Below are 51,873 nucleotides of genomic sequence, written 5' to 3'. Positions count from 1 at the left end.
ATGAGTTGGGGGCTGTGGTGGTAGCTTCTGTGCGAGAGGATGACGCGCCCATAAGTGGTGCTATGGTAGAGTTTGCGCGTTCTATCGCGGGTCAGGCGGCAGAGTACGCGTGGTCGGGGATGACGGATGAAGAGGGTCGGGTGCGGTTGGAGATTGTGGGCGATGCGACGGGTTATTATCAGGCGCGTGCATCGCAGGATGGGCGCGTGATTGGGGTGTGGTCGAGTATTCCGATTAATGCCGGCGATGAGGTGATGGTCAATTTGCCCATTGGGGGGAGGGCGCAGGTGATGTCTCCGTCGTCGGCTTGTGCGGATCGCGTGCTCAATTTTGGTTTTTTCGCTTTTTTCGCGCCGGTTAGTTCCAGTGCAGATCCCGATCCGAATTCTGCGGGGTTTAATACGCATGTGGGTTATGAGGCGGATTTGTTGACGGCTCTCGAAGCGATGGATGGTGCGGGACTGTCGTTTTCCCGAAAGGGTATTGATATATGGCCCAATATCTGGCTGCTGTCGGCTGGTGTGGATTACGATGTTGTTGGCGGTGGTATTACGATTCTCGACTCTCGAACCCGCGATGAGATGGGTAATGAGGTGGTGACGTTTACTTCGGGGCATATTGCGTTTCGGCAGTCGCTTTTGGTGCGTGCCGAAGATGGGAGGCGTTGGGTTAGCCACGACGACCTGACGAGCGAGGTTCGTGTGGGCGTGCTGGCTAGTACGACGGGGGAGGCGCGTTTGCTGGTGCTGACAGGTCTGGTCAATGCCGATGGTGTTTTGGCTGCGGGTGTGCGCATTGAAACGCAGACGGATACGGTGGTCGCCGATGGGAGTGCAGATTATTTTATTACTGCTGCTGGCGCGTCGCCCAATCTTGAGGGCAGGCAGCGCATTTTCCCGGCTGTAGATACGATGCCGCAGGTGGTTTATCTGGGGGAAGAGGAATTACTCGGTGCGCTTGCGTCTGGTAGGGTAGATGCGCTTGCCCGGGGAGAGATCGGCAACCGCGATGCGGTTCATGCTTCGGGTGGCGCGTTTGTGGTGACGGCGCTTGATGCGGCGGTTGAGTATGGTGGCTTTACGCTTGGTGTGGAAGATGCGGATTTGGCTGCTTGTATTGATGATAAGATCAATTATCTAACGGATGATCAGCGCATTGGCTATGGCGAGTGGCGGCAAGATCCCTCAGTTTTCATGACCCGAGCCAGGATGTGGCAGAGTCGATGATATAATTTGACTGTCATCGCGGTATGTTGTTGTAGGGGACGGCCCCTGTGCCGTCCCGTGTGTCATCGCGGCAAATAGATCGATAATTAAATCCTTAAAGCCTTCGGGTTTTGGGGATTTTTTTATTTTTCTGCTTGACAGGCGAACTGTTTGAGTGTATTATTTAGGTAGAACACTAAGACACCGCTGGTTTTTCACTCGATTGGAGGGTCAAATGACTGCTCGATATTTTAAGTCCTATCGCTCTGGTTTCGGGATATTCGCAACAGCGCGTCGAACACTGTTGGGCTTCTGTTTGTTCATCGGATGTGTGACCGCAGGTGCTGAGGAACCGCCTCGTGTGGTGCGGACTGTGCCGGAGAACGGCGCACAGTCAGTGGATGTGGCCACTATGGAATTGCGCGTTACTTTTGACCAGCCCATGGATACCAAAAGGGGCTATTCGTTTGTGATTTTAGGTAGCAAATTTGTGCTTCCAGAGGTTGCCGGAAAGCCCCAGTGGATTTCTGATACGACTATTGTTCTGCCTGTGAAACTCAAGCCTAACCGCGAATACGGTCTGGGCATTAACTCAGAGCGGCATCAGAATTTTCGAGGAACCAATGGGCTTCCCGCGGTTCCGTATCCTCTTTCTTTCAGGACTGCGCCATCGGGTGATATGAAACCCCTGGACCCAGAACAGAATCGGAAATCGTTGGAGCAGTTGAGGTCGGCTATTGAGGAGAAGTATTCCTATCGCGATCTACGGGGCATAGATTGGGACGTTAGATTTGCTGAGTTCGAGCCGAGATTGGTAGATACGAAGACTTCCCGCCAGTTTGCCTTTCTTGCCGGACAACTTCTTGAGGTCGCCCGCGATGCTCATATCAAGGTCAATGTAGATGGTGATCGATTAGCTGGCTTTCAGCGCAGTGTTCGCCCCAACGTGGATCGAGAGTTGCTGAAACGAATAGTATCTCAGTTTCGATCCGTCAATCGTGCGGTGGTTACCGGGAGGTTTCCGGATGGCCCAGCGTATCTGATGATTAGAAGTTGGTCACCTAAGGCTGCCCGGGATATCGAAGCCGCCGCAAAATGGATCGACGAATTGTCGCTCGATGATACCCTGATTCTGGATATTCGATTCAACAGTGGAGGAGACGAGCGGTTGGCGAGAAAGATCGCCGGTCGATTTGTCGATCAATCTGTGGTATATGCCGGCCATCTCAATCGCGATGTCTCCAGTCCTTCTGGCTTTTCTGAAATCAATAAACGAACGCTGAAGCCGATTCGGCCCGGTTTTCGAGGGCGCACGGTCGTTTTGATGGGACCGGTCAATATGAGCAGTTGTGAGGCATTTTTGTTGATGATGAAGCAAGCGCCGCAATGCACGCTGATGGGCGAGAAGTCCTATGGCAGTTCGGGCAATCCAAAGCCTGTGCGCTTAGCGAATGGGGTAACCGTGTTTCTTCCGTCGTGGGTGGCTTTGACGCCCGATGGAGAGCCGTTCGAGGGTAAGGGCATATCACCCGATGTTTACGTCGAATTTCCCGACGAGCCTGGGGATCAGGATCCATTGATCAACGCTGCTCTTGAATTGTTGAAAAAAGGTCAGGGGTGAAACGTAAAACGAGAGAAGAGAGTGTCATCGAGGCATGATTTTAGCCGCGATCCAGAAGGTTTTGGTTGTCCTCGCGATATTATCCCCTGCTTAAAGCATGCAGAGGCAAACTTGAGCCGCGATCCAGTCTACCGCGATTTCAAAGGAGTATGACATGAAACAATTTTTTGCGCTGTATGTGAAGGAACTCAAAGCGAATAAAATTCTTTTTCTGTTTTTGCTTCTTTTGATTGTGGGGCTAAATGCTTATGGGCTTATCCACATAGAAAATTTAGAACTAGAAACAAAGACAATTCTTAATGCTCTCTGGTCAGTGCTGGCTGTTTTTACCCTTGTTCTCAGTCTGCCCTTTTTGCTGGCACATGCCTTCAACACCGAGTGGAAATCAGAAACACATTATCAGATGTTTGCACTGCCGGTTCCACAGTACATAGTGAATCTGGCAAAAGTCGCTGCGGTCGCGAGTAAGGGCATTGTAGGTAGCGCGATTGTGACTATCGGTCTGTCTTTATGGGCAGCACGTGGGGCTGCCTTGATGAATGTACATATGCTGCGAGTTGGAGAAACAGAAGTTACGGCATTTTTTGATTTTGCTTTTTTAGTTGGTTTGACACTTGTGACGTATATGATTTTCATTCTCGGCCTTGTGACCGGGATGGAAGGGGTGAAGTTCGCAGTTAAGCGGTATCGGGGACTGACTGCGGTTGTTTTTTTTGTCATTGCCGTGTTTGTGTATGGCCGGCTTTTCCAACAAGGTGCGAAGGCATTAGACTTTTTCGGGCAAATCTCAATGACTCCTCCTTCTGAATTTACAATTGATTTGGCACCTTTTGTCTATACCATTCTGATGGGTGTCATCTTTATGATTATTGGGCTTGTTGTGTATGAAAAGCGTGCGGAAATATGAGGTTCGATCTATGACTGTAAAAAAAGTCAGGAGGCATTGGTATGCCACCTTATGAGTTTGATCCGAATGCACCTATTTATTTACAAATTATCGGCGAGATCAAAAAGCGTTCGGTGCGCGGGGTTTATTCGCCGGGATCAAAGTTGCCTTCGGTGCGGGATATGGCGAAAGAAATGGGCGTGAATCCCAATACGATGGCGCGGGCTTATGCAGAGCTTGAACGAGAGGGGTTTGTTTTTACGCGGCGCGGGCAGGGTTCGTTTGTGACAGAGGATGGGAAGAAGATTGAGGCTGAGAAACGGGCGTTGGCACAGAGTGCTGTTGCGCGGTTTGTCGCAGAGGTTGGAGAATTGGATCTTTCCAGCGAGCAAATTGCGGATTTGTTACGCGATATAGAGGAGGATTTGACATGATGATTGATGTTCGAGATGTGTGGAAACGATATCCAGGCGCGTGGGCACTGCGCGGTGTTTCTTTTCAGGTTGCGCGCGGGCGCGTGCAAGGTGTGTTGGGCGAAAATGGCAGCGGGAAGAGTACGCTGTTTCGCATTCTGGCTGGTTTGACCCGTCCGTCTCGGGGATCCGCCGAGGTGATGGGGCAAGAGGTGAGTGTGAAGACCCGACAGCATGTGGCTTATTTGACGGAGGTCAATCCGTTTTACGATTGGATGAAGGTGATGGAGCAGGTGGAGTTTCTGGCGCGTTTTTATCCCAGATGGGATATGGATAAGTCGCGCGAGTTGCTGGGTTTTATGGGACTGGATGGCGATAAGAAGGTGGGCGCGCTTTCGCGGGGTCAACAGGGACGGCTGAAGGTAGTGTGCGCGTTTTCCTGGCCGAGTGATCTGGTTTTGATGGATGAGCCACTATCCGGTATTGATCCCCCATCGCGCAAACGCATTGTCGAGGCTTTGTTTAGCGAATTTCGATTTGGGGAGCAGACGATTTTGATTTCGACGCATCTGGTCCATGAAGTGGGCGAGTTTATCGAGGATGTGATGTTTATGAAAGAGGGCGAGATCGCACTTTCCGGCAATGCAGATGCGCTGAGAGAAGAACGCGGTGAATCGCTTTCAGAAATGTTTGAGATGGTGGCGATGTAGGGAGGCCTGTGTCGTCCTGTTGTAGGGGACGGTCCCCCTGCTTAAAACATGCAGGGACAGGCTTTGTCATCGCGGTATGTTTTTGAGCCGCGATCCAGAAGGTTTTTAGCCGTCCGCCCGTCTTCGGGATGCAACATCATTTTCCACCTTTACCTGGAATCGTGACATGAAACCATTTTTTGCATTATACGTGAAGGAACTCAAAGCGAATAAAAACCTTTTTCTATTTTTGCTCCTTTTGATCGCGGGGTTAAATGCGTATGGGCTTATCCGAATAGAAGATGGTTTGGATTTCGAAGAGGCATTCAAACAGATATTTATTTGGACGACGATAGCAATTTTTCTCGTTCTTCTCAGTCTGCCCTTTTTGTTGGCGCACGCCTTCAATTCTGAGTGGAAATCGGAAACACATTATCAGATGTTTGCGTTACCGGTATCACAATACAAGGTGATTCTGGCAAAGGTCGCTGTGGTCGCGAGTATTGGTTTTGTAGGTGGTGGGATTGTTATAGGAAGCCTGTATTTACTGATTTTGGCCAACCTGCCCGGTCAAATTCTATCATTTGATGGGATGGAGGTTACCTTATTTTGGGATTTTGTTTTTATGTGTGGTTTGGGGCTTGTGACATATATGGTTTTCATCCTCGGCCTTGTGACCGGGATGGAGGGGATAAAATTTTCGGTTAAGCGGTACCGGGGATTGGCTGCGGTCGCTTTTTTTGCACTTGCCGTGTTTTTATACATCCGATTTTTTCAGCAAGGGAAGATGGCGTTAGATTTTTTAGGGCAAATCTCAATCCTTCCTACGCCTTCTGGACAAATAGCGTGGGCGCCGTTTGTCTATACCATTCTTACGGGTATCATCTTTATGATTATTGGGCTTGTGATGTATGAAAAACGCGCGGAAATATAAATTCCGAATTATGCAACAACCCGTCGTACATCTTGCAAAATCCCAGATCCAAAACAGAGGCGTTCTGCGATGACTGATAATGGACGAAAAACCGAACTCCGACGCTTGCTTTTCATTCTGTCGCTATGTCTGTTCATTGCGCCATCGTTGGCGTGGGGGGACTATCAGGATGGTAGGAAAGCATATAACCGGGGTGACTATGCAACGGCACTCAAAGAATTGCGACCGCGCGCTGAGCAAGGCCATGCTGGCGCGCAGTATTTCATCGGCTATATGTATTACAAAGGTCAGGGTGTAGTTCAAAATGGAGAAGAGGCCGTGAAGTGGCTTCGCAAAGCTGCCGAACAAGGAGATGTCAAAGCCCAGTACCTTCTTGGCTATATGTATTACAAAGGTCAGGGTGTAGATCAAGATGGAGAAGAGGCAGAAAAATGGCTTCTCAAGGCAGCCGAGCAAGGCCATGCCAGAGCCCAGTTTTACCTCGGCGAAATGTATTACAAAGTTAAGACCGTGGGACAAGATGAAGAGGAGGCTGTGAAGTGGGTTCACAAGGCCGCTGAGCAAGGATTAGACAGAGCGCAGTACTTTCTTGGCCATATGTATTACAAAGGCTGGGGTGTAGAGCGGGACCGAGAGGAGGCTGTAAAGTGGGTTCTCAAGGCAGCCGAGCAAGACTATGATCAAGCCCAACACATCTTGCCTATGTTGCTTAACGAAACCCAGGTTGACGCTGATCCTGAGAAAAATTTCCAAATTTTATGGAACGAATTTGACCGCCATTATGTTTTTTTTGAGTCCAAAAATGTCAATTGGCAGGCTCTATATGACATATATGCGCCGCAGGTTACCGACCAGACAGATAATTCTGAGCTTTTTGCTATTTTATCTTTAATGCTAACTCACTTAAATGACGTTCACGTTACTCTAACCATGCCGTTCAAGAATTTCAACTCTGCAAATAGACGACCTGGAGGAATCCTCAATTTGGATTTTGTGAAGAGTAAATACTTGAACGCTGGATTTCAAACCACAGGGGATCGTTTTTTTACTTCTGGTCAAATTTCTGACGCAATAGGCTATTTACACATCGCGTCTTTTAGCATCAGGAATGGCAATGCCTGGGTAGAGGCGATAGACCCTATTGTGAACGAATTTTTTCATCATAAGGGTTTAATTGTGGATGTAAGAGGCAATAACGGAGGAAGTAGCCGCAACGTGGATGCGATAGTGGGACGCTTTGCAGACCAGAAGAGAGTGTCCGCTCTTGTACAAAGGCGCGATGGGTCTCGACATTCAGATTTTGGTCGTATTACAAAAAAATATGTCAAGCCTGCTGGAGACAAACAATTTACCAAATCCATTATTGTACTCACAGATAGACAAGTAATAAGTTCTGGAGAATATTTCGTGCTGGCGATGAAACAATTTCCCTATGTTAGAACAGTAGGTGACACGACATTTGGAGGCCAGGGGAGTCCTACTCGTAAGAAATTGCCCAATGGTTGGGAATATAGAGTCTCCACGGGAAAGTGGTCTTCGGCTGACAATGTTCTGTATGAAGATATTGGTGTTCCACCAGATATTCCCGTTGCGGTCTCACCTTCGGATAGTGTTATGGGGAGAGACTCGGTTATAGAGATGGCAATACAATTGCTTAAATAGTTGTCGGATTTAAATGAAGGGTGTACAAAAATCAAAAGTTACACCTCAATGAACGATTAGATAAAGCTATAACGCACAGCGCGTGAGTCCGTTTCGCAGCGGAAATTCTTATGGCATCCCTACTCTGAAGGCCATTGTATGGCGTACTACTATAGGAGCGATTTGCGCTGTGCAAGCTCCCCGCAGGGGCGCCCTTTTTTTGCTTCATTTTTTTGGGCGCGCAAAAAAATGAAGTCGCCGAAGGCATAAAAAGGAGAAGAGTTGAAAAAACAGACTATGACAACACGATGGGTCTGGCTATTTGCCTTTCTTTTCTTCGCTACGCAGGTGCAGGCAAAGGTGATTCAGGGCACTGTGACCGATGCGTCAACAGGAGAGCCGCTTCCCGCTGCGACGGTGCATGTTCTTGGGGCTTATGATGGTACGATTTCAAATACCGAGGGGAAGTATGTGCTGTCTTTGCGCTCTCTTCCCGCGGTGGTGGAGGTGCGCTATATCGGCTATCGGTCGCAGCAATACCAGGTGACGGAGGACGCAGCCGATGTGCGCGATTTTGCCCTGGAGCCAGTGCCGATTGAGTTGGAGACGCTCGTGGTGACGGCTGAGGATATGGGTCCCAATATTATGCGTAAGGTCATCGCGCAGAAGCAAACGTGGTGGGATAGTCTGGAGACGTTTCGCGTTGAGGCTTATTCGCGGTTTGTTTTGTACAAAGATACTGAGATTGTCGCGATTGTCGAGAGCTTGTCCGATGGTTTTTGGGATCAAAAAAAAGGGTGGCGGGAGGTCGTTAAGGACAAACGGGAGACAGAGAATTTGGATTTGGGGATTGCACTGCCCGCGGCTGCGGGTGTGAATTTGTACGATGATGAGACGAAAATCTTCGGTCATAATTTGATCGGTGTTACGCATCCCGATGCATTGGCGCACTATGATTTTGTGCTCACAGGTCGTCGCAAAATGGATGATCGCATTATTTACGATATTGATGTGAAACCCAAACACAGTCTCAAGACGGCTTTTAATGGTCGCGTGGCTGTGCTCGATAGTGTGTACGCGCTCGTGGAGGTGGAATTGACGCCAAATCGGGCGTTTTTGTTTCCGCCGCCTGTTCGCGAATTTACCATTGCTATGCGCCAGCAGTTTAGCAATTTCGGTGGTGATTACTATTTGCCGGTGGGCTATCAGTCGGATATAAATGTTAAAGTCGGAATGGTTGGTTTAAAATTTCCGCCTTTTGAGAGGCAGCGCATTTCTCGTTTGACGGGGTATGAGGTGAATGTCGCGTTGCCCGATTCGCTTTATGATCAGGATCGCATCGTGGTGGTTGATTCTATGCGTGTTGAGCAGGATAGTTTACTGGTTCAAACAGGACTCGCCGTGCCGTTGGATGATATTGAGCAAGAGGCTTATGCGCGCATTGACAGCACGATGACGCTGGATAAAGCGTATGAGCCGAAGGGGTTTTTAGCGCGTTTTGTGAAGGAGGATGAAGAAAAAGAAAAGAAGGACGGTGAGAAGGGGCGCAAGTTGCCGTTTCGATTCAAACCCGAGGTGTGGTTCAATCGCGTGGATGGTTGGCATTTAGGTTCTAAGGTTTCTTCGAGATCGAGTCAAAGCCGAGCGGCTTTTGCAGGTGGAGGTGCGTATAATTTTGGTTTGAAACGATGGTCATTTGACGGCAAGGCAACGGTGCGCTGGGGGACGGACAAAAAAGGTTTTGTTTCGCTTGAGGGTTTTCGCGGGACCGATACGCGCTATCGCTCGAGACTGTACGACCGATTCAAGGTCAGTTTGCAGCAGATTGAAGGTTTAGAGGATTATTTTGATTTTTTCTGGCGCGAAGGTGTAAGGGGCACCGCGGGCTATCGGTTTGGTCATCCGCGAAAGGCGGGTGTGCGGTTGAGCGGTGGGGTAACTGTCGCGCAACACAGTTCGGTGGAGAAGACGACGGATTGGCATTGAGTGGGGATATTGATGTGCAACGGCCAAATCCGGAGATTGATGCGGGCAATTTGCGTTCTGTGTTTTTGCGAGCGGATATTGAGGGTGGATATTCGGAACTTGCGTTTGTTTTTCGGCAGCGAAAAATCGCGTTGGAGGTTGAGCACAGTCGGCCGGGATTTGGTAGTGATTTTGAGTTTACACAGTTTCGGATGCTGTTGGATTGGCGTATCAAAACGCTGTTTAAGCGGCGTTTGTTGCCCAATGTGCTCGATGTGAGCGTTGTTGGCAGTGTGTTTGCAGGGACGTTGCCCAGGCAGCGTTTTGAGATTTTGGATGCCGGGCTGCTGGACGGGTTATCGACATTTGGGGCATTTCGCACACTTGTGAACCGCCCTTATGAGGGAGAGAAGGTGTTGGGGATGTTCTGGGAACACAATTTTCGCACGGTTCCGTTTGAGTTGGTCGGCTGGCGGTGGGCTGCAGAGCGCAATATTGGTTTGATTGTTCACGGCGGGCACGGGCGCACATGGTTTGGGGATCGCACATTGGCAGGGTTGGATTACGCGCCGCAATATACAGATGGATTTCACCACGAATTGGGTGTGTCGATTAACGGGCTATTTGATTGGTTTCGGCTGGATTTCACAAAGCGATTGGATGCGCCGGGGTTTTTTGTGAGTGTTGGGTTTGTGCAGTTTTGAAGTTGTGGTGAATAAAGCATCATCTCCGCCTCTTGTCAGATACATTGACAAGGGGCTTTTTGGTTCATAATATTGTCGCGGTTTTTTGTGGGATTTACACTTTAATGTAAAGGAGTATCATGGCCAGTAATGTCATTCTCATTTTTGGCGATCAGTGGCGCGCTCAGTCGTTTGGTTATGCCGGCAATACCTGTGTGCAGACGCCGCATATCGACCGTCTCGCGTCTCAAAGTATTAATGCGACACACGCGGTTTCGGGGTGTTCGGTTTGTTGCCCGGCGCGGGCGTCTTTGCTGACGGGGCAATATCCGCTGACGCATGGCGTTTTTGTCAATGATGTGCATTTGAGCGATAGGGCTGTTAGTCTGGCACAGGCTTTTAAGAATGCGGGATACGATACCGCTTATGTGGGCAAATGGCATGTGAATGCAAATGGGCGATCCAATTATATTCCGCCCGAGAATCGGCAGGGGTTTGATTATTGGAAGGTGCTGGAGTGTACGCACAGTTACAATAATTCTTTTTATTATGCCAATGATTCCGACGAGAAGCTCACATGGGAGGGATACGACGCGATTGCACAGACGCGTGATGTGCAAGAGTACATCCAGAATCACAACTCGGATAATCCCTTTTTGCTCGTGCTTTCATGGGGCCCACCGCACGCGCCTTATGAGACTGCACCGGAAAAATACCGCGCGATGTATCGCCCCGAGGATGTGCCGCTGCGCGAGAATGTGCCGCCAGAATCGGAAGCAAATGCCCGAGAATGGATTGCGGGTTATTACGCCCACTGCACTGCGCTGGACGATTGTATGGGTGATTTGCTTCAGTCACTGGACGATAAGGGGATAGCCGACGATACGCTTTTGCTCTTTTTTTCGGATCACGGCGATATGCTCGGTTCACAGGGGAGTGCGAAGAAGCAACAGCCCTGGGAAGAGTCTATTCGCATTCCGTTTTTGTTGCGATGGCCAGCGCAATTTGGGTTGGAGGGTCGCGAGATTTCTGATCCTATTGATATTCCCGATATTATGCCTACGCTTTTGGGGCTTTGTGGGATTGATGTTCCCGATACGGTTGAGGGTCTGGATTTTTCGGATTATCTTATGGGAGGTGAGAGTCCCTCTGATGGTGCCGCGCTTTTACAATGTCCGCAGCCTTTTGGACAGTGGACGCGCGATAGGGGAGGGCGCGAATATCGCGGCTTGCGGACGGGGCAATACACATATGTCCGTTCGCTCGATGGGCCGTGGTTGCTCTATGATAATGAGGCTGATCCTTTTCAGTTGAGCAATCTTATTAATGATCCCGAATGCGCGGATTTGTGTAGCGAGTTGGATGCCTGGCTCCAGCGTCGTCTCGATGAGGGTGGCGATGATTTTCTGCCTGGGGCGGACTATGTTCGGCAATGGGGATATACGGTGAATGAGAGCGGTACTGTGCCATATACAAATTAATCTCTGGAGTGAAAATGAACCGCGGTAAAAATGTTTTGGGCGAGGATCTCGAGGATTGTTGTACCGATCCTATGACGGGTTTTTTTAGAGATGGATGTTGTCGCACGGGTCCGGGTGATCTGGGGTTGCACATTCTCTGTGCGGAGATGACGGAAGAATTTTTGGCTTTTTCCCAGTCTGCGGGCAATGATTTGAGTACGCCTGTGCCCGAATTGCGCTTTCCCGGTCTCGTGCCGGGCGATCGCTGGTGTTTGTGTGTTCAGCGCTGGGTTGAAGCTCTCAATGCGGGGTTTGCTCCTCCCGTTTATCTTTCGGGGACGCATATTTCCACGCTTGAGTTTGTCGATTTGGATACGCTGAAGGAATATGCACTGGATAATGGAGACCCTTTGATATGATTGAAAAAGCCACTCTTGAAGTCCCGCGTCGTCGCTGGGGCAAAACAGAACTTTCTATTCCCGTTATTCCCTTTGGTACGCAGGGGTTTGGCAATAATTTTGGTCCTGTTACCGATGATGAGGCAGCAGACCTCATTCGGTTTGCGGTGGATATTGGTGTCAATCACTTCGATTGTGCGCGGTGTTATGGCGATTCGCTTCGAAAGCTCGGTCTTGCGATTAAGCAGGGCGTTGTCGGGCGCGATGAGATCATTATTAGTGGGCGCGTTTGCTGTCACAGTGCCGCGAAGTGGGGGGGATATGGAGATGGAGACCCGGATTACTCAACTGAGCACGCGCTTGCCGATATAGAAGACCAGCTCGAGATTTTGGGGATTGATCATTTCGATGTGCTTTTTATTCACGATCCGTGGAGTATCGAGGCTACGCTGGTTTCGGGGGGTACGCTTGAGGGATTGGAAAAGGCGCGAGAGCGGGGGTGGGTCAATTTTATTGGATATGGGATGCGGCCCCACGATTTTCATCTGGCGCAGATGGAATCCGGGCGCACGGATTGTTTTCTGTGTTTTGGGGATCACAATCTTTTGCGGCAAACTATTAGTGAAGATATTTTGCCCGCTGCGGCGGAGCGCGATCTGGGTGTGATGAATGGCTGGTCGATTATGCGCGGTTATCTCACGGGCGCGCCTGTGGAAAATTTTGCGCCCCGTGACCGCTGGCGAGAAGATCACGAGCGCGCTGAGAATATGCGCCTGTGGTGCGAAGAACGCGGGTACGACTTGCTCGAACTCACCCTGCAATTCTGTATTCGTGAGACCCGCATCCACGGCAATCCGATCGGTAGCCTGAATAAGGCGCAACTCGAAGCCAATGTGCGCGCGGCGTGTGCAACGGTTTCCGATGAGGTGTTCGAAGAGTTTTTCGCCGCAGGGCTTTAGGAGATTTTTTATGCAAATGCACACGTATCAACCCGCACATCTTCACGCGCTTACGAGACGTTTGTTTGAAGCTTCTGGTGCGACACCTGATATTGCAGATATTGTGGCGAAGATTCTGGTGAATGCCAATCTCGCCGGTCACGATTCTCACGGTGTTCTCCGCATCCCTTTGTATCTCACTAATATCTCCGAGGGGGGGATGAATCCGGCGGCTGAACCCACGACGGTGCGGGAATCGGCTACTACACTGGTTCTGGACGGCAACGGAGGGCTGGGACATCTTACGGCTTATCGCGCGGTCCATCAGGCGATGGAAAAAGCGCGGACTTCTGAAATTTGTTCGGTTTCGTTCACGCGGGTTGCACATATTGGACGTGTGGGAGAATATGTCGAGATTGCCGCACGCGGGGGTTTTATCGGTATTTGCATGGTTGGTGGGGGTTCGCCCAATACGATGAAAGTTCTGCCTTTTGGGGGGAAGAAGGGGAGTCTGGGTACCAATCCCATTGCGGTGGGTGTTCCCACGGGTGATGAGGCACCTTTTGTAATCGATTTTGCCACTTCTATGGTGGCCGAGGGCAAGCTCCAGGTTGCGCGAAGCAAGAAGGCGTCGATTCCCGATACTTTTATTGTGGATAAGAATAATAAGCCGTCAACCAATCCTCTCGATTTTTACGATGGCGGATTTTTGCGTGCTTTTGGAGAGCACAAGGGTTACGCGCTTTCGCTAATGGTCTGTTTAATGGGGCAGCTTTCAGGAGCCCAAAGGGAGGGGCGGCGTTCCGGGGGCGCGTTTATGCAGGTTATCGATATCAGTACATTTACAGATTTGGATAGTTATCAACAGGGTATTCGCGCATTTTTAGACGATATGAAGACGACCGAACCCGCCGATGGGATAGACGAGGTTCTGGTTCCGGGGGATTTTGAGTATCGCAATCGCAGGCATCGCCTCGTACACGGCATTGAGATACCCGATACGATTAACGAGCAAATTGGCGAATGGGCAGACCGTTTCGGGGTGCCTGTAGATGACAGTATTGTGGAGGATAGAGATAGGGCGCATTATCAGAGGTGAGTGTTTAAAAAGGAGAAAAATAAAAGGGGTGAAACCAATCGGTTTCACCCCTTTGTGTTTTTGCGATGCGACGGTTAATCAGCCGCGTCGCTGTGATCCATGGCGCAGAATGCCTGATAGTCCATGAGTTCGGTGATGGTTGGGTTGTCGCCACATACAGGGCAATTTTTGTCGCGGCGAATTTTGAATGTGTTGAAGTTCATTTGCAGGGCGTCGTACATCAGCAAGCGACCGATGAGTGGATCCCCCTGACCGAGTATGAGTTTGACAACTTCTGTGGCCTGCACGAGGCCAACTGTGCCGGGCAGAACACCCAGCACGCCTGCTTCGTCTCACGATGGTGCCAGGTCTGCTGGCGGTGGCGCGGGATAGAGGCAGCGGTAGCAAGGTCCCTCGCCGTCGCATGTGTACACTGTGACCTGACCTTCAAAGCGGAAGATGCTGCCATCCACGATGGGTTTTTTGAGGAAGACACACGCATCGTTGACGAGATAGCGCGTTGGGAAGTTGTCGCATCCGTTGACGATGATGTCGTATTGGGGGAGGATGTCCATGATGTTGTCGGATGTGAGATAGTCGGTGTGTGGCACCACATCGCAGCCGGGGTTGATTTCTTTGAGGGTTTCGTAAGCAGAGATGGCTTTGAGACGACCCAGATCAGATGTGCCGTGCAGTATCTGGCGCTGCAAGTTGGTGACATCGACGATGTCGGCATCGACAATTCCGAGTGTTCCTATGCCAGTCGCGGCGAGATAAAGTCCAGTTGGGCTGCCCAATCCGCCTGCGCCAATGAGGAGTACTTTGGCGTCGAGGAGTTTGCCCTGTCCGCGTTCTCCCACTTCGGGGATGAGGAGGTGACGGGAGTAGCGCTGTACTTCGGCTTTGTCGAGCGCGCGGTCGCGGTCAATGGCGAGACCGGTATTTTTCCAGGAATCGATGTCGCCCTGGATATACGCGACGTCGGAATAGCCCATGTCTTGAAGTGCCTGTGCGGCTAATGCGCCCTGGCCCTGTGTACCATAGACTATGATTGCGCGGTCGCGGTCGTTGTCCATGCTTTCTATGCGGAGTTCGAGAAAGCCACGCGGCACGTTTTCTGCGCCGGGGATATATCCTTCGATATAATTTTCGCGCTCGCGCACGTCTATGAGCAGCGTGCCATTTGCGTTGATTTTCTCCTGTGCGCGTTCTGGAGAAAGCCCTGTGGTTTTGGCTTCTGCCTGTGCGACGAGCGTTTCATAAGTTGCACTCATGGCATGCCTTTCAGGTTGGTGTTTGGATTTGAGTGGTCATGGGGATTTAATGTAAGGTATTTTTTTTCATTCGCAAGCCCGAAAAGTTAGACAATTGTGATTTCGGGCAGGTCGCTTTCCCTTTCTGCCAGTGCATCGGCAATGCGTCGGGCGATTTCGGGGAAAGCATTGTTTTCACCTGTCGCGATGGGCGCACCCGTGTCGCCGCCTTCGCGAATGTTGGGCTGGATGGGGATTTGTCCGAGCAGGGGCAGGCCAAATGCATCGGCGATGTGTTGTCCCCCGCCTTCGCCAAAGAGGGGCGTGCGGTCTCCGCAACACGGGCACAGGAAATAGCTCATGTTTTCGACAATGCCGAGGATGGGGACTTCGACTTTGCGAAACATTTCTATGCCGCGGTGTACGTCTTCTAGCGCGACATTTTGCGGGGTGGTGACTATGACTGCACCGCTGAGGGGCACGGTTTGGGCAAGGGTGAGTTGTGCATCGCCCGTGCCGGGGGGGAGATCGACGACGAGGTAGTCGAGTGCGCCCCATATGACGTCAACCATGAATTGTTGAATCATTCTGCCTACGATGGGACCGCGCCATATTATGGGGGCATTTTCTCCGGCGATAAGGCCGAGAGACATGAATTTGACATTGTGATTTTCAAGGGGCAGTATTTTTTGACCTATTGACCTGGGTTGCGCCGTGCTGCCCATCATGATCGGTACGTTGGGTCCGTAAATATCCGCGTCGAGCAAGCCAACCGTTGCGCCCTGTTTGGCGAGTGAGACCGCGAGGTTTACGCTAACTGTTGTTTTGCCCACGCCGCCTTTGCCGCTGGATACTGCGACGATGTTTTTGACTTCGGGTAAGATTTCGGGGCGTTGGGGTCGGTCTGGTGTTGGCATGGTGGCTCCGGGGATGTTTAGTAGTTTGGCGATATTTCGCGCAGGCGGTTGACTTCTTGAATCACGCGTTCTGCAACATAGTCAATTTCTTCTTCGGTGTTGAATCGGCCAATGCCAAAGCGTATGCTGCTCTGCGCCATGTCATTGCTGACGCCAATGGCTTTGAGTACGTAAGACGGTTCGAGAGATGCGGATGTACAGGCTGAGCCGGATGAGAGAGCTACGTCTCGCAAGCTCATGAGCAGGCTTTCGCCATCCACGCCGGCAAAGCTGATGTTGAGGTTGCCCGGCAGGCGTTGTTCGGGGTGGCCGTTGAGTTGTATCCGGGGCAGCGCATTGAAGAGGTGGTTTTGCAGGCGATGGCGCAAGTCCTGACTGTGTTTTGCTTCGGTTTCGATGTGTTTTTGTGCGAGCGCACAGGCTTCTCCCATGCCTACAATGCCCGGTACATTGAGGGTGCCCGAGCGCATGCCTTTTTCATGGCCCCCGCCGTCTATTTGACCGACGAGGCGAACGCGCGGGCGGCTGCGCACATAGAGCGCGCCCGCGCCTTTGGGTCCGTAGAGTTTGTGGGCGGAGATGGAGAGCAGGTCGATGTGCATGGCTTCGACGTCGAGCGGGTATTTGCCAATGGCCTGTGCTGCATCTGTGTGAAAATAGATGTTTTTTTCACGGCATATCGCCCCGATTGCTTCAATGGCCTGACAGGTGCCGATTTCGTTGTTGGCCGCCATGATGGAGACGAGTACAGTGTTGTCTGTGATGGCATTTGCAATATCTGATGGGTCGGTAATACCGTGTGAATCTACGGGTAAGACTGTGACTGAGACGCCGCCGCGTTCCAGTGCGCGAAAAGAGTCGAGTACGGCGTGGTGCTCGGTGGCTTGCGTGATGATGTGTGGGGTTTTGGCTGCGGCGACTACGCCTTTGATGGCGAGGTTGTCGGATTCTGTGGCGCCACTGGTAAAGATGATGTCTTTGGGCTGTGCGTTGATGAGGTTGGCTATTTGTTCTCGCGCGAGGTCAACAGCATCTTCGGCATGCCATCCAAAGGTGTGTGTACGGCTGGCGGCATTGCCAAAGCGGTCTTTGAGATAGGGCAACATCGCGTTGAGTACCCGTTCATCTATGGGTGTGGTGGCGTTGTTGTCGAGATATATGGGCAGTTGGGTAGGCATAAAAAAATATACCCGATTTTACATTGGCGTCAATTAATCAAATAAGGCTTTGATAAAGTTTTCGGGGTCAAAGTCGTCAAGGTCCTCAATGTCTTCTCCCAGGCCAACATAGCGCACGGGCAGGTCGAGTTCGTCGGCAATGGCGACGATTACGCCTCCTTTGGCAGTGCCGTCGAGTTTTGCGAGGACAAGGCCTGTGAGTTCTACTGTGCTGTGAAATTGTTTTGCCTGTATGACGGCATTTTGTCCGGTGGTTGCATCGAGTACGAGCAGGGTTTCGTGGGGGGCACCGGGCATGGCTTTGGCGACGACGCGGCGGATTTTTTTAACTTCTTCCATGAGGTTGATTTTGGTGTGCAGGCGACCCGCTGTGTCGATGAGTACGACGTCGATGTCGCGTGCTTTGGCTGCCTGTATGGCGTCGAATGCCACGGATGCTGCGTCTGCGCCCGGTTGGTGTTGCACGATGTCGGATCCCGTGCGGTCTGCCCAGATGCCGAGTTGGTCAATGGCTGCTGCCCGGAATGTGTCTCCCGCGGCAAAGAGTACTTTTTTGCCTTCGCGGCTGAGTTTGTGAGCCATTTTGCCAATGGTGGTGGTTTTGCCCACGCCGTTGACACCTACGACGAGGATAATGTGGGGTTTGGTTGTGATTGCGATAGATGGCGCGGTGTTTGAAGGCAGGAGGATTTTGCGGATTTCTTCTTCGAGAAATTCCTGGACTGCGATTTCCGGATTTTCAACGGGTTCGCCGGTTTCAAAGCGTTCGCGCAATTGGTCAATTATGCGAAGGGTGGGTTCTACGCCAACGTCTGCTTCGATGAGAATTTCTTCAATTTCTTCAAGGGTTTCTTCGTCGATTTCAGGGTGCCGCCGAATGACTTCGCGGATTTTTTGTACCATGCCTTCGCGGGTTTTGGTCAGTCCCTTTTTTAGTTTGTCGATTAATTTACTGAGCATGAAAATTCCTTAATGTTTGCAAAGAGGAGCAGGAGTTGTTACGATAGGGCAGAAGATACACAAAACAGATTTTTTTGCCAAAAAAAGACTGTTTGGCGGGAAGATTTTGATTTGACAGTAAAGAGTTTTTTTTTTATATGTGGAATACAAGAGAAAAAAATAATGCGATGCAGTCGGATACGATTGCTTAAATAGGAGGGGCAAAAAATGAAGATTCAATTGGCAATATTGGCAACGCTGGTGGTTGTGGCGACGGGATATGCAGAGGATGTTATGAAGGATAATGGTATTGTTGAGAGAGAGGTTATGGAGGCCCAAAAAATTTGGGGCGAAGCAATTGTCGCTATCGGTGAAGCATATACGCAAAAAAAGGACTATAAGGCATTGGCCGAAGAGACCGTCAATACGTTATATGGTTATGATGAAGGCGAGGTTCTGTTTAAGCCCACGAAGGCGTCAGAAAAGCAATTTCGTTTAACAAAAGAAGAGGCTATATCTTATTTTGTGACTGGTATTGTACCTGAAGATCGCGGTTTTGCTATCCAGCCGTGGAGCAAAGTCCGATTTGAGAACGCTGATATTATTATTAACGGCGACTCGGCCATTGCTATGGGTAATTACTATTTTACAGATGCGAATACCGGAAAAGAAGCCAAGGTGGAGTTCACGTTTGGCTATTTTAAGGACGAGAATGGCAAGTTGCGTATCAATGTGCATCATTCGTCATTTCCGTATAAACCGATGCCTTGAGTCTGCATGATGACAAAGTCATCGGATGTGTGAACAAAAAAGAACCCGCAATCACCGAATGATTGCGGGTTCTTTTTTTTGGTTAATGTCTATGATTCCATTTTACAGATATTTCATGACAGCAGCAAAAAGCAATAGCGCAACAACCGTTGTGGGGACATACCATTTTATCAAATCATCAATCCGGCTATTGAGCCGCGCTTCAATATTTTCTTGCCCTTGCTTGAGGTCTTTTAAGTCCTGTTTTATATCTGAAAGCTGTTCTTTGATAAATTCCAGGTTCGTCTCAAGGATTGTTATCCGTTGGCTCTGTTCAGCAGTGGCGTTGTTATTTGTGGTGTCAGCGTCCATTGCTATATCTCCTTTTGGTTGATCCTGTTTAGCAGTGGTGTTTTTATTTTTAGCAATCGTTTCCATTACCATATGTCCTTTTAGTTGAATGATTGCGTAACAGAATATAAGACAAATTTAATTTTGGTGAATATTTTTCTTAAAACATCAACTGATCAGTGCGCGGGCGGCGCGGGCGGCCATGTCCCAGAAGGGACCGGGGACCGTGCCCATTGCGATTACGAGGATGATGGTCGCCATTGCGGTGACGGCGATGAGGGGCGTGGGTTTAAGCGTGTTCTGTGTGGTGGGTTCTACCCAGTAGAGTTGGCGGATGATGAGGAGATAATAATACAGGGCGACAGCGGCGTTGATGGCTGCGACGAGGACGAGATAGAATTGTCCGCGTTGGAGGGCGGCAGAAAAGAGGAACCATTTGCCGACAAAGCCCACTGTGGGAGGGAGGCCAATGAGGCCAAACAGGCCGATGAGCAAGGTGAAGGAGAGGTATGGCGCGCGTTTGTAAAGGCCAGATACGGAGTCGATGGTGATGCGGTCTTCGCTGCGACCGACTTCACAGATGACGAGGAAGCACGCAAAGGACATGGCAAAGTAGCCAATGGCGTAAAAGAGGGCAGCGGTAAGACCCCATTCGGCGAAGGTTTGCAGGGCGAGGAGTACGTAACCGGCGTGGGCGACTGTGGAATATCCGAGCAGGCGTTTGAGGTCTTTTTGCGCGAGTGCTGCCAGGTTGCCCAGGCTCATTGCGATGACGCTTGCCCACATGAGCGCGGTTTGGGCGTGGCCCGATTCCCAGCCACCGGGCATGGCGAGGGATAACAAGCGGCAGAGGATGCCGATGGCGGCGATTTTGGAAACGGTGGCGATGAATGTGATGATGGGATGAGGCGCGATTTCATACGTGTCGGGTGCCCAAAAGTGGAAGGGGAAGGCGCCGAGTTTGAAGAAGAAGCCAGCGAGTGTGAGCAGCAGGCCCAGGTAGAAGATGGGTTGTGCGGTGGCGTGTGGGATGCTGATGGCAGAGAAGTAGGTGGAGCCAAATGTGCCGAAGAGGAAGCTCATGCCGTAGAGCGAGATGGCCGATGCCGCCATGCCCTGTACCATGTATTTGGTGGCGCTTTCCCCGCCGATGTCGGTATTGCGGTGAAGGGCAACGACGATATAGACGGGATAGGCGGCCAGTTCCATGGCGACATAGAGGGTGAGGAGTTCGGTCGCGCTGACCATCATCATCATGCCGAGTGTGGAGAAGATGAAGAAGAGGGGGACTTCGAGCCAGCCATTGCGGTCAACTGTGAGGGGGTTGGCGCTGGCTATGACGACAAATAGGAATCCGACTGCGAGTGCTGTTTTGATTAATTGGGAAAAGAAGTCAACCGCGTATATGCCTGGGAAGAAGGGTTCGCCTTCAAGGGGGAGAGTCCAGAGACAGGCGGCGATCATGGCAATGCCGGATGCTATGGCAATGCCCCGGGTTGTGCGATAGGACCAGTTGAGCACTGTGCAGAAGAAGAGCACGAGGCCCATGAGCAGGCAAATGAGTTCTGGTGCGAAGAGTATTGCGTTTTCCATGTTAGAAATTACCCAAGAAAGCTATTGTCGTGCTGTTGATCAGGTCGAGCATGAGGCGGGGTACAAAGCCGAAGATTACGAGTACGGCGATTAGTATGGCGCGCGGTATCAGGTGCAGGCCAGACATGTCCTGTGCTTTCAGATTTTCCCATTTCGGATTTGGTGCGCCAAAAAAGGCCAGGTTGAAGACGCGCAAGATGTAAACTGCGGTGAGTACGAGGCCCAGGATGACGATGACGCCGGCGATGGGGTACGTTTTCAAAGCGGCGAGGAAGACGAGTAATTCAGCCCAAAAGCTCGCCAGACCGGGCAATCCGGCACCACACAGGCCCGCGACGATGAAGATGGAGACTGCGCGGGGCATTTGCACGCCAAGACCGCCAAAGTCGCCAATGGTTTTGGAGTGGGATTTGTCGTAGATATATCCCGCGGTGCTGAAGAACAGGGCGGTCATGATGCCGTGGGCAAACATCTGGAAGACTGCGCCGTTGAGGGCATCGGTTGCTACGACCTGGCCGATGATTGCGAGGTTGAGGCCGAGGAGGACGATGCCCATGTGAGATACAGATGAGAAGCCGATGACAAATTTGAAGTCGGTCTGTCGCATGGCGACATAAGCTCCATAGATGATTCCTATGACGGCTAATACCACGAAGGTCGGTGCCCAGTACGCAGCACCTTCGGGCAACAGGCGAATGCCGACTGTGAGTATGCCAAATGCGCCGAGTTTCATCAGGACGCCCGCGTGTAGCATGGAAACCGCAGATGGCGCAGCAACGTGGCCTGTGGGCGACCATCCGTGGAAGGGGAATAGGCCGGCTAAGACGCCAAAGCCAATGTAGATGAAGGGATAGACAAATATTTGGAATTGTGGATCGAATGTGTGTGCGGACAGGGCAATGATGTCAAAGGTGTTGAGGCCCGCGTGGTGATAGATGGCGAGTAGGCCGGGAAAGAGGAGCGCGCTGCCAGCGAGGAGGAAGAGCATGAGTTTCATGCCGGCATAAGCTCTGTTGCCGCTGCCCCATATCAGGATGAGGGGGTACATGGGCACGACGGCGATTTCGTAAAAGAAGAAGAAGAAGAAGAGATCCAGCGACATGAAGACGCCGAAGACGCCGATGACGAGGAGTACCATGAAGGCGAAATACTCTTTGACGCGCTCTTCGAGGTCCCACATGGTGAGCACCCCGGTGAAATAGACGATGGCGTTGAGCATGACGAGGATGACGCCAAATGCGTCAACGCCGAGGTGATAGGAGATGCCAATGGCTGCGACCCAGGGGATTATTTCTTCAAATTGAATACCGCCGGTTGTGGGATCATAGCTTATCCAGAGTTGCAGACTCAGCACACAGGTCAATAAGCCGCTGAAGGCGCAGATCAGCCGAATGCCCCGCACGGCCTTTTGGGGCATGAGCAAAAGGACGATGAGGGTGATGACGGGCGTGAGAAGTATGGATGAGAGAAGTGGCATATTCTATCGCAATCCGAGGTAAAGCGCGACAACGGCTAATAAGATGATCGCCCAGCCCAGATAGAGTTGCATCCAGCCGCCCTGTACGCGGGTTGATTTTGCGCCTGTTCGCAAGATGCCGAGGCCAAAGCGGTCATAGTTTCCGTCGAGGACGTGGTTTTCTATCCAGTGCAAGATGCGAGATAGCGCGTGGGTGATGGCGACGATGGTGACGCGATAGACTTCGTCGATGTACCATTTGTTTGTGAACAGGGTGTTGAGTGGTGCGATTTTGCTGATGAATCCCGTGCGCGGCGCGTTGTCGCGTCCGTAGTCGAGATAGGCGATCAGGATGCCGAGGATGCCGACGCCTACGGTGGGGATCATCAACAGGGCGCTGTGGTGCTGCGCTGTGAGGCCCAGACCCTGAGCGATGTTGGAACCAAAAAAGCCGAGTGCGATTGCGCCCAGGGTGAGGAGCAAGACGGGGATTTTCATGTTCATGGGTTCGGGATGGCTGTGGTCGGTAGCAGGTGCGTGATCGGGTTTTGTGATGAGGAATATCATGCGGAATGTGTAATAGGCCGTGAGAAAGGCCGCGAGAAGTGCACCGACCATGTAGATGTTAAAGCCATTGTGACCGAGTTGGGCAAATATTTCTTCTTTGCTCCAGAATCCCGCCAGTGGGGGAACGCCCGATAGGGCAGCACCTCCGATGATGAGGCCAAGGGTCGCAGCTTTGAGGCGGCGGCCTCCACTGCGACCAATTTCGGCCATGCTGTTGGTGTGGTAGGCGTGAATGTAGATGCCCGAGCAGAGGAAGAGCAGGGCTTTGAAAAAGGCGTGGGTGATCAGGTGGAATACACCTGCGAAGAGGCTGCCAGCGGCGAGTGCCATGAGCATGAAGCCGAGTTGGCTGATGGAGGAATAGGCGAGTACTTTTTTGATGTCGGTATCGACCATTGCAATCGTTGATGCGAGGATTGCGGTGAAGGTGGCGATGCCCAGGACGATGAATGCTGTGTCTTGCGCTGCCATAAAGAGTGGGTGCAGGCGGATCATGAGAAAGACGCCTGCGGCGACCATGGTGGCAGAGTGCAACAGGGCGCTGACCGGGGTGGGGCCTTCCATGGCGTCGGGTAGCCAGGTGTGCAAGGGGAATTGCGCGCTTTTGCCCATGATGCCGATGAAGATGAGTAGCGCGATTGCGTTGAGCAGGTTGGGCGATATCTGTGTTGAGAGGCCAGTTTGAGGGTCTAAGAGGGTGGGGATATCGAAGTTTGAAACGAGTTGGAGGATGAGCAAAATGCCGATGAAGAGGCCGACGTCGCCCACGCGGGTCATGAGAAAGGCTTTGCGCGCGGCTGCGGCTGCTTCGGGTTTTTCAAACCAGAAACCGATGAGGAAGAACGAGGAGAGGCCGACGAGTTCCCAAAAGATGAAAGATTGCAAGAGATCGACGGCATAGACAAAGCTGAGCATGGACCAGGCAAAGAAGCTGAGCATTGCGAAATAGCGCGTTTTGCCCGGGTCTTGCGCCATGTAGCCTACTGAATAGAGCATGATGCAGGCGGTGATGAAGGCGACGACGACGCCAAACATGAGGCTTGGACCGTCGAGAATGAAGCCAAATTGGAGTTGTATTGCACCGCTTTGAAACCACAAAAATCGCAGGGGTTCAACGGGTCCCTGTACGAGAAGGGCGATGGTGCTCAAAAGGGATACCGCGCTGCCGAACAGGACCAGTCCCTGAGCTATTCGGGGTTGTTGTACGAGAAAGATGATGGCGATGATAAAACACGCCAGGGGGGAAATTGTCGTTAAAAGTATGAGTGAGAGAGTGTCCATCAACCGCTCAGTTTGGTGAGTTTTTCCGCATCTATTTCGTGATACGCCCGATAGATGCGCAGGATGATCGATAAAAAGATAGCGACTTCGGCGGCTGCCAGTCCAATGATGATGAGGACGAAGATCTGGCCGGTCGTTGGATCGGTGACGACAAACCGATTAAAGGCCATCAGGTTTAAGCTGGCGGCATTCATCATGAGTTCGATGCCGATGAGCAGGGCTATGAGGTTGCGGTGGGATAGTGCGCCGATCAAACCGAGTGAAAACAGGGCTGCGCCCACCAGAAGATAGGATTCGAGGGTCACGAATTTTCCTTTGGCAAAGCCTTGCGCGCTATCAAGATGGCACCGATGATGGCCAGGAGCAAAACGAGGGAGAGGGCTTCAAAGACGACGTTGTAATGCGTGAGCAGTGCATGGCCCAACGCGCCCACAGACCAGGCTTTTTCAGATGCCGGGGACGCGATTTGTTGGAATTGCGCGCCGCGGATCAGATGGGCGACTGCGCCAAAGAAGATGACGGCACAGGCAATGGCGAAGCCGAGTTTTCGGGCGTCGGGGTCGGGCGGGCGAATGGACATGGCTATTGAGAGCATCATGGCAAATACAATGGCGACGGTTATGCCGCCGATGTAGATGAGTACTTGCATTGCCGCGACAAATGGACTGCCGAGGTTGAGAAATAGTCCCGCCAACCCCAGGAGGCTGATACCCAGGCCGATGATGGCGTAGAGTATCTGGCGAGAAAATGCCGCCAGGACCCCACCGATGAGGACGAGGGCTACAAATGTGTAGATGACAGCCTGTTCGAGCATTGTTGTTCTCCGTTTACTTCTCCCGTCTTACCTTTTTCGCTTTTCTTGCTGCGGCTTTTTTGGCGCGTTCTGCGGCTTGTTCGGCTTCGATTTCTTTCAGGCGTTCGCGCGCGGCTTCTTCTTTGTCTGCCCAGGGTTCGAGCAAGTCGTAGAGAAAGTCGCTGCGATTGTATCCGGCTTCGTCGTGGACTTTGCTGTATCCCAGGGTGTCTGTGGGGCATACGTCTAAGCACAAACCGCAGTCGCTGCACAGGGCAAAATCGACTTCGAATTTGGTCGATCTTTTGCGCCTTAATCCTTCCGGGCGTTCCCCGTCGAGGTAAATGCAGAAGGAGGGACATATGCGCTCACAGAGTTTGCAGTCGATGCAGTCGTGTGAGCCGATGTCTTCTTTTTCGATGAGGACAATGACGTTGCGGAACGCTTCCGTCATCTCGATTTTTTCCATGGGGTATTGGGAGGTGACGGGCGGTTTGAGAAAGTTGTTCAGTGTGACTTTCATGCCGGTCAGGAGCGTTTTGGTGCCGTCGAGGATTTCTTTTATGAGTGCCATGGGATTTTCCTTGAAAGTTCTATACGATTTTCAAGACCAGTGTTGTGATCAGCAGGTTGATCAGCGAGAGGGGGACGAGTACCACCCAGGCGAATTTCATGAGTTGGTCAAAACGGAGCCGCGGAAAGGTCCAGCGGAACCACATCATGAGGACGATGAGTGCATAGACTTTGATGAAGAACCATACGGCGTCTGGCAAGAGAGGCCCGCGCCATCCCCCCAGAAAGAGCACGGTTGCCAATGCGCATGCAAAGATCATGTTGGAGTATTCGGCAAAGAAGAACAGTCCGAAGCGCATGCCGGAATATTCGGTGTGGAATCCGGCGACGAGTTCGGATTCCGCTTCGGGGATGTCAAAGGGGGCGCGATTGGTTTCGGCTGTGGCTGAGATGATAAAGATGATCAGGGCAATGGGCTGTACCAGTATAAAGGGATAGGTTTCCTGTGCGAGGGTGATGTCGTAGAGCGACATGGTGCGGGTTATCATGACGATGGGGATGACCGATAGGATGAGGGGGATTTCGTAGGAGATATTTTGCGCGACTGAGCGCACGGCGCCGAGCAGGGCGTATTTGTTATTGGATCCCCAGCCCGCTAAGAATATGCCGATTACGTTGATGCCGCTGATGGCGAGGATCAGGACAATGGCGATGTTGAAGTCGTGGAATATGTAGGTACTCGTAATGGGAAAGAGAGACGAGAGGGCGACCACGGGTGCAAAGACCAGGATGGGCGCAATGACATAGAGCAGTTTGTTGGCGTGTTCGGGTGTGAGGAGTTCTTTGCTGAGCAATTTTCCCATGTCAAAAATTTGCTGCATCAGGCCAAAGGGTCCGCGCTGCGGGCCAATGCGGCGCTGTATGCGTGCGCTGAGTTTGCGTTCGAGCCAGATCAACATGATGGCGTTGACACTCAAATAGGCCATGATGACGGCAATGGTTACACCGAGCGCGAGATAGGGGTTTTCAAAGAGTTGGATGACGTCTGTTTTCATAAGTTTGCTATCTGTCTATTTCGGGTACGACAATGTCGATGCTGCCCAGAATAGCGACCGCATCGGCGAGCATGGTGCCGGCCATGACAGCGGGCATGGTCGAGATGTGTGAAAACGATGGGGTTCGCAATTTGAGGCGAAAGGGGATGTCGCTGCCGTCGCTTGCGATGTACATGCCGAAGTTGCCCCGGGGTGATTCTACGCAGAAGTAATAGTCGCCTTCGGGCGGGCGAATGCGTCTGGGCACCCGGGCTGCGAGAAAGAGGCCGTCGGGCACGTCGCTTACGGCTTGTTCGACGATGCGAATGCTCTGGCGCATTTCTTCCATGCGAACGAGTGTGCGGGCAAAGCAGTCGCCTTCTGTTTGTGTGGGTACGTCAAAGTCAAAGCGGTCGTAGATGCCGTAAGGTTCGTCTTTGCGGACATCGTGTTTATGGCCCATGGCGCGCAGACAGGGACCTGTTATGGCGTATTTTTGAACGAGGTCGGGGGCGAAGATACCGACGCCGATGGTGCGTTCGCGGAAGATGACGTTGCCGATGACGAGTTTTTCGTATTCTTTTAAGCGTTCGACAAAGTAGGTGCAAAAGTTGGAGACGTTGTCGAGGAATATATCGTCGATGTCGAGAATGACGCCGCCAAATCGCGCGTAGCAATAGGTGAGGCGCGATCCGGTGATGCGGTCCAGGATGTCGAGGATTTTTTCGCGGTCGTCAAAGGCGTAGAGAAATGGGGTAAATGCGCCCAGGTCCATCAAGAAGGTGCCCAGCCAGAGCAGGTGGCTGGAGATGCGGTTGAGCTCATTGCAGATGATGCGGATGTATTCGGCGCGTTCAGGCACTTCGATGTCCATCGCGCGTTCTACGGCTTGACAATAGCCTATGTTGTAGATCATGCCGCCGAGGTAATCTACGCGACTGGGATTGGGCAAGAACTGGATGTAGTCGCGGTTTTCGGCCATTTTTTCGTGTGCGCGATGCCCATACCCGATGATGGGTTCTGCTGAAATTATCCGTTCGCCATCCAGGTGCAGTTTGATGCGCATGACGCCGTGTGTAGAGGGATGCTGAGGCCCCATGTTGAGATAATAGGTATCTCGACTTTTTGGATCTTGTTCGACCTCAAATCGGCTGTTCATTAAGCACCTTTCATCCGCGTGTACTTTTGCGGATACTTTTAATATTATCTGCGTCTATCTGCGTACATCTGCGGATAAAGCCTTACGCGTCGTCCTCGCTGCGATAGGGATTGGGGGGATCGACGAAGTCTTTGAGCAGGGGATGACCAAAATAATCTTCTTCCATTAAGATGCGTTTCAAATCGGGATGGCCGTCAAAGCTGACGCCATACATGTCGAAAATTTCGCGTTCGTACCAGTCGGCAGCGGGAAAGATTGTGGCAATACTGGGTGCGGCTGCATCGGGCGCTATGTCGGCGTGGATGATATGCCTTTGGGGCGTGCCGTATTGGTTAAACTGGTAAATTAGACGAAAAGCATTGTCGTTTTCACGTCGATCCTGACAGGTTATCATTTCGAGGTGAAAATTTTCGGATAGGAAGGCATCTGCGATCTGAGGGAGCGTGTCGGCTGAAGCGGTGTGTTGTACATGAAAGCCACGCGCATTGTATTCGACCTCGGTCGCGTCGAGCCGGAGTGTAGAGAGTTTGTCGGCGATCATTTATTGAATTTCTTTCCGGCTCGGATTTTTTCCTCGAGTTTGAACAGTGCCGCAAAGAGCGCTTCGGGACGCGGGGGGCAACCCGGTACGTACACATCAACGGGCACAATTTTGTCTGCGCCTTCGACAATGGCGTACTGTCCGGGATACTTAAAGGGACCGCCATCGATGGTGCACCCCCCCATGGCTATGGCCCATTTGGGCGAGGGCATCTGATCCCAGAGCGTTTTGATGGCTGGTGCCATTTTGCGGGAGATTGTGCCTGCGAGGATCATGACATCGGCTTGTCGCGCACTCGGGCGAAAGACGCCTGCGCCAATGCGGTCGAGGTCAAAGCGCGATGCGCCTGCAGCCATCATTTCGATGGCGCAACAGGCCAGGCCGAATGTGAGGGGCCACAGGGATCGGGACCGTGCGTGGTTGAGCAGGTTTTCCAGCAGGTCCATGTGTACCAGTGGGCCGACCTCTTCGCGCAGTTCTTCAATGTTTTTGGGATCGCTTTTTACGAGAGGGAGTTCTATTTGTGCCATTATCGACTTCTCCAGTGCAAAACGCCTTTGCTCCAGGCGTAGATGATGGCGAGAAAAAGAATGCCGACGAAGATTGTGAGTTCGATGAAGTCGCGCCAGACGTAGGTGCCCGAATCGTAGATTACGGCGATGGGAAGAATATACAATACATCGACTTCAAATGCGACAAAGATGAGTGCAAATAGATAATAGGCGATGTCGAAGCGCACCCATGCGCTGCCAATTGTGTCCATGCCGCATTCGTAGGTCTCGCGGCTTTTGCGACCGCGCGCGCGAGGGGATATGATCAGGGGCAGTACGACGGGGATTGCACCGAGAACGATGCCCGAGAGGAGCAGGGCACCGAGAAATCCGTATTGGGAGAACCAGTCCATTGTGTTTTCCTATCTGATTAATCTGCTGCCTGATCATGGCTGCCATCTGATTCCCAGAGTGCTTTCAGGACTCGCGATGGCGACATGGGTAGCTCGTTTAGCCGTATGCCAACAGCGCGGTAAATCGCGTTGGCGACTGCGGCTGGCGGCGGGACAATGGGCACTTCGCCCACGCCTCGTACGCCATAAGGATGGCCCGGGTTGGGCACTTCTACGATGACGGTTTCTATCATGGGGAGGTCAAGTGTTGTGGGCATCCGATAATCCAGGAAAGAGGCGTTGACCATTACGCCCTGGTCGTTGTACACAAATTCCTCGTTCAATGCCCATCCGATTCCCTGTACTACACCGCCCTGCATCTGCCCTTCTACATAGCCGGGATAAATGGCTTTGCCCGCGTCCTGAACAATGGTCGCCCGCAAGATATCTACTTTGCCCGTGTCTGGATCTACTTCGACATCTACGATTAAGAGTGCGAATGCGGGACCGGCTTGTTTGCCGCTTACGGCAGCGCGTCCTACTACGGGACCACCTGCGCCATTGGCTTTGGCGGCGAGTTCTTTGAAGGTGATGGATTTGGATGAGTCCGATTTGGAGCGGAAGGTTCCGTCTTCAAAGACTATGTCGTCTTTTGATATTTCCCATAAGGTGGCTGCCCGTTCGATCATCTGGCGCTTTACGTCTTGCGCGGCTTCATAGCTCGCCCAGCCGGTTGCAAATGTCACGCGGCTTCCGCCCGTTCCATCGGTTTGTCCGATTGCGTCGGTGTCCGTGACATTTGGTTTGATGTCTTCGATGGGGAGATTCAGGACTTCGGCAAATTGTATGGCGACTGAGGTGCGTGTGCCTCCAATATCGGGCGAGCCTTCGACAAGTGCTACTGTGCCGTCCGGGTTTACGCTAGCGACCACTGTTGATGTGCCTCCGCCGTTGAACCAGAATCCAGCGGCGACGCCGCGTCCCCGATTCGGTCCTTCAAGGGGCGCGCTGTAGTGCGGATGCGCTATGGCCGCTTTGACGACTTCTTCCTGGCCAATGCGCAAGAAGACTGGTCCATCGGCCCGTCGCGTGCCTTCTTTGGACGCGTTTTTCAGTCGAAATTCGAGGGGGTCCATTCCGATCTGTTCGCATATTTCGTCTATTACTGTTTCAGATGCAAATGCCGCGTTGGTTGCGCCGGGTGCGCGGTAAGCGGACGATTGGGGTTTGTTTACGACGACGTCGTAGCCGTCTATGAGGGAGTTTGGGATGCTGTAGGGCGAGAAGATACATCCCGCACCAGCGCCTACGGCAGAGCCGGGATAGGCTCCAGCTTCATAGGCCATGTAGGCTTGTGCCGCCGTTAGCATGCCGTCCCGCGTTGCGCCCATTTTGACTTTGATGTAGGATGCGGGCGTTGGTCCGGTGGCTTTTAATACTTCTGTGCGGGACATGACCATTTTTACGGGTTTTCCGGTTTTTTGCGCCAGCAGGGCTGCGGTCGGTTCTTCATAGACGCGGAATTTCCCGCCAAATCCACCTCCGATTTCCTGCGGGATTACGCGTATGTCACCCACTTCGAGGCCGAGTACGTCGGCGACCTGGCCGCGCACTTCAAATGGTCCCTGTGTGCTGCACCATATTGTGAGCTTTCCGTTTTCGCTCCAGTGCGCGGTTACGTTGTGTGGTTCGATGTATCCCTGGTGTACTGTGCCGGTTGCAAATTCCCGCTCTATGACTGCGTCCGCTTCTTCAAATCCCTTTTCTATATCTCCCTGTTTGTGCTGGAAGTGGTTTGCGATGTTGCTCGCCTGGTCCGTTTCTTCGCCGAGGGATTTCATTTTCAGATCGTCGTGCAATAGCGGTGCGTCGTTTTCCATTGCGCGGCGGACTTCGAGTACGGGTTCGAGTATTTCGTATTCTACGTCGATGAGGTTTAATGCCTCTTCTGCGATGTGTGCAGAGGTGGCTGCTACGGCTGCGATGGCGTGTCCGTCGTAGAGGACTTTGTCTCCGGCGAGTACATTGGCGATTAAGAACCGCAGATCGACCGATCCCTCACCGAGGTCGGAGATTTTGTCTTCGTAATTTTGGACGAGGTCTTTTCCGAGTACTATGGCTTTTACTCCGGGGAGTGCTTCGGCTTTGCTGGTGTCGATGGATTTGATCCGCGCATGCCCATGAGGGCTTCGCAGTGTTTTGCCGTATAGCGATCCGGTTAAGTGAAAGTCTGGACCATAAACCGCGCGGCCCGTTACTTTATCGGTTCCATCGTGCCGTATCGGTCGCGTGCCCACTACTTTGTAATTTTCAATTCCCAAATAGTCTTCTTTTTTGCTCGCCATAGCGCATTCCTCATAGGGAGAGGTGAATTTTCAAGATGCTTATAGTTTAGTGATAATTAAAGTATATATCCTTAGACAAATAAGTCAAGAGGGTACAAATGACATTTCCAATCGCTCGCGTACCGGCACTGCGTATTGTCCGGCCGCGCGAATTGCTTCTACCATGCCCCGTTCTGACGCTATTCCCTGTCCGGCAATGTCAAAGGCTGTTCCGTGATCTACTGATGTGCGCAAAAACTTCAGTCCCATTGTCAGGCTTACTGTTCCGTGGAAGTCCAGTGTTTTGGATGCGATATGCCCCTGGTCGTGGTAGAGCGATAATACCCCATCGTAACGTCCTTCCAGTGCCAGATGAAATACCGAGTCCGCTGGTATCGGTCCCTGTACTCGCCATCCGCGTTTTTGCGCTTCTTTTACAGCGGGGCCTATGACCTCGATTTCCTCTCGTCCGAACAGGCCCTGTTCGCCGCCGTGTGGATTTAAGCCGGCCACAGCTATGGTCGGTGTTTCGGTTCCCAGTTGCCGCAAATACAGGTCGCACAGTGGCAGTGCTTCCAGAATTCCCGCTTTTGTAATGGCATCTGGAATTTCCCGAAAGGAAATGTGCCGGGTGAGAAAGAAGATTTTTAAATTTTTTACCAAAAACAGCGTCATTGGCACTCGCAACGCCGCTCGGGCATTGAGCATCGCCGTGTGGTCGATATAAGGTAGTTTTGCAGCCTGTAATGATTCTTTGTTCAATGGCGCTGTGGATAGGCCAACTACGGTACCTGATAGAGCTGCATCAATTGCCCGGTCCAGATATTGATATCCCGCCCGACCACCTTCGGCAGAGATCTGGCCATAGGCAATCGGTTCAGACAGACTCCCAACGTCAATAAAGTCGATACACCCGGCTTCATAATGCCCATTGCGCGGATTGTCTATAGCGTGCAAATCTATATCCACACACAGCATTTTCACCGTTTGCTCCAAAACCGATCGGTCGGCAAAGACCAGTGGTTTTACTTTGTTGTAAAGCGTTGGTTCACACAGCGCTTTGATCACAACTTCTGGTCCGATTCCCGCCGGATCGCCCACGGTTACGCCAATTACCGGGCGCTCTGTCAAGTCAGCCACGAAACACCTCCTGTTCTTGAAAGAATAAGCGTTCCATAAACTACTGTCAACCGCATTGAGCTTCATTCGACAAAACGCCCTGTTTCCATTATATAATAAAAAAGGTGTGAAATCTAATACGGGAGGAAAGTTATGAAATTGCAAGCAGGGGCTGCTACGTCCAATATTACACCCTGGCTGGGTGTTACGATGCCGGGAAGTTTTCAGCCGCGATACGGAGAGGATGTACACGATGAGCTTCTGGCCAAGGCATTGGTGATCGACAATGGTGATGTCAGGATTGCCATGGTGACCTGCGATTTGATTGCGGTGACAGAAGCGATTGCGAATGCCGTGAAGGCACGTATTCAAGAACGGTGTGGGATATCTCCTGAGTGCGTGATGGTGAATGCGACACATACGCATTCAGGGGCAGGGGTGAGCAATCTTCTGGGTATGGGTGAAGATGAGGGTTATACGACATGGCTTCCGCTGAAAGTGGCCGATGCCGTGGCGTTGGCTATTAAGAGAATGCAGCCTGCCCGGGCGGGGTTTGCCAGTGTGATGGAGGATCGTATTTCGTTTTATCGGCGCTGGCTGATGAGGGATGGGACGGTGCGGATGAATCCGGGTTTGAATAATCCGGATCTCGTGCGGCCAATGGGAGAGATCGATCCGGAGTTGGCGATGATGTATGTGGAGGGGATGGATGGTACGCCGATTTCGGTGGTGGCGAGTTTTTCTCTGCACTATGTGGGGACGGGCAGTGTCGGGGAGGTGTCGGCAGATTATTTTGGCCAGTTTTTCAATTTGATGCGGCATTATCTGGGTGGGAACTGCGTGCCGATTTTGTGGAATGCGGCGTCTGGACAGATTAATAATAACGATTATAGTGGCGAGCGGATTTGGCGGGATCGGGGGCACCCCAGAGCGCGGCGGATGGCAAATGTTCTGGCAGGGCATGTTTTGACCGAGATTCAGTTGATGGATTTGGATGAGGAACTGGCATTGGAGGCTGTGACGGGGACGCTGGAATTTTCGAGGAAAGTGATTACAGAGACGGATCTCGATATTGCCGAGCAGATTCTCGCAGGCGGATATGAATACGAGGAGGGTCCATTTAGCTGGGTGGTGGGGCAACCGGTGCGGCAGGATCGGGTAGGTGTATATGCCAGGCAGTGCCAGCGGTTGGCGGCGTTGCCGGAACAGATGACGGCACCCGTGCAGGCGATCCGGTTGGGCGATGCGGCGATTCTGGCGTTGCCGGGGGAGATTTTTGTGGAGACGGGCCTTCGGATTAAGGCGCAGACGTCGGCTTCGCCGTTGATGCTGGTGAGTCTGGCGAACGGGTATATTGGTTATGTGTGTACAGATGAGGCATTGACGCAAGAGGGAGGGTATGAGACGTGGGCATCTCTGTCGTCTTTGGGGGGTGTGGGTACAGTGCCGGCAATGGAGAGTTTGAGTCTGTCGCTTTTGGAGAGGCTGGGGTTTGGGGGGTGACTGTCTCAGAGAGCGGTTACCCTGTTTTTTGGTCGGGCGGTGGGATGGGGTCGAGGCCGTGGCGTGCGATGAAGCGATCGACTTGACGGAAGACGCGGTGGATGGTGGCTACGTCGCGGTGTTCCATGTCGATGCGGCTGAAGATTCGGCGGATGGATCGGATGAAGGTCTGGGGGCGGTGTCGGGAGACAAAGCCGAGTTTGTCGAGTGCGGTTTGGATGTGGTCGTACATGGATTCGAGTTCGCGGTGCGTAGCCAGATCAACTTCTGATGGTTTGTAGAGGATTTCGGAATGGGTTGCGCGAAAGAGTTCATAGCCGTAGATGAGGGTGGCTTGCGACAGGTTGAGGGAGGGGTAGCGCACGGCTGAGGGGATGCGGGAGATTAGCTGACACAGTTGGATTTCGTTGTTGGTCAGTCCGTTTTCTTCCCGGCCAAAGACGATGGCGCCTTTGTGATTTTTGGGAAGGGATAACAGTTTGTCTGTCGCGGTTTGAGGCGGGTGTACGATGTCGAATTCGCGGCGTTTGCGATGGGATGTGCCCACGGCAAGCGATACGTCTGCGAGTGCTTCGGGGAGTGAGGATACGACGGTGGCACCGTAGAGGATGTCGCCCGACCCGTGCGCCATTGCGCGGGCTTCGCCGCTGGTGTGGTCGGGGGGATTGACGAGGTAGAGGTGCGATAGGCCCGTGTTTTTCATCGCGCGAGCCACTGCGCCGATGTTGCCGGGTTCTTTGGGTTCAACGAGTACGATTCGGATGTGGTCGAGGGGGTTGGACATAAAAATCTCCGTTTATGATCATTACAGGTATATCTATATCAGAGGTTCTCCTTACGACCTATCTACTCAGCTATATCCTGTCCATCCTATAATCCTGAAAATCCTGATTCAGACAAGGTTTTTTAAAAAAATTTGTGTCGCACTTCGGTCATGGCGTCTAATAATTGTGCGATGTCGTCGTCGGTATGGGTTGCCATGACGGAGAGGCGCAGACGGCTTTGGCCCTCGGGTACGGTGGGGGGGCGTATGCCGTAGAGGTAGATGCCGCGATTGTAGAGGTGTTCGGATATTTCTACGGTTTTCTGGGCGTCGCCGATGAGTATGGGTATGATATGGGTTTGGGATTTTGCGAGGTCGAATCCGAGCGCGCGAAGATGCTGGGTGATGGTTGTTGTGTTGTGCCACAGGCGTTGGCGCAAGCTGGTATCGCGCTGGATGAGGTCGAGTGCCGCGGTGGTGGATGCACATGCGTCGGGTGGCATTGCGGTGGTGTAGATGTACGCTGCCGAGCGGTTGCGGATGAGGTCGATGAGGTCGCGGCTGCCACAGATGAAACCGCCGGACGCGCCGAGGGCTTTGCTGCCCGAGGTCATGTGGATGTCGATGGCTTCGGGAGAGAGGCCAAAGTGTTCGAAGGTGCCACGACCATTGGGGCCGAGAACGCCGGTTGCGTGGGCGTCATCGACCATGAGAATGGCGTTGTGTTGTTCGGCGAGGGAGACGAGTTCGGGTAGGGGGGCGATGTCTCCGTCCATTGAGAAGACGCCATCGGTGACGATGAGGCGACGGCGATGGGCGGACGAGGTTTTGAGCTGGGTTTCGAGGTGGGCGATGTCGCAGTGGTTGTAGATGGCGATTTGTGCGCGGGAGAGGCGACAGCTATCAATGATGCTGCGGTGATTTAATTGGTCGCTAAAAATGATGTCGTCGCGGTTGATGAGGGCGGGTATGACGCCGAGGTTGGCTGTGTAGCCCGTGGGAAATGCGATGGCGGATTCTGTGCCGAGGAATTGCGCTATGCTGTTTTCGAGGTCGGCGTGTGGGGGCATATATCCCGAGATGAGTGCCGATGCTACGGTGCTGCTTCCATAGGTGTTGAGCGCTTCTATGGCTGCACCTTTGAGGATGGGATGGTTGGCGAGGCCCAGGTAGTTGTTTGAGCAAAAGAGGATGAGTTCCCGCCCTTTGATGCGGATGCGGGGTTCCTGGCTGGTTTCCACACATCGCACCGAGCGGTAGAGGTTTTGTTCGCGCAATGTCTGGAGTTCTGTATTGAGGTTGGGTAACATGTTATAGATCGGGTTTGTTTTTTGGTACGGCAATTGACAGGGATTTGACCCGTCTTTATATTCCGTAATCTTTGTGTTTTTTGCAATAGAGATTTTTAACCACAGCACAGGCGTAGCCTAAAACGAGCGAAGCGAGTATCGACACAGATGAACATAGATAATATGGCGCAGGACAATACGTGGGGTTGGCGGTTGGCGCTCGGGTATCCGATTTTGTCGGGTTTGATGATGGCAGCGGCTTTTCCCCCATTGCCTCTCGGTTTTTTGGCCTGTATCAGTTTGTTGCCCCTTATTCCCGTTGCTGAAAATTTGCGTGGGCGCGTGGCTTTTGGCGCGGGTTTTTTGCAGGGTGCGGTTTTTTACGGTGCGAGTGTTTATTGGATTGCGTGGATTACCCCCCCGGGTATGGCGGGGGCAATTTTGTATATGTCGCTTTTTCGGGGGCTGTTTGTGTGGTTGTGGTCGTTTGCAATGGCGCGCGTTGGCAGGCTGGGGTTGTGGATGGTGCCTTTTTTGTGGGTGGGGTTTGAATATTTTAATACGCTGGGCGATATGGGTTTTCCGTGGATGCTGCTCGGGCATACCCAGGTGGATTATTTGCCTTTGATTCAGATTGCAGAGGTGACCGGGGTTTACGGGGTGTCGTTTTGGGTGGTGGTGGTTAATCTGATTGCGTTTAAGGCATTGGAAAGTGCGCGGCGCGGTTTGATGGTTGGTGTTCTGGTTCTGGCTTTTGCACTGCCAGCGGGATTTGGTTTGTGGCGGATGGCAGAGCCGGTTGATAAGGGCGATTTGAAGGTCGCTATTGTGCAGCAAAATGTGCCGCCTGTTGAGAAATCTTACTGGGGTTTTAATCACAATTTTAACAAGTTGGAGCCTTTGACGATTCAGGCTGCGGAGTCGGGGGCGCGGTTGGTTGTGTGGTCAGAGGCGGCTTTGCCTGCGCGTTTGAAAAGTGAAGGCGCATCGCATCAGGCGTATCAGGCGCGGGTGCAGGCGCTGGTTGATTCGCTGGGGATTTATCTGTATATGGGGGCGAATCGCTTCGAGGCCGCGGCGCGGGATCGCTATTATAATTCTTCTTTTTTGTTTGAGCCTGGTGGGGGTGATTTGCCGCATTACGACAAGGTGAAGGTGGTGCCGTTTGGGGAGCGGGCGCCTTTTCCTAAATTGCTCGGGTTTTTGCGCGATTTTCGGTGGAGCGGTGGGGGGTATATCAGCGGCGATTTTGAGAGCGGGACTGCGCTTACGGTTTTTGAGGTGCCGGGTGGAAAGTTTTCAGGGATGATTTGTTTTGATTCGGTGTTTCCCTGGCTTGCGCGCGATATGATGGTTCGGGGTGCCGAGTTTTTGGTGGTGATTACGAATGATGGGTGGTACGGGCGCACGTCAGCGCCGTATCAACACGCGGATATTGCAACGTTCAGGGCTGTTGAGAACAGGCGTTGGGTGGTGCGTTGCGCCAATACGGGTGTGTCGATGTTTATCGATCCCTATGGGCGGCAAGAGCAAAAGACGGGTTTGTTTCACGAGGCTGTTGTGGCGGGGACGATTGCACCGCGCAATGAGCAGACGCTTTATATGCGGTTTGGCGATTTGTTTTCTCAGTTGTGCGGCGTGATGGCGCTGATGGGGCTGGCGGTGTTGGCTATTCGGAGGCCGCGAGAGGTGGAGCTTGCACCGCCTGAGGGTACGGTGCCGGCGATTATGCCAGACCGCGATGAAGAAGATCTGCCCGATGAGGGCAAGCCGATGCCTTTTCTCGATCATCTGGAGGAGTTGCGGTGGCGCATTTTGAAGGGGTTGGCCGCGATTATTGTGGGTGCGGTTTTTTGCGGGATTTTTGTCAATGAGATTTTGGCTGTGCTGCTCCATCCTACCCGCGAGCTGGAAGATGAACTGATATTGCAGACCTTAAGACCGATGGGCATGTTTATGGTCAAGTTGCAGATCGCGCTGGTGGGCGGGGGGATTCTGGCGCTGCCGTTTTTGATTTTTCAGATCTGGATGTTTGTCGCGCCCGGTTTGTTTGCCAGCGAGCGACGGTTTGTCACGTTTGTGATTGGTTCGGCCACTGTGTGTTTTGTTGTTGGTGCTATTTTGGCGTACTGGCTGGTTATCCCGCTGGCGATGAAGTTTTTTGTTGGTATGGCTGCTGATACGGTTGTGAAGCCGCAGTTTGATATTGGAGAGTATATCGGTTTTGTGTTGCGCCTTTTGATTGCTTTTGGGTTGGTATTTGAGTTGCCTGTGTTGACGTTTTTTCTGGCTAAGATGGGGATTGCAACACGCGATCGGATGCGAAAGGGACGGCGTTATGCACTTGTGTTCGGGATTATACTCGCCGCTATTTTGACCCCTCCCGATCCCCTGTCTCAGGTTTTGATGGCGCTGCCACTCGTAGTTTTGTATGAGATTAGTATTTGGGTGGCGCGGATTGTGAATGAGTAGTGAGCAAAGGAGTTACCGGTGAAGATTTGTTTGTTGGCAAGCGGCAGTGGTGGCAATTCGATTTGTGTTCAAAATGGTTCTTCAAGTGTGCTTATCGATGCGGGTTTGACGGGTAAGAAGATCGAAGAGCGTTTGCAAGGTGTTGGGATTAATCCAGCGGGTTTGCAAGCTATTGTGGTGAGTCACGAGCATTCCGATCATATTAAGGGGGTGGGTGTGTTGGCGCGGCGGTACGGGTTGCCGGTTTGGATGACGGAGGGTACGTTGAATGCGTCAAAGAAGATTTTTCGGGGGAGCGAGAGGATTCGAGTGTTTGAAAATGATGAGGCGTTTTCTATTGGGGATCTGTCTTTTCAGGCGTTCCAATTGCCCCACGATGCGGCCGATCCCGTGAATTTTTCCGTGACGGATGGACGTTCCAATGTGACGGTTGCAACAGATATGGGTACGGTGACGCAGCTAATTTATCAGTATATGCGCCGCGCCGATCTGGTGATTATTGAGACGAATTACGATCGGCAATTGCTTATGGATGGACCTTATCCCTGGGTTTTGAAGCAGCGGATCAATAGTACGCACGGTCATTTGTCAAATGATGGGGCTGCCGAGGCGTTGTGCGATCTGGCGCGAGAGGGGTTGCAGCAGGCGGTTCTGGCGCATTTGAGTCAGAAGAATAACCGGCCAGATCTGGCGAGAGAGACGTGTGTAGATATGTTGCAGGGTCAGGGTATTCGGTCTTTTCCGATGAGCGTGGCGGAGCAGGATCGTCCGAGTGATATTTTTGTGATTTGATTTAGAAAGGTGAAAATGGAAAAGTGGATTGAAGAGCTTGTGATGGGATTGGCCAGTCCGTTCCTGCTTGTGATTATTGCGATGACGCTGTACACGCTCGGCAAAGGCGCAGATTGGCTCGTCGATGAAGCTGTGACGCTTTCGGTGCGCTGGGGGCTGGGGAAGGCGGTTATCGGTGCGACGATTGTGAGTATTGGTACGACGACGCCGGAAGCGGCGGTGTCCGTGTTTTCGGCGATTCAAGGAAAACCGGGGCTTGCTCTTGGGAATGCTGTTGGTTCGATTATTTGCGATACGGGTCTTATTATCGGTCTGGCTTCTCTGATTGCTCCTTTACCTCTCAACCGCCAGTTGGCATCGCGGTTGTCCAATGTGCAGGTGGGTGCTGGTATTCTTCTGGTGTTGGCCTGTTTTCCGTGGGCTTCTCCCGCGAAATTGTTTACCCAGGGTGGGGTTTTGCCACAGTTTGCCGGGTTCGCTTTTGTTGTTCTTCTCGTGCTCTATATTTGGCAGTCGATCCGCTGGGCAGCGACTATGTCGGATGCCGAGCAGGAAGATGCAACCGATGCAGAGGAGAGTAACGCGGGCCTCGTGCTTGTGAAGTTGCTCCTGGCGATTGCGGTTATTGTTATTTCGGCTCAAATTCTCATTCCCAGTGTGAGCGTTTTGGCAGAGAGAATTGGTGTGCCAAAGCACATTATTTCGGCGACGCTGGTCGCGTTTGGCACGTCGCTCCCAGAACTCGTGACGGCGATTACCGCTGTCAGACGCGGGCACGGCGAGCTGGCGGTTGGCAATATTATCGGTGCTGATATTCTCAATGTGCTCTTTGTCGCCGGTGTCTCGGCTGCGGCAACACCAGGTGGCTTGCAAGCCGATGGTCAGTTTTTCCAATTTTTGTTCCCGGCTATGGTGTTTATTCTCGTTGTTTTTCGCTGCGGTATTTTTGTGTCGGGCAATGCGATGAAGCGTCCTTTTGGGGTTGTGCTGGTGGCGACGTGGCTTCTGGTGACTCTGCTGAGTTATGTGCTGTCCGTAGATATGCATTAGGCAGGTAATGTTTCAGGATAAGGGAAAAGACAAGCTCGTTCTGGTGACGGGGGCCAGTGGCTATGTTGGTGGGCGGCTGGTTCCGGTGCTTGAAGAGAGGGGCGCGCGCGTGCGGTGTCTGGCTCGCAATCCCCAATTTCTGGCTGGTCGGTTTTGTTCCGATACCGAGATTGTCGCAGGGGATGTGCTGGATCGGGATTCGCTGAGGGTTGCTCTGGAGGGGGTAGATACGGCGTACTATCTGGTGCATTCTATGGGGTCTAGAGCCAATTTTGAGGAGCAGGACCGCATTGGGGCACAAAATTTTGCTCGCGTCGCGCTGCAGCAAGGGGTTCGGCGCGTTATTTATTTGGGGGGGCTGGTTGGGGCTGGCCAGCTTTCTTCCCATCTGGCCAGCCGTCGGGAGGTGGGGGCTATTCTGGCTGCTGAGGGACCTGCGACGCTGGAGTTTCGCGCTTCTATTATTATTGGTTCGGGGTCGCTGTCTTTTGAGATGGTGCGCAGTCTGGTCAATAAGTTGCCGATTATGATTACGCCGAGTTGGGTCCGCACACCGACCCAGCCTATTGCGATTGAAGATGTGATTGCTTATTTGATCCAGGGTCTGGATGTGGAGGAGGAGGGGAGTGCGGTTTTTGAGATTGGGGGTCCAGAACAGGTGTCCTACGGCGGGCTGATGCGCGAGTATGCCCGTCAGATTGGCGTGCGGCGTGTTATGATTCCGGTGCCTTTTTTGAGTCCTCGTCTTTCCAGTTTGTGGTTGGGGCTGGTGACGCCTCTTTATGCGCGGGTGGGTAAGAAGCTCATCGACAGTTTGCGGAATGAGACGATTGTCCGAGATGATGGCGCGCGCGAGCGTTTTCCCGTCCGTCCTCTGGGTGTGCGTCAGGCGATGGCTCGTGCGCTTGAGGAGGATCGGGAGATGGCTCAGATTAGCAGCCGTTAGTCAGCGATCTTTAAGAGTCTGCCAGCGCCCCTTCCAGGATAGGTTCTCGAGTTGGCGCCCGGATAAGCATAGCCGTTGATAAAGATGCGCCGCGGTTTCCGCGAGCGGTTCGGTTCGCTGCCGTGGATGACGTATGGGTTGAATAGGACTACGCTGCCAGCTTTCATGATCCCCGTAATGGCGTCGTCGGGATTGAAGAGTGCCGGGTATTCTTCTTCGCTGCGACTCAGCGGGCCCAGATGTCCCAATTTGCAACTTTTAGGGATGAATTTCAGAGGTCCGCTTTCTTCGGTTACATCGTCAATGGCGATGGCTTGTTGGACAAAGCTGCCGCGTCCGTTGACGTCCTTCCACCAGGGTTTCCCATATCCGCGATGTTCGCTGTCCTGATGCCACGGAAATGCCACGTTGTCGCCGGGTATTTTGAAGTGGGCCTGGTTGATTAACTGGTTCATTTCGTTGCTGTCCAGCAACTGGCTCGCCATTCCGAGGAGGCGATGGTCTTTGCCATAAGCGAGCAATACGGGTTCGGCTGCCCCGCACCAGGAGATGCGGTGTATGATGACCCGCCCCGATTCCTTTCTTTCTATGGCAAAATCAGAGCCTTTGTGGATCCCGGGCTCCGATAGCGCGTAGGCCATTTTTTGCAGACGGTCAAATCCGGCTCGCATTTCTTCGATTTCGGTGAGTGTGAAAACGTCAGGTACGATGACGAATCCTATTTCGAAGAATGCTTCGATCTGTTCTTCACTGAGTATTAGGTGAGGAGTCGGGTTTCCCATAATACACCTTCCAGAAAAAGCGAAAGGTCCCGAGAGATCCCAGGACCTGCTGCCGACTGGGACCACCCCCAGTCCAGTGTTCGGAAATATAGTCCTTAAAAGCCTATTATGTCAAGAAAACGTTTTTGATATGGTGCGATAATCAAAATAATTATTCTATATTATTGACAAGTATCGTGCGATTATCTAAGATGAAATTTCGGGTCTTTTTTTGAGTAGTCCCGATTTTGGCCTGGCGGTTCTGGCTAATCTCAATCAGGCGCCAGTGCGGCGGCAGTTTTCTTTTGCTCATGAACACGGTCACGCGCTTATGGACCGCGATGAGGCGGCTACTGTTACGAGTGCTCACAATGCTAAGACGAGGACTGAGCAGCGGGCGAATGCTTTTGCAGCCGCTTTTCTGATGCCCGAAGAGGGTGTGCGAGATTTTCTGCATAGTCTGGGCAAAAAAATAAATTGTCCTGTCTGTATCGCTGAGAAGCGGCTTTAGAGCGCATTATGCACTTTTGACATATGTATATATATTTAAGGGTACTTCGCTATGACTAAACGAGTTTATATCGAAACGACAATTCCCAGCTACCTGACTGCACGACCAAGTCGTGACCTGCTTCAGGCAGCGAGGCAACAAATAACGCACACCTGGTGGAACAGTGTGCGTCAAAATTATGATCTGTGCATTTCGGAAATCGTCTTGGACGAAGCGACTTCGGGCGATGCTGATGCTGTACAGAGACGTCTATCTTTCCTACAGGGTTTTCCGCTTCTTGACCTGACAGAAGCTGTTAACGATGTTGCAAAGGCTATCATGGATTCAGGATTGCTGCCACAGAGAGCAGTACGTGATGCCATCCATATTGCCGTCTCATCGGTTCACGGCATTGATATTCTGTTGACCTGGAATTGTCGGCACATTGCTAATGGGGCAATCATGAAGGAACTTCGTACAATCGTGGCAGATTGTGGCTATGAACTACCAATCCTCTGTACACCCGAAGAATTAATTGGAGAATAATCGCTATGAAAGAACTAAACGATAAAGAGACCACGGATGAGGTTATCCAAGAAACCAGAAGGATCAAAGAAGCCCTGGCAAAGTCTATGGATTTTGACATTGATCGCATTCTAAAAGATGCAAGGCTGAAACAGGGAAAGAGCGGTAGGAAGATTCTTTCTCCTCCAGTCCAGCAATTAGTTGATTAGATGCTTATGAATGCGATCTGGGCGGAGGATTGGTGGATGCTTATGGACAAGGAAATAACAATGAACTGCATCCACTGTTCTGGGCAAATGAAACGCTCAAATGCGCCTTTCACGTTGACCGAAAGGGTTATCATCTGATGTTTTACACAGTCCCAGCCTGGGTCTGTGAACAGTGCGGTGAGGCGTACTTTGAAGAGCGCGAAGTCACCGCAATTCAGAGTGCTATTAAGGGACTGGACCAACAGGTCCGGCAACTTGTCGAGGATACTTGAGATGATTAGCAGGGGTTGCATATGGACCTTCACGAACTCGTCCTTGAAATGAAGCAGCTTGAACGACGGCTCACGCTTTATGAAGAAAAATACGGGATTCTCAGCCAGGATTTTTACGACATTTTTATGGCGGGAAAACTATTGCGCTACGACGACTTTGACGAGACCCGAACGGATTTCAGTCGGTGGAAAGGTATTTACGAAATCTGGCAACGCCGCAAGATGGCCTATAGCGAACAAATCCAGCAAAGCGATCCAGCAGACGTATTGCGTGTACAACCTGTTTATTGATATAGCTGAAAATCTCTCGAGCACATAGACATCCGACACTCTGCGACTATTACTCAAAATTTATATCGAACCAACTGTGAGAAGATGTGTATGAAATGATGGCGATACCAGATCGGTATCGTGTCTATTTTGCGATGTTTAGAGGAGATGGCAATATGGCGGCTACAATTCAACTGGCTCCCGAAGCCGAGCAACGAATTGATTATCTGGTGTCGAAAACGGGGCGTACGAAAGGTTTCTTTCTCGGGGAGATTATCAAACGTGGTCTTGAGGATGTGGAGGATTACTATCTTGCCGCAGACTTACTGGAGGGCGTCCAAAAAGGTACGGAGACGGTGTACTCAGATTAGCCGTCCCAAAGTACCATCAGTTAAAGCCATTCCGCACAGCGCGTGAGTCCGTCTCGCAGCGGACATTTTTACGGCATTTCAACTGTGCAGGCCACCTTCTGACGTACAATCTCCACAAACGTTTTGTGCTGTGCAAGCCCCCCGCAGGGGCGCCCTTTTTTTCCTTTATTTTTTTGGGCGCGCAAAAAAATGAAGTCGCCGAAGGCATGAAGGAAAAATATTAAAAAAACTTTATAGGTCGTTTTACCACAACAAATGAATTATCCACACCTCTCATTCAGGTGAACGGAGAAAAATTTGAAGACAATGCTCATTACAGGCGGTGCCGGGTTTATCGGCAGCCATTTTGTGCGATATGTTCTCGATACGTATCGCGATTATCGCGTTATCAATTTGGACAAGCTGACGTACGCGGGCAATCTGGACAATCTGCTGGATGTTGCGGATAGTCCCCGGTATGAATTTGTGCGAGGGGATATTTGCGATGCCGGGCTGGTCAATGATTTGATGCAGCGGGTTGATCTGGTGGTGAATTTTGCCGCGGAAAGCCATGTTGATCGGAGCATTATGGGTGCCGAGGAGTTTATGAAGTCCAATGCGCTGGGTGTGTACACGTTGCTCGCTGCAGCGCGAGATTGCGGTGTTGAGCGGTTTTTGCAGGTGAGTACAGATGAGGTGTATGGGTCTTTGGGAGAGGACGAAGATCCGTGGACTGAAGATGCACCGATTGCGCCGCGCAATCCGTATGCGGTGGCGAAAGCGTCTGGAGATATGATGGCGCGGGCGTTTGCCATTACGTATGGTTTGCCCGTGGTGATTACGCGCGCGTCCAATAACATTGGAGGTTTTCAATATCCCGAGAAGCGCGTGCCTATTTATATTACCAATGCGATGGACGATCTTGCGTTACCGGTGTATGGCGTAGGGACGGCGATTCGCGATCATCTTTATGTGACGGATCACTGCGAGGCGATTGATCTGGTGCTGCACAAGGGCGCGCAGGGTGAGGCGTATAATGTGGGGGGTGAGAATGAGGCGGATGGCCTTTCTGTTGCGGAAAAGATTCTGGAGTATTTGGAGAAGCCGAAAGATTTAATGCAGCATGTGGCTGATCGGCCCGGACACGATATGCGGTATTCTCTGAATGCGTCGAAAATTATGGCGCTGGGGTGGAAGCCAAAGTACAATTTTGAAGAGTCATTGCGCCTGACGGTTGAATGGTATTTGGGCAATGAAGATTGGTGGCGAAAAATTCGAGAGAGCGCAGGGTATCGAGAGTATTACAGGCGGCAATACGATGAGCGGAAATAGGTGACGGAGATATAAAAAATAAAAGAAGCGTCCCAGCAAGTGATGGGGCGCTTTTTTATTTTTTAACTGACATTAGGCAAGGCAGATGTTCGAGATGGGCAACATCGCAACCATCTGTGTTTATCCGTGTTCATCGGTGGTTGCTTTTGGGGTTAAAATTTCTTTGAGGAAATGACCTGTGTGGGAAGATGGATTTTGGGCGATGGTCTCTGGCGTGCCGGTTGCGACGATGTTGCCGCCTTTTTCGCCTGCGTCGGGTCCGAGGTCGATGACCCAGTCTGCGCGTTTGACGACGTCGAGGTTGTGTTCTATGATGAGAACCGTGTTGCCGCGGTCAACGAGGCGGTCGAGGACTTCGATGAGGACGCGGATGTCGTCAAAGTGCAATCCCGTGGTGGGTTCGTCGAGGAGATAAAGCGTTTTGCCCGTGGCGGTTCGCGCAAGTTCGGTTGCGAGTTTGACGCGCTGTGCCTCGCCGCCAGAGAGGGATGTGGCTGGCTGACCGAGGCGCAAATAACCCAGGCCCACGTCGGCGAGTGATTTGAGTTGTCGCTGTGCCGCCGGGATGTTGCGGAAGAAGGTGCGGGCACGATTTACTGTGAGGTTTAAGACATCGGCTATTGAACTGCCTTTGTATCGGATTTCGAGGGTTTCTCGGTTGTATCGGCTGCCACTGCATACGTCGCAGGTGACGAATACGTCAGGGAGGAAGTGCATTTCAATGCGGCGCACGCCATCGCCCTGGCAGGCTTCGCAGCGCCCGCCTTTGATGTTGAAGCTGAAGCGCCCGGCGCCATAACCGCGCACTCTGGATTCGGGCAATTGGGCGTAGAGTTGGCGTATGGCTGTGAAGAGTCCCGTGTATGTGGCGGCATTTGATCGCGGGGTGCGCCCGATTGGGGATTGGTCTATGCGAATGACTTTGTCGATTTGTTCAACGCCTTCGATAGATTTATGAGGCAATGGTTCTGTGCTGGCGCGGTGGAGTTGTCGGGCGAGCGCGGGATACAGGGTGTGATTGATGAGCGAGCTTTTGCCCGAGCCAGATACGCCGGTGACGCATACAAAGACGCCCAGGGGAATATCGATATTGACGTTTTGCAAGTTGTGTCCGCTGGCGCCTCTGATTGAGAGATGCCCGCGGGGGTGGCGAATGTCGGGGGGGAGAGGGATGGTTTTTCGACCGGCGAGATAATTGCCGGTGAGAGAATTTTCGTCTGCGATCACGGTTTTTGGTGGTCCCTGTGAGATAATTTTGCCGCCGCGTTCACCCGCGCTCGGGCCCAGGTCGATGAGATGATCGGCCATTTGCATGGCTTCGCGGTCGTGTTCGACCACGATGACCGAGTTGCCCAAATCGCGCAGGTTGCAGAAGGTGTCGATGAGTTTGCGGTTGTCGCGGGGGTGTAAGCCTATACTGGGTTCGTCGAGTACGTAGAGAACACCGACGAGGCGGGTTCCGATTTGTGTGGCGAGGCGAATGCGCTGAAATTCACCTCCTGAAAGTGTTGCGGCTTTGCGGTTGAGCGCGAGGTATCCCACGCCGACATCCGTGAGAAATGCGAGGCGGTTTTCGATTTCGCGTGTGAGGGGGGCAGCGATCTCGGCCGCGTTGTTTTTGAGGTCGAGTGTTTGGAAGAATTGCCTGATTTTTTCAATAGGCCTGCTGGCGATGTCTGCGATTGTACAATTGGAAATTGTGACGGCAAGAGCCTCAGGGCGCAAGCACGCACCCTGGCAGTCGGGGCAGGTTTGCCCGCGCATAAAACGCTCGATTTTTTCTCGCGCTTCGTCGGATGTAGCCGTTTTGTATTGGTGCTGGAGGTCGGGTATGACGCCAGTTTTTCCTCTGAGGATTGTTCTTTGGACGGTTTTGGAGAGTTTGGAAAAGGGCATTGAGGGATCGAATGAGAGGTTGCGCGATAGGCGTTGAAGTTGGTCTGCCTGGCGTTTGCCTTTGGGGATCCCCCAGGGGGCAATCGCGCCTTCGAGGATGGATTTTGACGGATCGGGCACGACGAGGTCGGGATCGACTTCAAAAACAGTGCCCATACCGCTGCAAGTAGGGCAAGCGCCGTGCGGGCTATTGAATGTGAAGAGGCGGGGTTCTATTTCTTCGATTTCAAAGTGGCCTTCTGTGCAGGCAAAGCGCGTGGAGAATGTCCATTCCTCATCGTCAATAATGTCGAGTGTGGCTGTGCCGTTGGCCAGGTCGAGGGCTGTTTCGAGTGAGTCTGCGAGGCGCGCGGCCATGTTTTCGCGCACGACGAGGCGGTCGATGACGGCTTCGATGTTGTGCGCTGTGTTTTTATCGAGGTTGATGTCGCTGTCGAGTGACGCGACTTCGCCATTGACGCGCACCCTGAGATAGCCTTCTTTGCGCAACTGGTTAAAAACACTCAGGTGGGTGCCTTTGGCATTGCGGATCAGAGGCGCGAGGATCTGAAGGCGTTGTCCTTCGGGTAGTGCGAGTACGCGATCGACAATTTGCGCGACGCTCTGGCGCACAATGGGCTGGCTGCATATCGGACAATGCGGCGTGCCTATTCTGGCAAATAAGAGACGCAAATAGTCATAGACTTCGGTTATGGTGCCCACTGTTGAACGCGGTGTGCGGGGGATGCCGCGTTGTTGAATTGCCACAGCGGGCGAGAGTCCTTCTATGCTGTCGGCATCGGGTTTGTCCATGAGATCGAGAAATTGCCGCGCATAGGCGGATAGCGATTCCACATAACGGCGTTGTCCTTCGGCGTAGATCGTGTCGAAGGCCAGGGACGATTTGCCCGATCCTGAGGGTCCGGTGATGACGACGAGGCAGTTGCGCGGGATGTCCAGGTCGATGTTTTTGAGGTTGTGCTGACGCGCACCTCTGATGGTGATTGTATCGCTCATTGACGTCATAATAAAAAATGAAAAAAATTCAGGCACTTAAAATTTAAGTGCCTGAAAAATAAAGTGCGGCAGAGAGGACTCGAACCCCCAACCCTCTGGTCCGAAGCCAGATGCTCTGTCCAATTGAGCTACTGCCGCTGTGCAAATAATATACGGATTGTGGTCGTGTTTTGCAAGCGGAGGAATTAGCTTGACAGGATACAGTGAGAGGTGTAATTAAGATGTTGTCACAATATTCCATTTGTCTTTTCACGGAGGTGTAATTTGAATACGCGTTCAAAAACGCTATTTGACGCAGCACAACAGGTGATTCCCGGAGGTGTAAATAGTCCTGCAAGAGCATTTGGTCCCGTAGGTGGTGACCCGCTCTTTATTGTGAAAGGAGAGGGGGCGCGAATTGTCGATGCCGATGGGAGATCTTATATCGATTTTGTGGGGTCCTGGGGACCGCTTATTTTGGGTCATGCACATCCGGAAATTGTCGCGGCTGTCAATACAGCGGCCGCTGGGGGGACGAGTTTTGGCGCGCCGACAGAAATCGAAGTGAAGATGGCCCAATTGGTCACTGAAATGGTGCCGAGTGTGGAAATGGTGCGGATGGTAAATTCGGGTACCGAAGCCACGATGTCGGCTATTCGGCTGGCTCGCGGGCACACGGGGCGAAACAAAATTGTCAAATTTGAGGGGTGCTGGCACGGGCATGCCGATAGTTTTCTGATTCAGGCGGGGTCTTCTGCTCTCACGATGGGCGCGCCGAGCAGCCCGGGGGTTACGCCTGGAACCGCAGCGGATTCGATTACAGTGCCTTTTAATGATCTGGAGGCCGTAGAAAAAGCCGTTGTGGAAAATAGGGATGAGATCGCGGCTGTTATTGTTGAGCCTGTGGCCGGCAATATGGGAGTGATTCCGCCAGCGCCGGGTTTTTTGCAGGGGTTGAGAGATATAACGGCAGAAATGGGTATTGTGCTGATTTTCGATGAGGTCATCACCGGGTTCCGCGTCAGTCAGGGGGGGGCGCAGGAGCTTTATGGGGTGACGCCTGATTTGACGACTTTGGGGAAGATTATCGGCGGTGGGCTGCCCGTTGGTGCTTTTGGCGGTAGGCGAGAAATTATGTCAGATATTTCACCGCTGGGTAAAATGGTGTCGCAGGCCGGCACATTGTCGGGCAATCCCCTGGCTATGACAGCGGGATATGAGACACTCAAACGCCTGCGAGAACCGGGTGTTTATGAGGTGCTGGAGGCAAGGGTACAGGCTCTGGAGACAGGTATTTTGGAAAATTTAAAAGCTCTGGGGTTGAAATATCAGACCAATCGGGTGGGTTCGATTATGACCTTGTTTTTTACGGAAGTACCTGTGACGTCATTCGATGCTGCCAATGCGTGTGATCAGGATCTGTTCGCCCGGTATTTTCGGGAGATGCTCAATCGAGGTGTTTATCTGGCTCCGTCGCAGTTTGAGGCTGCGTTTGTCTCTCTGGCCCATTCTGACGCGGATATTGACAGGACTATAAAGACCAATTACGAAGCCCTGAAAGCATGTATCAGTTAAAGAAAATACTGCCAGCACTTTTGCTTTTTTTATGTGGCTGTAGCTCGCCACATGGCGATTATGTTCAGCAATTGCGATCGGGGACGGTTGATCAGCGCATTGATGCGGCTGCCTTTTTGGGCGCACAGCGCGTTTTTGAAGCTGTTCCCCATTTGCGCGCTGCTTTGCGCGACTCTGCCGCACCTGTGCGCACAAAGGCCGCCTGGGCATTGGGAATGTTGCGGGCGAAGGAGGCATTGCGCGATCTGATCCGAATGCTTGGAGACAAAGATCGGGATGTGCGCCAGATTGTTGCCTGGGCATTGATGCAAATTGAAGAGCCGGAAGCCATTTTAGCACTTGAACGCGCTATGGCGTCTGAACCCGATGCATGGGTAAAGAAAGATATGGAGCGGGCAGTGCGCTACTTGAGGCAGTTTGATGGCGAAGCAGATGTTGAAGAAGGTCGTGTGAGAGGAGAATTTTTCTGAAAAGATTTGACATTTGAGGTTCTATTTTATATATTTCGCGCTCTGCACCCAAAATGGTGCAGAATTTTGCTTGACTTGCAAATGTCGATTTGATAGATTTACTCCTTACCGGCACTTTGTAAGTCAAGAGTGCCTATTTTGTTCTTTGAAAATCAAATAACGTGCATGTGTTATTCAAAAGCTTGGTAGGTTCTCAAGGTTTCTTGAGAATTTCAGTAATTTGCAAAAAAAGCCCATAATATGGGCTCTCTCATTTTTTTCACGGAGAGTTTGATCCTGGCTCAGAACTAACGCTGGCGGCGTGTCTTAGTCATGCAAGTCGAACGAGAAAGCGTTCTTCGGAACGTGAGTACAGTGGCGGACGGGTGAGTAACACGTGGGGAACCTGCCCTCAAGCTGGGAACAACCCGCCTAACGGCGGGCTAATACCGAATGTGGTTGTCAGTCCGCATGGTATGACAACTAAAGGTGGCCTCTCCTTGGAAGCTACCGCTTGTGGATGGCCCCGCGCTCAATTAGCTAGTTGGTAGGGTAACGGCCTACCAAGGCGACGATTGATAGCCGACCTGAGAGGGTGATCGGCCACACTGGGATTGAGATAAGGCCCAGTCTCCTACGGGAGCCAGCAGTCTAGAAATTTGGGCAATGGGCGAAAGCCTGACCCAGCGACGCCGCGTGGGGGATGAAGCTTCTCGGAGTGTAAACCCCTGTTAGGTGGGACGAAAGCCCGTATACGAATAGTAGGCGGGTTTGACGGTACCACCAGAGGAAGCTCCGGCTAACTCCGTGCCAGCAGCCGCGGTAATACGGAGGGAGCGAGCGTTGTTCGGAATTACTGGGCGTAAAGGGCGCGTAGGCGGCCTCGTAAGTCGGGTGTGAAATGCCGGGGCTCAACCCCGTGCACTGCACCCGATACTGCATGGCTAGAGAAAGGTAGAGGCGAGCGGAATTCCCGGTGTAGCGGTGGAATGCGTAGATATCGGGAAGAACATCTGCGGCGAAGGCGGCTCGCTGGGCCTTATCTGACGCTGAAGCGCGAAAGCGTGGGGAGCAAACAGGATTAGATACCCTGGTAGTCCACGCCGTAAACGATGAGAACTTGATGTCGGGAGGGTCTGCCTCTCGGTGTCGGAGCTAACGCGTTAAGTTCTCCGCCTGGGGAGTACGGCCGCAAGGTTGAAACTCAAAGGAATTGACGGGGACCCGCACAAGCGGTGGAGCATGTGGTTTAATTCGATGCAACGCGAAGAACCTTACCTACCCTTGACATCCTCGGAACTTGTCAGAGATGACTTGGTGCCTTCGGGAACCGGGTGACAGGTGCTGCATGGCTGTCGTCAGCTCGTGTCGTGAGATGTTGGGTTAAGTCCC

The 51,873-nt window shown here is 52.2% G+C and carries 50 protein-coding genes, 1 tRNA gene and 1 rRNA gene; 29 read left to right on the top strand and 23 right to left on the bottom strand.

What is annotated here, in order from left to right:
• The 13 genes from OXH16_24315 to OXH16_24255 form a co-directional block, all read left to right on the top strand.
• On the top strand, nucleotides 1–1,226 hold a 1,226-nt coding region (locus OXH16_24315), incomplete at its 5' end, for a transporter substrate-binding domain-containing protein (protein MCY3684528.1).
• A gap of 214 nt (nucleotides 1,227–1,440) precedes the next feature.
• Nucleotides 1,441–2,826 (top strand): S41 family peptidase, encoded by a 1,386-nt coding sequence (locus tag OXH16_24310; protein ID MCY3684527.1) that lies wholly within the window; start codon nucleotides 1,441–1,443, stop codon nucleotides 2,824–2,826.
• Nucleotides 2,827–2,980: 154 nt separating this feature from the next.
• Nucleotides 2,981–3,733 carry a hypothetical protein gene (locus OXH16_24305; protein MCY3684526.1) on the top strand — a complete coding sequence of 251 codons (753 nt, stop codon included), beginning with the start codon at nucleotides 2,981–2,983 and terminating at the stop codon, nucleotides 3,731–3,733.
• 41 nt (nucleotides 3,734–3,774) lie between these two features.
• Nucleotides 3,775–4,146 carry a GntR family transcriptional regulator gene (locus tag OXH16_24300; GenBank protein MCY3684525.1) on the top strand — a complete coding sequence of 124 codons (372 nt, stop codon included), beginning with the start codon at nucleotides 3,775–3,777 and terminating at the stop codon, nucleotides 4,144–4,146.
• A complete protein-coding gene (locus tag OXH16_24295) occupies nucleotides 4,143–4,835 on the top strand; it encodes an ABC transporter ATP-binding protein (protein ID MCY3684524.1) in 693 nt (230 codons plus the stop codon). Before OXH16_24300 ends, OXH16_24295 begins: the two co-directional genes overlap by 4 nt.
• Before the next feature lie 166 nt (nucleotides 4,836–5,001).
• Nucleotides 5,002–5,748: an ABC transporter permease gene (locus OXH16_24290; GenBank protein ID MCY3684523.1), complete on the top strand. Its 747-nt coding sequence runs from the start codon at nucleotides 5,002–5,004 to the stop codon at nucleotides 5,746–5,748.
• 69 nt (nucleotides 5,749–5,817) lie between these two features.
• Complete coding sequence (locus OXH16_24285) at nucleotides 5,818–7,410, top strand: S41 family peptidase (GenBank protein ID MCY3684522.1); 1,593 nt, start codon at nucleotides 5,818–5,820, stop codon at nucleotides 7,408–7,410.
• 261 nt (nucleotides 7,411–7,671) lie between these two features.
• A complete protein-coding gene (locus OXH16_24280) occupies nucleotides 7,672–9,375 on the top strand; it encodes a DUF5686 family protein (GenBank protein MCY3684521.1) in 1,704 nt (567 codons plus the stop codon).
• Nucleotides 9,376–9,389: 14 nt separating this feature from the next.
• Entirely contained in the window at nucleotides 9,390–10,058 is a 669-nt protein-coding gene (locus OXH16_24275; protein ID MCY3684520.1) for a hypothetical protein, read from the top strand.
• A gap of 119 nt (nucleotides 10,059–10,177) precedes the next feature.
• Nucleotides 10,178–11,518 (top strand): sulfatase, encoded by a 1,341-nt coding sequence (locus OXH16_24270; GenBank protein MCY3684519.1) that lies wholly within the window; start codon nucleotides 10,178–10,180, stop codon nucleotides 11,516–11,518.
• Between the two features lie 14 nt (nucleotides 11,519–11,532).
• Nucleotides 11,533–11,916 carry a DUF2237 domain-containing protein gene (locus tag OXH16_24265; GenBank protein MCY3684518.1) on the top strand — a complete coding sequence of 128 codons (384 nt, stop codon included), beginning with the start codon at nucleotides 11,533–11,535 and terminating at the stop codon, nucleotides 11,914–11,916.
• Nucleotides 11,913–12,854 carry an aldo/keto reductase gene (locus OXH16_24260; protein MCY3684517.1) on the top strand — a complete coding sequence of 314 codons (942 nt, stop codon included), beginning with the start codon at nucleotides 11,913–11,915 and terminating at the stop codon, nucleotides 12,852–12,854. The genes OXH16_24265 and OXH16_24260 overlap by 4 nt, the downstream gene beginning before the upstream one ends.
• A gap of 10 nt (nucleotides 12,855–12,864) precedes the next feature.
• Entirely contained in the window at nucleotides 12,865–13,932 is a 1,068-nt protein-coding gene (locus OXH16_24255; GenBank protein ID MCY3684516.1) for an Ldh family oxidoreductase, read from the top strand.
• A gap of 74 nt (nucleotides 13,933–14,006) precedes the next feature.
• On the opposite strand, the gene moeB is transcribed toward OXH16_24255, so the two are convergent.
• The 4 genes from moeB to ftsY all read right to left on the bottom strand — a co-directional run bounded on the left by moeB (nucleotide 14,007) and on the right by ftsY (nucleotide 18,219).
• Nucleotides 14,007–15,185, bottom strand: coding sequence for a molybdopterin-synthase adenylyltransferase MoeB (moeB, locus tag OXH16_24250; protein ID MCY3684515.1), 1,179 nt, complete (start codon nucleotides 15,183–15,185; stop codon nucleotides 14,007–14,009).
• An 86-nt stretch (nucleotides 15,186–15,271) separates the two neighbouring features.
• Nucleotides 15,272–16,081, bottom strand: a complete 810-nt coding sequence (locus OXH16_24245; GenBank protein ID MCY3684514.1) for an Mrp/NBP35 family ATP-binding protein — start codon at nucleotides 16,079–16,081, stop codon at nucleotides 15,272–15,274.
• 17 nt (nucleotides 16,082–16,098) lie between these two features.
• Nucleotides 16,099–17,259, bottom strand: coding sequence for an IscS subfamily cysteine desulfurase (locus OXH16_24240; GenBank protein MCY3684513.1), 1,161 nt, complete (start codon nucleotides 17,257–17,259; stop codon nucleotides 16,099–16,101).
• A gap of 33 nt (nucleotides 17,260–17,292) precedes the next feature.
• Nucleotides 17,293–18,219: a signal recognition particle-docking protein FtsY gene (ftsY, locus tag OXH16_24235; protein MCY3684512.1), complete on the bottom strand. Its 927-nt coding sequence runs from the start codon at nucleotides 18,217–18,219 to the stop codon at nucleotides 17,293–17,295.
• Nucleotides 18,220–18,426: 207 nt separating this feature from the next.
• Here ftsY and OXH16_24230 point away from each other — a divergent pair, with 207 nt between their 5' ends.
• The gene (locus OXH16_24230; GenBank protein MCY3684511.1) at nucleotides 18,427–18,969 is read left to right on the top strand and encodes a hypothetical protein; all 543 of its coding nucleotides are present in this window, start codon (nucleotides 18,427–18,429) and stop codon (nucleotides 18,967–18,969) included.
• Nucleotides 18,970–19,071: 102 nt separating this feature from the next.
• Here OXH16_24230 and OXH16_24225 read toward each other — a convergent pair whose 3' ends face one another.
• From OXH16_24225 to pdxA, 14 genes are all read right to left on the bottom strand, one after another.
• Nucleotides 19,072–19,386: a hypothetical protein gene (locus OXH16_24225; protein MCY3684510.1), complete on the bottom strand. Its 315-nt coding sequence runs from the start codon at nucleotides 19,384–19,386 to the stop codon at nucleotides 19,072–19,074.
• An 81-nt stretch (nucleotides 19,387–19,467) separates the two neighbouring features.
• Nucleotides 19,468–20,892: an NADH-quinone oxidoreductase subunit N gene (locus tag OXH16_24220; GenBank protein MCY3684509.1), complete on the bottom strand. Its 1,425-nt coding sequence runs from the start codon at nucleotides 20,890–20,892 to the stop codon at nucleotides 19,468–19,470.
• 1 nt (nucleotide 20,893) lies between these two features.
• Complete coding sequence (locus tag OXH16_24215; protein ID MCY3684508.1) at nucleotides 20,894–22,369, bottom strand: NADH-quinone oxidoreductase subunit M; 1,476 nt, start codon at nucleotides 22,367–22,369, stop codon at nucleotides 20,894–20,896.
• Between the two features lie 3 nt (nucleotides 22,370–22,372).
• Complete coding sequence (locus tag OXH16_24210) at nucleotides 22,373–24,196, bottom strand: NADH-quinone oxidoreductase subunit L (protein MCY3684507.1); 1,824 nt, start codon at nucleotides 24,194–24,196, stop codon at nucleotides 22,373–22,375.
• Nucleotides 24,196–24,501 (bottom strand): NADH-quinone oxidoreductase subunit NuoK, encoded by a 306-nt coding sequence (gene nuoK, locus OXH16_24205; protein ID MCY3684506.1) that lies wholly within the window; start codon nucleotides 24,499–24,501, stop codon nucleotides 24,196–24,198. The genes OXH16_24210 and nuoK overlap by 1 nt, the downstream gene beginning before the upstream one ends.
• Complete coding sequence (locus OXH16_24200) at nucleotides 24,498–25,010, bottom strand: NADH-quinone oxidoreductase subunit J (protein MCY3684505.1); 513 nt, start codon at nucleotides 25,008–25,010, stop codon at nucleotides 24,498–24,500. Before OXH16_24200 ends, nuoK begins: the two co-directional genes overlap by 4 nt.
• 13 nt (nucleotides 25,011–25,023) lie before the next feature.
• Nucleotides 25,024–25,563: an NADH-quinone oxidoreductase subunit I gene (locus tag OXH16_24195; protein ID MCY3684504.1), complete on the bottom strand. Its 540-nt coding sequence runs from the start codon at nucleotides 25,561–25,563 to the stop codon at nucleotides 25,024–25,026.
• 19 nt (nucleotides 25,564–25,582) lie between these two features.
• Nucleotides 25,583–26,557 carry an NADH-quinone oxidoreductase subunit NuoH gene (nuoH, locus tag OXH16_24190; GenBank protein ID MCY3684503.1) on the bottom strand — a complete coding sequence of 325 codons (975 nt, stop codon included), beginning with the start codon at nucleotides 26,555–26,557 and terminating at the stop codon, nucleotides 25,583–25,585.
• A 7-nt stretch (nucleotides 26,558–26,564) separates the two neighbouring features.
• Nucleotides 26,565–27,695, bottom strand: coding sequence for an NADH-quinone oxidoreductase subunit D (locus tag OXH16_24185; protein ID MCY3684502.1), 1,131 nt, complete (start codon nucleotides 27,693–27,695; stop codon nucleotides 26,565–26,567).
• 82 nt (nucleotides 27,696–27,777) lie between these two features.
• A complete protein-coding gene (locus OXH16_24180) occupies nucleotides 27,778–28,236 on the bottom strand; it encodes an NADH-quinone oxidoreductase subunit C (GenBank protein MCY3684501.1) in 459 nt (152 codons plus the stop codon).
• On the bottom strand, nucleotides 28,233–28,766 hold the full coding sequence (gene nuoB, locus OXH16_24175; protein MCY3684500.1) for an NADH-quinone oxidoreductase subunit NuoB: 534 nt from the start codon (nucleotides 28,764–28,766) through the stop codon (nucleotides 28,233–28,235). Before nuoB ends, OXH16_24180 begins: the two co-directional genes overlap by 4 nt.
• Nucleotides 28,766–29,140, bottom strand: coding sequence for an NADH-quinone oxidoreductase subunit A (ndhC, locus tag OXH16_24170; protein MCY3684499.1), 375 nt, complete (start codon nucleotides 29,138–29,140; stop codon nucleotides 28,766–28,768). The genes nuoB and ndhC overlap by 1 nt, the downstream gene beginning before the upstream one ends.
• Nucleotides 29,141–29,157: 17 nt before the next feature.
• Nucleotides 29,158–31,464 carry a xanthine dehydrogenase family protein molybdopterin-binding subunit gene (locus OXH16_24165; protein ID MCY3684498.1) on the bottom strand — a complete coding sequence of 769 codons (2,307 nt, stop codon included), beginning with the start codon at nucleotides 31,462–31,464 and terminating at the stop codon, nucleotides 29,158–29,160.
• Between the two features lie 84 nt (nucleotides 31,465–31,548).
• Nucleotides 31,549–32,583, bottom strand: a complete 1,035-nt coding sequence (gene pdxA / locus OXH16_24160) for a 4-hydroxythreonine-4-phosphate dehydrogenase PdxA (GenBank protein ID MCY3684497.1) — start codon at nucleotides 32,581–32,583, stop codon at nucleotides 31,549–31,551.
• A gap of 132 nt (nucleotides 32,584–32,715) precedes the next feature.
• On the opposite strand from pdxA, the gene OXH16_24155 reads away from it, so the two are divergent.
• Nucleotides 32,716–34,065, top strand: a complete 1,350-nt coding sequence (locus OXH16_24155) for a hypothetical protein (protein ID MCY3684496.1) — start codon at nucleotides 32,716–32,718, stop codon at nucleotides 34,063–34,065.
• Nucleotides 34,066–34,081: 16 nt separating this feature from the next.
• On the opposite strand, the gene OXH16_24150 is transcribed toward OXH16_24155, so the two are convergent.
• Together OXH16_24150 and bioF are read right to left on the bottom strand one after the other, a co-directional pair.
• On the bottom strand, nucleotides 34,082–34,849 hold the full coding sequence (locus tag OXH16_24150; protein ID MCY3684495.1) for an RNA methyltransferase: 768 nt from the start codon (nucleotides 34,847–34,849) through the stop codon (nucleotides 34,082–34,084).
• 122 nt (nucleotides 34,850–34,971) lie between these two features.
• Nucleotides 34,972–36,138 (bottom strand): 8-amino-7-oxononanoate synthase, encoded by a 1,167-nt coding sequence (gene bioF, locus OXH16_24145; protein MCY3684494.1) that lies wholly within the window; start codon nucleotides 36,136–36,138, stop codon nucleotides 34,972–34,974.
• A 147-nt stretch (nucleotides 36,139–36,285) separates the two neighbouring features.
• On the opposite strand from bioF, the gene lnt reads away from it, so the two are divergent.
• From lnt to OXH16_24125, 4 genes are read left to right on the top strand one after another with little or no spacing between them, the layout of a single operon-like run.
• A complete protein-coding gene (gene lnt, locus OXH16_24140; protein ID MCY3684493.1) occupies nucleotides 36,286–38,589 on the top strand; it encodes an apolipoprotein N-acyltransferase in 2,304 nt (767 codons plus the stop codon).
• An 18-nt stretch (nucleotides 38,590–38,607) separates the two neighbouring features.
• A complete protein-coding gene (locus OXH16_24135; GenBank protein MCY3684492.1) occupies nucleotides 38,608–39,381 on the top strand; it encodes an MBL fold metallo-hydrolase in 774 nt (257 codons plus the stop codon).
• Nucleotides 39,382–39,396: 15 nt separating this feature from the next.
• On the top strand, nucleotides 39,397–40,431 hold the full coding sequence (locus OXH16_24130; protein ID MCY3684491.1) for a sodium:calcium antiporter: 1,035 nt from the start codon (nucleotides 39,397–39,399) through the stop codon (nucleotides 40,429–40,431).
• Between the two features lie 7 nt (nucleotides 40,432–40,438).
• Nucleotides 40,439–41,377, top strand: a complete 939-nt coding sequence (locus tag OXH16_24125) for an NAD(P)H-binding protein (protein MCY3684490.1) — start codon at nucleotides 40,439–40,441, stop codon at nucleotides 41,375–41,377.
• Here the strand turns inward: OXH16_24125 and OXH16_24120 are convergent.
• Nucleotides 41,374–42,159, bottom strand: a complete 786-nt coding sequence (locus OXH16_24120) for a phytanoyl-CoA dioxygenase family protein (protein MCY3684489.1) — start codon at nucleotides 42,157–42,159, stop codon at nucleotides 41,374–41,376. The genes OXH16_24125 and OXH16_24120 overlap by 4 nt on opposite strands.
• A gap of 211 nt (nucleotides 42,160–42,370) precedes the next feature.
• Between OXH16_24120 and OXH16_24115 the strand changes: the two genes are divergently transcribed.
• From OXH16_24115 to rfbB, 7 genes are all read left to right on the top strand, one after another.
• Entirely contained in the window at nucleotides 42,371–42,649 is a 279-nt protein-coding gene (locus OXH16_24115; protein MCY3684488.1) for an ImmA/IrrE family metallo-endopeptidase, read from the top strand.
• Nucleotides 42,650–42,700: 51 nt separating this feature from the next.
• On the top strand, nucleotides 42,701–43,174 hold the full coding sequence (locus tag OXH16_24110; protein ID MCY3684487.1) for a type II toxin-antitoxin system VapC family toxin: 474 nt from the start codon (nucleotides 42,701–42,703) through the stop codon (nucleotides 43,172–43,174).
• A gap of 5 nt (nucleotides 43,175–43,179) precedes the next feature.
• Nucleotides 43,180–43,362 carry a hypothetical protein gene (locus OXH16_24105; protein ID MCY3684486.1) on the top strand — a complete coding sequence of 61 codons (183 nt, stop codon included), beginning with the start codon at nucleotides 43,180–43,182 and terminating at the stop codon, nucleotides 43,360–43,362.
• A 32-nt stretch (nucleotides 43,363–43,394) separates the two neighbouring features.
• Nucleotides 43,395–43,634 carry a YgiT-type zinc finger protein gene (locus OXH16_24100; protein MCY3684485.1) on the top strand — a complete coding sequence of 80 codons (240 nt, stop codon included), beginning with the start codon at nucleotides 43,395–43,397 and terminating at the stop codon, nucleotides 43,632–43,634.
• A gap of 21 nt (nucleotides 43,635–43,655) precedes the next feature.
• A complete protein-coding gene (locus OXH16_24095; protein MCY3684484.1) occupies nucleotides 43,656–43,925 on the top strand; it encodes a hypothetical protein in 270 nt (89 codons plus the stop codon).
• A gap of 155 nt (nucleotides 43,926–44,080) precedes the next feature.
• Nucleotides 44,081–44,275, top strand: coding sequence for a CopG family transcriptional regulator (locus OXH16_24090; protein ID MCY3684483.1), 195 nt, complete (start codon nucleotides 44,081–44,083; stop codon nucleotides 44,273–44,275).
• A gap of 306 nt (nucleotides 44,276–44,581) precedes the next feature.
• Entirely contained in the window at nucleotides 44,582–45,586 is a 1,005-nt protein-coding gene (gene rfbB / locus OXH16_24085; GenBank protein MCY3684482.1) for a dTDP-glucose 4,6-dehydratase, read from the top strand.
• 120 nt (nucleotides 45,587–45,706) lie between these two features.
• On the opposite strand, the gene uvrA is transcribed toward rfbB, so the two are convergent.
• A complete protein-coding gene (uvrA, locus tag OXH16_24080; GenBank protein MCY3684481.1) occupies nucleotides 45,707–48,478 on the bottom strand; it encodes an excinuclease ABC subunit UvrA in 2,772 nt (923 codons plus the stop codon).
• A gap of 64 nt (nucleotides 48,479–48,542) precedes the next feature.
• A tRNA-Arg gene (locus OXH16_24075) sits at nucleotides 48,543–48,616 on the bottom strand.
• A 126-nt stretch (nucleotides 48,617–48,742) separates the two neighbouring features.
• On the opposite strand from OXH16_24075, the gene hemL reads away from it, so the two are divergent.
• The 3 genes from hemL to OXH16_24060 all read left to right on the top strand — a co-directional run.
• On the top strand, nucleotides 48,743–50,032 hold the full coding sequence (hemL, locus tag OXH16_24070) for a glutamate-1-semialdehyde 2,1-aminomutase (GenBank protein MCY3684480.1): 1,290 nt from the start codon (nucleotides 48,743–48,745) through the stop codon (nucleotides 50,030–50,032).
• Nucleotides 50,020–50,502, top strand: coding sequence for a HEAT repeat domain-containing protein (locus OXH16_24065; GenBank protein ID MCY3684479.1), 483 nt, complete (start codon nucleotides 50,020–50,022; stop codon nucleotides 50,500–50,502). Before hemL ends, OXH16_24065 begins: the two co-directional genes overlap by 13 nt.
• A gap of 258 nt (nucleotides 50,503–50,760) precedes the next feature.
• Nucleotides 50,761–51,873: ribosomal RNA gene (locus OXH16_24060) — 16S ribosomal RNA — on the top strand; the annotation flags it as partial.

The organism is Gemmatimonadota bacterium (assembly GCA_026705765.1).
GTDB lineage: Bacteria > Latescibacterota > UBA2968 > UBA2968 > UBA2968 > VXRD01.
Note: the sequence above shows the minus strand (reverse complement) of the source record. Positions and strands in the feature narration are given on the sequence as shown.

Excerpts from the sequence above, each read along its gene's own strand:
- OXH16_24285 (MCY3684522.1), top strand. The coding sequence starts at position 5,818 with ATGACTGATAATGGACGAAAAACCGAACTCCGACGCTTGCTTTTCATT.
- OXH16_24165 (MCY3684498.1), bottom strand. The coding sequence starts at position 31,464 with ATGGCGAGCAAAAAAGAAGACTATTTGGGAATTGAAAATTACAAAGTA.
- OXH16_24150 (MCY3684495.1), bottom strand. The coding sequence starts at position 34,849 with ATGTCCAACCCCCTCGACCACATCCGAATCGTACTCGTTGAACCCAAA.
- ndhC (MCY3684499.1), bottom strand. The coding sequence starts at position 29,140 with ATGGACTGGTTCTCCCAATACGGATTTCTCGGTGCCCTGCTCCTCTCG.
- OXH16_24220 (MCY3684509.1), bottom strand. The coding sequence starts at position 20,892 with ATGGAAAACGCAATACTCTTCGCACCAGAACTCATTTGCCTGCTCATG.
- rfbB (MCY3684482.1), top strand. The coding sequence starts at position 44,582 with ATGCTCATTACAGGCGGTGCCGGGTTTATCGGCAGCCATTTTGTGCGA.
- OXH16_24230 (MCY3684511.1), top strand. The coding sequence starts at position 18,427 with ATGAAGATTCAATTGGCAATATTGGCAACGCTGGTGGTTGTGGCGACG.
- OXH16_24260 (MCY3684517.1), top strand. The coding sequence starts at position 11,913 with ATGATTGAAAAAGCCACTCTTGAAGTCCCGCGTCGTCGCTGGGGCAAA.
- nuoB (MCY3684500.1), bottom strand. The coding sequence starts at position 28,766 with ATGGCACAAATAGAACTCCCTCTCGTAAAAAGCGATCCCAAAAACATT.
- OXH16_24065 (MCY3684479.1), top strand. The coding sequence starts at position 50,020 with ATGTATCAGTTAAAGAAAATACTGCCAGCACTTTTGCTTTTTTTATGT.
- OXH16_24180 (MCY3684501.1), bottom strand. The coding sequence starts at position 28,236 with ATGATCGCCGACAAACTCTCTACACTCCGGCTCGACGCGACCGAGGTC.
- OXH16_24265 (MCY3684518.1), top strand. The coding sequence starts at position 11,533 with ATGAACCGCGGTAAAAATGTTTTGGGCGAGGATCTCGAGGATTGTTGT.
- OXH16_24300 (MCY3684525.1), top strand. The coding sequence starts at position 3,775 with ATGCCACCTTATGAGTTTGATCCGAATGCACCTATTTATTTACAAATT.
- OXH16_24120 (MCY3684489.1), bottom strand. The coding sequence starts at position 42,159 with ATGGGAAACCCGACTCCTCACCTAATACTCAGTGAAGAACAGATCGAA.
- nuoH (MCY3684503.1), bottom strand. The coding sequence starts at position 26,557 with ATGAAAACAGACGTCATCCAACTCTTTGAAAACCCCTATCTCGCGCTC.
- OXH16_24125 (MCY3684490.1), top strand. The coding sequence starts at position 40,439 with ATGTTTCAGGATAAGGGAAAAGACAAGCTCGTTCTGGTGACGGGGGCC.
- OXH16_24295 (MCY3684524.1), top strand. The coding sequence starts at position 4,143 with ATGATGATTGATGTTCGAGATGTGTGGAAACGATATCCAGGCGCGTGG.
- OXH16_24200 (MCY3684505.1), bottom strand. The coding sequence starts at position 25,010 with ATGCTCGAACAGGCTGTCATCTACACATTTGTAGCCCTCGTCCTCATC.
- OXH16_24105 (MCY3684486.1), top strand. The coding sequence starts at position 43,180 with ATGAAAGAACTAAACGATAAAGAGACCACGGATGAGGTTATCCAAGAA.
- OXH16_24110 (MCY3684487.1), top strand. The coding sequence starts at position 42,701 with ATGACTAAACGAGTTTATATCGAAACGACAATTCCCAGCTACCTGACT.
- OXH16_24130 (MCY3684491.1), top strand. The coding sequence starts at position 39,397 with ATGGAAAAGTGGATTGAAGAGCTTGTGATGGGATTGGCCAGTCCGTTC.
- OXH16_24195 (MCY3684504.1), bottom strand. The coding sequence starts at position 25,563 with ATGGCACTCATAAAAGAAATCCTCGACGGCACCAAAACGCTCCTGACC.
- OXH16_24215 (MCY3684508.1), bottom strand. The coding sequence starts at position 22,369 with ATGCCACTTCTCTCATCCATACTTCTCACGCCCGTCATCACCCTCATC.
- OXH16_24305 (MCY3684526.1), top strand. The coding sequence starts at position 2,981 with ATGAAACAATTTTTTGCGCTGTATGTGAAGGAACTCAAAGCGAATAAA.
- OXH16_24270 (MCY3684519.1), top strand. The coding sequence starts at position 10,178 with ATGGCCAGTAATGTCATTCTCATTTTTGGCGATCAGTGGCGCGCTCAG.
- bioF (MCY3684494.1), bottom strand. The coding sequence starts at position 36,138 with ATGTTACCCAACCTCAATACAGAACTCCAGACATTGCGCGAACAAAAC.
- OXH16_24310 (MCY3684527.1), top strand. The coding sequence starts at position 1,441 with ATGACTGCTCGATATTTTAAGTCCTATCGCTCTGGTTTCGGGATATTC.
- OXH16_24090 (MCY3684483.1), top strand. The coding sequence starts at position 44,081 with ATGGCGGCTACAATTCAACTGGCTCCCGAAGCCGAGCAACGAATTGAT.
- OXH16_24290 (MCY3684523.1), top strand. The coding sequence starts at position 5,002 with ATGAAACCATTTTTTGCATTATACGTGAAGGAACTCAAAGCGAATAAA.
- OXH16_24245 (MCY3684514.1), bottom strand. The coding sequence starts at position 16,081 with ATGCCAACACCAGACCGACCCCAACGCCCCGAAATCTTACCCGAAGTC.
- OXH16_24255 (MCY3684516.1), top strand. The coding sequence starts at position 12,865 with ATGCAAATGCACACGTATCAACCCGCACATCTTCACGCGCTTACGAGA.
- OXH16_24210 (MCY3684507.1), bottom strand. The coding sequence starts at position 24,196 with ATGGACACTCTCTCACTCATACTTTTAACGACAATTTCCCCCCTGGCG.
- OXH16_24240 (MCY3684513.1), bottom strand. The coding sequence starts at position 17,259 with ATGCCTACCCAACTGCCCATATATCTCGACAACAACGCCACCACACCC.
- OXH16_24225 (MCY3684510.1), bottom strand. The coding sequence starts at position 19,386 with ATGGAAACGATTGCTAAAAATAAAAACACCACTGCTAAACAGGATCAA.
- OXH16_24155 (MCY3684496.1), top strand. The coding sequence starts at position 32,716 with ATGAAATTGCAAGCAGGGGCTGCTACGTCCAATATTACACCCTGGCTG.
- ftsY (MCY3684512.1), bottom strand. The coding sequence starts at position 18,219 with ATGCTCAGTAAATTAATCGACAAACTAAAAAAGGGACTGACCAAAACC.
- OXH16_24185 (MCY3684502.1), bottom strand. The coding sequence starts at position 27,695 with ATGAACAGCCGATTTGAGGTCGAACAAGATCCAAAAAGTCGAGATACC.
- OXH16_24095 (MCY3684484.1), top strand. The coding sequence starts at position 43,656 with ATGGACCTTCACGAACTCGTCCTTGAAATGAAGCAGCTTGAACGACGG.
- lnt (MCY3684493.1), top strand. The coding sequence starts at position 36,286 with ATGAACATAGATAATATGGCGCAGGACAATACGTGGGGTTGGCGGTTG.
- uvrA (MCY3684481.1), bottom strand. The coding sequence starts at position 48,478 with ATGAGCGATACAATCACCATCAGAGGTGCGCGTCAGCACAACCTCAAA.